This window comes from Gallibacter intestinalis (genome assembly GCF_014982745.1).
In the GTDB taxonomy this organism is placed as follows: Bacteria; Bacillota; Clostridia; order Peptostreptococcales; family Anaerovoracaceae; genus Gallibacter; species Gallibacter intestinalis.
In genome coordinates this window covers 173,014-230,684 of record NZ_JADCKA010000002.1, presented here as the reverse complement: position 1 = coordinate 230,684, position 57,671 = coordinate 173,014, and the positions used below count along the sequence as shown (strand labels likewise).

Genomic DNA, 57,671 nt, shown 5'->3' with positions numbered 1-57,671 from the left:
AATGCCATGAAGGCCTTTTATAAGCTTAGAAGTGTAAGGGACATTGCTAAAAAGCCAAGCACATCTGAGCTTTTGGACTGGATACAGGCACTTATTATAAGCGGTATAGATCCGAAGGTGCTGGAGCACAGAATTCCGTTTATAGGGGTTCTTTTAAAGAAAAATCAGGATATTGATCTGACAGATGGTGGTAAGCGATGTTTTTAGGATTTTTTAATCTGCTGCGTTCCTATGGCCTTAAGGTGTCCATGCAGGAGTGGATGAGTCTTATGCAGGCCCTGGAAATGGATCTTGGTAATTCGACTTTGACGGGTTTTTATCATCTTTGTCGCTGTATTTTAGTTAAAAGTGAAGCGGATTACGATACCCTTGACAAGGTTTTTGCTCTATATTTTAAAAATATCAAAGAATTTGAGGAGCTTCCTGAGGACGTATGGAAGTGGCTTGCCGATGGAGAAATCGAAAGGATGTTGGATGACATTCCCGATATTGATTTTGATGATATAGGCATTGCAGAGCTTCTTAAGATGTTTCAGGAAAGACTGGCTGAACAAAACGAGGCTCACCATGGAGGAAACCGTTGGATTGGAACTGGAGGCACTTCTCCGTTTGGACGAGGAGGATATAATCCTAAGGGTATAAGAATCGGCGGCGAAAGCAGACATAGATCTGCCGTCAAGGTGGCAGGCGACAGGAGATTTTTAGACTTTAGAGAGGACCACGAGCTGGATTCTAGGGATTTTCAGGTGGCATTCAGAAGGCTTCGCCAGTATTCGTCTAGGGTAGATGCCCAGAGAACTGAGCTTGATGTGGAAGGCACCGTTAAGGCGACAGGAGACAATGCAGGACTTTTGTCTTTGGTATACGAAAAGCCGAGAAAAAATACAGTTAAAGTACTGCTTCTTATGGATAGCGATGGTTCCATGAGAAGATACAGCGACCTTTGTAATACTCTGTTTCAGGCATTGAGAAAATCAAATCATTTTAAGGATTTGCAGGTATACTTTTTTCATAATTGCATTTATGACCATGTGTATAAGGATCCTACATGCACATACGGAAACTGGGTAGAAACCCAGTGGCTTATGAAAAAGTTTGACAGCGAATACAAGGTGATATTTGTAGGAGACGGGGCTATGGCTCCATATGAGCTGCTTACAGTGGGCGGTATAAACGATATGAGACTGTTTAATAATGAGCCGGGCATAGAGTGGCTCAGGAAACTGGACAGAAAGTTCAGCAAAAAAATATGGCTCAATCCTATCCCTAAAAAGCGTTGGAATTACGCTTGGGGTTCATATACCATAAATATAATAAGAGATGAGTTTGATATGTTCGAGCTTTCCCTTTCTGGTCTTGAAGAGGGTATAAAGAAGCTGCTTGTCAGATAAAAGAATTATAGATGCTTTCCATTTCATGAGAATATATGCTGTTTTTTCTCCAAATAAAGCAAATATCGTGAGTTATGTCAAAATCCTTTAATTGGATAGGGCATAACTCTTTTTTTGCAATTTCATCTAAAGCTGCGACCTCATACATAAAGGATATGCCTGCATCGCCGGCAACCATTTTCTTTATGGCTCCCATATTTCCTATTTCTATTACGCTGTGAAAGTCATCAAAGGACATATTGTGTTCAATAAGGGCGTGTTCCAAGACTTCTCTGGTGCCGGAACCGCTTTCTCTGGTGATTATTGCGCTGCCTGCGAGATCTGCAAAGGAGTATTTGCCTTTAGAATACATGGAGTAGCGAGAGCATACAGGAATATATCTTTCCCTGGAATACACTATGCTGTCGTAGCCTCTTTTAGGAAAATATCCTTCCACAATGGCAAAATCTATGGAGCCTTTTTCAAGTTTTGCTAAAAGGGTCTCAGTGTTTGCAACCTCCATGGTTATATCTAAGCTCCTTGCAGTAAAGAGTCTATTTATAAGCACCTTTGGCATCATAAATTCGCCAACTGTCATTGTGGCACCAAATCGCAGAGGTCTAGCTTGTGATAGATTTCGTATATCATTTTTAAGATGGTTTTCATCAAGTTTCATGGTGATAAGAGCATCCTTTAATTTTATCCCTTCAGGTGTAAGGGATAGTTTTTTACCTTCCTGAGAAAAAAGCTTTGCATCATATTCTTTTTCCAGATATCTGATATGCTGAGAAACGGCAGGCTGCGTTATGTTTAAAAGAGCTGCCGTCTTTGTGAAATTCAATGTTTCTGCGGCAGTCAGAAATGTTTCTACTCTGAAATCAAGCATATTTTAGTCCTCATTTCTATATTCAATATTTTGCTGTATATAATGTTAATATTTCGTAGCATTTTAACTATAAGTAAAATTTATTGTATCATATATATTTATTATTTCAAATTATTATTGAAATCTGATAAGATATGCACCGTAAGAGAGGAGATAAAGGCTATGAATAAGAATATCTGGGCAGGATTGCTCTTTTGTGTGATAGTGGCAATACCGGCATGGCTGCTGGGTAAGCTGGTACCTGTTGTGGGTGGACCTGTGTTTGCCATTTTGTTCGGAATGATATTGACGCTAATTATAAAGAAAAAGGATAAGATTGAAGAGGGGATAGCCTTCACTTCAAAGAAGGTGTTACAGTGTGCTGTAGTGCTGCTTGGCTTCGGAATGAATTTTTCTGATATTCTTTATCAGGGAAAGCAGTCATTGCCGATAATAATAAGCACCATAGCCACTTCACTTATCGTTTCATTTATTTTGTATAAGGCGATGAAAATGGACAGTAAGATTTCAACGCTGATAGGCGTGGGATCTTCCATTTGCGGAGGCTCTGCCATAGCAGCAACTGCCCCTGTTATAAAGGCTAATGATGAGGAAATTGCTCAGTCTATTTCGGTAATTTTTCTCTTTAATGTCATTGCGGCGCTTATATTTCCAACCCTAGGAGGAATGCTGGGACTTTCAAACGAAGGCTTCGGACTCTTTGCGGGAACTGCAGTAAATGATACTTCCTCTGTAACGGCAGCTGCAACTGCTTGGGATGGAATCCACGGAAGCAACACTCTTGATGCTGCGACAATAGTAAAGCTTACAAGAACACTTGCTATCATACCTATCACTTTAGTATTAGCAATATGGACAGCCAAAAAAGAAAACAGCGGAGAAAACACATTCAGTTTAAAAAGAGCATTTCCGATGTTTATACTCTTTTTCCTGCTAGCTGCGGTGGTTACTACTGTGTTTTCACTTCCTGCTACAATCACTGATCCTATCAAGGAACTTAGCAAGTTCTTTATCGTGATGGCAATGGCTGCCATAGGTATGAACACAAATATCGTCAAGCTGGTTAAGACAGGCGGCAAGCCGATATTTATGGGATTTTGCTGCTGGATTTCAATATCAGCGGTGAGCCTTGGCATGCAGCATGTGCTCGGAATGTTTTAAATAGCAATTTACATTGATTTCTTAAAAATCAGTCCCACATAAAAACGAGAACGGACAAAACCGCTCTCGTTTTTTATATTTTTTTTATTTTAAGAGGTATTATTAAAAATATCTGAATACTCCGCGCACTTTGCCGAGGATAGTAACATCATTTACTATAATTGGGCTCATGGATGAGTTTTCTGGCTGAAGTCTTATATGACCGTTTTCCTTATAAAATGTTTTTACGGTTGCTTCGCTTTCAAAGCCATCAATCATTGCCACAACCATATCTCCGTTGTTTGCAGTGTTCTGCTGTTCTACAAGGATATAATCTCCGTCCATGATACCAGCCTCAATCATGCTTTCGCCGCGTACATTTAGCATGAAGTTTGTTTTGCCGTGCAAAAATCTTGCCGGAACAGGGAAGTGGTCTTCTACATTTTCCTCTGCCAAAATAGGGGTGCCTGCTGCTATCCTGCCTATAACCGGTATTTCCACAGTTTCGGAAACCTCAGCTGCATAGCTTGGAGGAGCGCTGTCCTCGTCATTATCCACCACCATAAGTGCTCTTGGTTTTGATGGGTCTTTAATGATATATCCCTGTTTAACCAGAGTCTCTATGTCCTTATGCACGGTGGAGGTGGATTTGATGCCGAGAGCAGAACAAATTTCCCTTACTGTTGGGGGATAGCCTTTGGCCCTTATCTCATCCTTCATGTATTTAAGTATCTGTTGTTGTCTATCTTTAAGTTTATCCATTGAAACACCTCAAAATTATCATTTACTTGGCAATATAATAACATAAAAGAAACATAAAGTAAACAAATGTTCGTAAAAAGAACGGAAATAAATTTGTTTGTAATGTGTTTTTTGGTGTATAATATAAACAACAGTTAGACGATAACGGCAGATAAAGCCGTATAAAGAGACAGAATATCTCGGGAGGAAATGTCATGAAAAAGTTTTTAAGATGCGAACATTGCGGAAATATGGTAGGCGTGCTTAACGACAGCGGAGTTCCAATGATTTGCTGCGGTGAGCCTATGAAGGAACTGGTACCTAACACAACAGATGCTGCAAACGAAAAGCATGTACCAGTAGTTACAGTTGAAGGTGATGTTCTCAAGGCAGTTGTAGGAAGCGTAGAACATCCTATGGAAGAAGCACATTACATCCAGTTCATCTTCGTTGAAACAGATAAGGGTGGCCACAGAAGAGCTCTTAAGCCAGGTGAAAAACCTGAAGCAGAATTCAATCTCCATGGTGAAAAGCCTGTGGCAGTTTATGAATATTGCAATCTTCACGGACTTTGGAAGAAAGAACTGTAAATTAAATATTGACACGGCATCGTCGCAATGGTAATATACTAGGGTAGTTAAAGAAGAAGTTGTCCGCTTCTCACCTTGACGGCGAAAGCTGCCGGGTTAATATCATGTAAATTGCACGCATGGCGTGTATTTATGGCGGATGATTTCGATCATCCGCTTTTTTTATGAGTGGACATGCTTTTGGGGAGGTGTAAGACCATTAGTAAAGAAATTTTCATCAACGAAGAAATCCGTGGAAAGGAACTGCGAGTTATAGACCAGGATGGTACACAGCTGGGTATTATGAGCAGAGAAGAGGCGTTGGCTTTGGCCGATGAAAAAAACCTCGATCTTGTGAACATATCACCTAATGCAAAGCCGCCAGTATGTAAAATACTGGACTACGGAAAGTATCGTTACGAGCTTCAGAAGAGAGAAAAAGAAGCTAAGAAAAAACAGAAGAATAATCAGGTTAAGGAAATCAGGCTCAGCACTTTTATCGAAGACCACGATATCAATGTAAAGGCCAATACCGCATCTAAGTTCTTAAAGGACGGAGATAAGGTAAAGGTGAGCTTAAGATTTAGAGGCCGTGAAATGGGCTATCAGGCAAAGGGCTACGAGGTAATGGAAAAGTTTGCTGAAGTATGTTCGCCTGTGGCTGACATCGAAAAGAAGCCTAAATTTGAAGGAAGAAGCCTGACTATGATTCTGGCACCAAAAGCAGATAAAAAATAGATCATCACAGGAGGGAAAGAAAAGATGGCAAAGAATAAAATGAAGTCTCACAGAGGCGCATGCAAGAGATTCAAAATTACAGGATCCGGAAAAGTTAAGAGAAACAAAGCTTATAAAGGCCATATACTTACTAAGAAATCAGCCAAGAGAAAAAGAGGCCTGAGAAAGGCAACTACACTGACAAGTGCGGATCTTAAGAGAATCAAGGGTGTTCTGAGCAAGTAGGAGGTAAGAAAGAATGGCAAGAGTAAAAAAGGGCGTAAATGCGCATAAGAGACATAAGAAGATTTTAAAGCTGGCTAAAGGTTTTTACGGCCAGAAGAGCAAGGTTTTCAAGGCTGCTAATCCTGCAGTAATGAGATCCCTGCGTTCAGCATATGTTGGAAGAAAGAACAAGAAGAGAGAATACAGAAGAATGTGGATCGCAAGAATCAATGCTGGTGCGAGAATGAACGATATCTCCTACAGCAGACTGATGGACGGTCTTAAGAAAGCAGGAGTTGATATCAACAGAAAGATGCTTTCCGAAATGGCTATCCACGATCCTGCAGGCTTTGCAGTACTCTGTGAGACAGCGAAAGCCGCTCTTAAATAGATATATTAATCGGGCGTTGCAACCGGGGAACATCATCCTCAGGGCAGTGCCCTTTTTTATTTCACAAAATGAACAATGATTTCAGGTTAATATCACAATTATGTCACATAGGCTGTATTTCTTTGAAAGCAGATGTAAAATATGCTAATATAATTAACGGTAAAAAACAGATTAGGACAGGAGAGTTATATATGAAATACAAGAAGATAGCATTATCACTGGCTGTATGTCTTATGACGGCCTTTACTCTTACACTTACATCCTGCGGCAATCCGTACAGCGGTGTGGAGATTACCGATTATATTGAAGTTGCCGACTACAAGGCTATGAAGGTAGAGCCAGTAACAGTAAGTGTAACTGACGATGAACTTCAGACAGAGATTAACTCAAGACTTGAAGCTGAAAAGACAGTTGAAGATGTGACAAAGGGAACAGTTGAAGACGGCGACACAATCAATATTGATTATTCCGGTTCCATAAACGGCGTAAAGTTTGACGGAGGCGAAGAGGAAGGCAGAGACCTTACAATTGGCTCCGGAACATTTATAGACGGATTTGAATCTGGACTTATCGGAGCAGAGGTAGGAACTACAAAGAACATCAAGGTTACCTTCCCAGAAAACTACAGTCAGGCGGATTTGGCCGGCAAGGATGCTGTGTTTGCAGTAAAAATCAACTCAAAGCAGGAAGAAAAGATTCCAGAACTTGACGAAAAATTCGTAAAGGAAAACAGCGATGTTGATACCGTTGAGGAATACAAGGCTGAAGTTAAAAAGGAGCTTACTGAATCCAAGGAGCAGCAGGCAAATGCCGAAAAGAGAAGCGAAGTATGGCAGGATTTAGTTGATCAGAGCATAATGAAGCAGGATGATGAAGGTAACGACCTTTATCCTGAAGAACAGCTGCAGGAAGCAATCGACGAAACAACAGCAATGTATGAAGAGGTTGCTCAGAGCAATAATATGACTCTGGATGATTATATCGAACAGAGTCTGGGTCTTGATAAGGAAACCTTTAATACTCAGCTTGAAGAATACTGCAAAATGCAGGTTAAGCAGGAAATGATAATGTACTATATAGCAGATCAGGAAGATATTGATGTTTCCAGATCAGACTATAAGAACTACATCAAAGAAATTTTAGCTCAGTACGGATATACCGAAGAAAGCTATGAAGAAGCTAACGGTAAGTCCTATGAGGATGTGGCAGGAAAGGACAATATTAAAGCTGCTACTTTAAGCGAAAAGGTTGCTCAGTTTGTAGTTGACAACGGAATTGAAAATAGTCAGAAAGAATCTGAAAAATCCAAAGAATCCAAATAATGTGAATCTGATGAAAATATAGACTAATGAAACAGTTAGATTGAGAAGCGACGCAGTCTGTGATACAGTAGACCCAATCGGTCCGCAGTATATGGGCTGCGTTTTATATTGTGGAACGACAAAATCTCTGGAGAACTCCTTAAGTGGAGTGCCGAAGGTGTAAGGATTGAAATATTTCGCAGACAATCCGATCTCTCAGGCAAACGGACAGAGCATATTTTTGTTTTGTCCTCTCTCCGAATGAATCGTTATTCTATACATATGGAGGAGGAATTTTTTATGGGTGCAAAGATTGCGGAGATCATTCAGATCATCGACGGTGCCATCTGGGGTGTGCCTCTGATGGTGGCAATCATGGGAACAGGTCTGTTCCTTTCGTGCAGACTTGGATTTTTACAGTTCAGAAAGCTGGGCAGAGCTCTTAAGTTCGCTGTTAAAAATGAAGAGAGCGATGAAGGAGATGTAACTAGCTTCGGAGCATTGTGTACGGCCTTGGCGGCGACAATCGGAACGGGTAATATCGTAGGTGTTGCAACGGCCATTGGACTTGGCGGGCCGGGAGCACTGTTCTGGATGGTGGCAGCTGCATGTCTTGGTATGGCTACTAAGTATTCTGAAGGTGTATTGGCTCTTAAATACAGAGTGACGATGCCTGATGGACATAAGCTAGGCGGTCCGTTCTGCTATATAGAACACGGTATGGGTAGCAGATGGAAATGGTTAGCGATAATGTTTGCCATCTTTGGTGCATTGGCAGGAGCCCTTGGAATAGGAACAGCCACTCAGATGAACGGTATAGCATCGGCAGTACAGAACTTTGCTGACCCTAATATGGAACACACCGTAAGTATTTTTGGAAATGACATATCCATTGCAACGGTGATAGCTGCAATTGTCGTTACCGCAATCGTAATAGTGGTAATCATAGGAGGTATATCCAGAATTGCTAAGATTTCTGAAAAACTGGTGCCTTTTATGGCAATAATATATGTTACGGTATGCCTTTTGATACTCGTATTCAATTACAAGGCGATACCGGGCGCAATAGTTGAAATAGTTGAAGGTGCCTTCGGTCTCAAGGCTGTAGGAGGCGGTTTTGTGGGAGCTATGCTGGCGGCCATGTCAAGCGGCGTTGCAAGAGGTATATTCTCCAACGAAGCAGGTCTTGGTAGTGCACCTATAGCTGCTGCGGCAGCCAAAACAAAGGAGCCTGTAAGACAGGGCCTTGTGTCTATGACAGGAACATTTATAGATACTGTAATCATCTGTAATATGACAGGTCTCACTATAATGGTTACAGGAGCTTACAAGGGAAGTGCAGAAGGTGCGGCAATGACTGCTACAGCCTTCGGAGAAGGTCTCCCTTGGGGAAATCAGGTGGGAGCATTCCTGCTTATGGTATGTCTGGCACTGTTTGCCTTTACAACAATCCTCGGATGGAACTATTATGGTGAACGATGCTTTGAATACCTTATGAAGGGCAATATGAAAGCGGTTATCGGCTACAGATGGCTTTATGTGTTTGCCGTTTTCGCAGGTCCTTTCCTGACCTTAAATACTGTATGGGCCGTTGCGGATATATTAAATGCCCTTATGGCTCTGCCTAACTTGATAGCTCTGCTTGCTCTTAACGGAGTAATAGTAGCTGAAACAAGAAGCTATTTTAAGAGGGCAGCCCTGGGGCAGGTAGACGGCTTTGAAACGCTAAATAACAAATAAATTTTAAATAGAACTTATAACTTATCAATGGAAACAAAGGAATGATGATTCAGGACCGGCAGCACAAAATATGCCGGTCTTTTTTATATTTTAGTGGCACGAAACATACAAAATATAGTAAAATAATCTATTATAGGGAAATACGAACGGAGGAAAGATAATGAAATGTCCTTTTTGCGAACATCCTGATACAAAGGTAATAGATTCAAGGCATACCGAGGATGGACATGCTATCAGGAGAAGACGCGAATGTGAAAAATGCTCAAGGCGTTTTACCACATATGAAAAAATCGAAGAAGTAGTGCTGATGGTCATTAAAAAAGACGGCAGCAGGGAAACTTTTGACAGAAACAAGATAATGAGCGGTATTGTTAAGGCTTGTGAAAAAAGACCGGTATCTGTTTCCGATATGGAAAAGATAGTCGATGAAATAGAACGCGGCTTAAACAATATGATGGAAAAAGAAGTAAGCAGCACATTTATCGGCGAGCTTATAATGGACAAGCTCAAAGATTTAGATGAGGTTGCTTATGTGAGATTTGCTTCCGTATACAGACAGTTCACCGATATAAACACCTTTATATCGGAAATAGAAAACCTTTTGGGCAGCAAGAAAAAGTAACGGCATAGGAGGTATTCATGAGCGAGATTATAAGGATTGCAGTGGACGGACCGGGAGGTGCCGGTAAAAGTACGATAGCAAAATTGGTTGCTAAAAAGCTAGGCATCGAATATATTGACACAGGAGCAATGTACAGAGCCATAGGCTATAAAACCAGCGTTAAAGGAATAGATCCTGCAAATCTGCCTGCCATGGAAGATATGCTCTCTGATACAACGATTGATTTTGTCGGAGGAAGTATAATACTAGATGGAGAAAATGTGGACGGCGCTATAAGGACTCCTAAAATGTCCATGATGGCATCAAAGGTGTCACAGCTAGCACCGGTTCGAGCAAAGCTTGTGGCTTCTCAAAGACAGATGGCTGCCGCTAAAAGCGTAATCATGGATGGTAGAGACATAGGCACCAATGTAATGCCCGATGCGGAATATAAGTTTTTTATGACTGCTTCCGCTGAGGAAAGGGCAGACAGAAGATATAAGGAACTTGTGCAAAAGGGTATTGATGCAGACTATGACGAGGTCCTTAAGGATATAGAAAAAAGAGATTACGAGGATACTCACAGAGAACTTGATCCGCTTAAGCCTGCTGAAGATGCGATTATACTTGATACAACAGGCATAGGAATAGATGAAGTGGTGGAGAGGATACTTGGCGAGGTGAAGTAGTATGGCTCAGGTCAGACCTTTCAGAGCGATGCGTCCTTCAAAGGGATTTGAGGAAAAGGTAATCGCAAAGCCATATGATGTTATGGATAAAAGCGAAGCATCAAAGATGGCAGAAGGAAATAAATACAGCTTTCTTCATGTTACAAGATCTGAAATAGATTTGCCTAAGGAGGATAATCCTTATGCTGATTCCGTATATGAAAAGGCCGGTGAAAACCTGAAAAATCTTATGAGGGACGGCACGTACATGATTGAATCAAAGCCTATGCTGTATATATATAGACAGCAGGTAAAAGATCATGTGCAGACAGGCATCGTAGGCTGCGTTTCTATTGATGACTATGAGGCCGATGTCATTAAAAAGCATGAATTTACGCGCTATGACAAGGAAAAGGACAGAGAAAGACATTTTATAGCCTGCAATGCGGATACAGAGCCTGTATTCATCACTTACAGGGATAACAGTCAGATAAGAACCCTTGTGGAAGGCTTTATGAGCAATAATGCTCCGGTGTATGATATTGCTGATTTTGACGGAGTTTCTCACATGGTGTGGGCGGTAAATGATGATAATGTGATAAATGGTATCTGCGGATTTTTCGAAAAGGTAGATAGCCTTTACATAGCAGATGGCCACCACAGAGCGGCTTCGGCGTATAAGGTGGGACAGATGATGAGGGAAAAACACCCGCAATATACAGGAAGAGAGGAATTTAATTTCTTTCCTGCGGTGATTTATCCAGATAAAGATCTTAAGGTCCTTGACCACAACAGAGTTGTAAGAGATCTTAACGGCAATACTATAAATGAATTTCTAGATAAGATAAAAAATGCTGGATTTGAAGTATCAGAGCCCGTTGAAGAAGGTGCCAAGCCTGTAAGAGCCGGTGAAATCTCTATGTTTTTGGATAACCTATGGTATACGATAAGAATTACCGAAGGTATGGTACCGGAGGATTTGACAGAATCCCTTGATGTATCAGTACTTCAGGAAAAGCTTTTAAGGCCTATTTTAGGCATAGAAGATATACGAAATGATGAAAGGATAGATTTTGTAGGAGGCGCCGGAGGCATACAGGAACTTGAAATTAAGACAAAAAATGGCATGTCAGTTGCCTTTTGTATGTATCCTGTTACGGTGGCAAAGGTTATGGAGGTATCCGACGCAGGATTGACTATGCCGCCGAAGTCCACATGGTTTGAGCCAAAGCCTGCCAGCGGGCTGTTCATACATTTGCTTTAACCTTGAAATATACGGGTTAAAATGGTAAAATATAATCCGGTTTATTATAGTTTAGGATCTTAAGTTCCCCTGTAAAAGACAGGAGGAAAAATGAAGATCAGAGAAATGGTCAAGGACGAGCGTCCCCGTGAAAAAATGGCCATGTATGGCAGACAGACACTGACAAACAGTGAACTTTTAGCCATACTTATAAAAACAGGTACTGAAAGACGCGGCGTTCTTGATATAGCAGACGAAATTATACATAAAAGCGGCGGCATAAGAATGTTAGCCGAATATTCTCTTGAAGAACTTGCAGCCTTTGAAGGCATAGGCAGAGCAAAGGCCTGTGTTATCCTTGCAGCGGTGGAGCTTGGAAGCAGACTTGCTGCTTCGTCGCAGCTTACAACAGGAAGGATTAAGGATGCAGGAGATGTGGCAGATATTTTTCTCGAAAAGCTCAGATACATGAAAAAAGAGCGATTCGAATCGCTGCTTTTGGATGCGAAGGGCAACATTATTTCCTGTGAGCTAATTTCAATGGGAGATTTGATGTCAAGTCCTGTGCATCCGAGGGAAACTTTTCAGGCAGCCGTAAAAAGAGGAGCTGCTGCAGTAATATTAGTACATAATCATCCTAGCGGAGATCCTACTCCCAGCGATGATGATATAAAGATAACAAAAAGACTCAAAGAGGCAGGAGACATATTGGGCATTTCCGTATTGGATCATGTCATAGTAGGCGATGGCAATTATGTCAGTCTGCGCAATTTGGGCATAATATAGCTAAAAGCTAAAAGCGAAAAGGAGAAGGAAAGATGGGTTTTTCAGCAAAAGATCTTGGTATTGACCTCGGTACTGCCAACACGATAATTTACAATCCTGAGGCGGGAGTAATACTTAACGAGGCAACCGCGATAGCTTATGATAAATACACTGGAGAGATAATCGCTACTGGTACAAAGGCTAAAGCCATGTACGGTAAAGCTCCTAGAAATATTGAGGTAATAAAGCCTCTTCAGGACGGCGTTATCTCTGATTTTGATATGACAGCGGAAATGCTGCAGATATTTATAAGACAGGCTACAGAAGAAAGAAAGCCAGCAGGACTCAGAGTTGTAGTTGGAGTGCCTAGCGGTGTAACAGAAGTTGAAAAAAGAGCCGTTTTAGAGGTCGTTCGTGAAGTAGGCGGCAAGGAAGTCTATGTTATGGATGAACCTATGGCTGCTGCTATCGGCGCAGGTCTTGATATTGAGGCTTCTGAAGCTTCCATGATAGCTGATATAGGTGGCGGTACAACTGATGTTGCTATTCTTTCACTGGGAGGCTTAGTTGTAAGCACTTCCTTAAGATATGCAGGAGACAAAATGAGCGAAGCTGTTATAGCATACATCCGTAAGAAAAAAGGCATTCTTATCGGTATGAAGACAGCAGAGGATCTCAAGGTTTCTGTGGGCAGTGCCATGGTTGAAAAGGATTCAAACGGAGAGCCTATCGTAAGAACTGTAAATGCAAGGGGTAGAGATTTGGTATCAGGTCTTCCTAAGACATTTGAGGTTACAAATATCGATATGGAAGAAGCTTTAAGAGAATCCGTGGATACAATTATAGATGCTATTAAGTCCACTGTGGAAAAAGCACCTCCTGAAATTGCGGCGGATATCGCAGAAAAAGGTATGATGCTTTCCGGCGGCGGTTCTCTCATAGAAAATCTGGATAAGCTGATTTCCATGAGAACTGGCATGGAAGTAAATACAGCTGATAACCCATATGAGGCAGTTGCCATCGGAACTGGCAAGAGCCTTGATAACATAGAAAAGCTGAAAACCTACGCTGAAATAAAGATTAGATAGTTACGATTTACTCAATTAAAAAGGACGAACTTTAACATATGAGATGGATAAGGGAACATAAAGTTTTTTCCGTCGTTGCTGCAATTGTTGTCGTACTGATACTTGTAATAGTCGGCTCCTTTGTCAGCGGGGGAGGTTCATCCGTCATCGGAGGCGGTGTCCAGAAGATTATCAATACCGTTGAAAAGCCTTTTGCCGCATTTGCCGGCGGAGTAAAGGATACTTTCAACGGTATCTTCAAATATAAGGACCTTCAGGAAGAAAATGAGCAACTGAAGGAGGAAAATAAGGAGCTTAAAGAAAGCAACAATAACCTTCAGATGCAGAGAAGTGAATATGAAGAATTACAGGATCTGGCAAAAGCCTTTGATTTTGAACCTTTTGGCGATGACAGTGATGCTGTGGCAGCCAATGTAATCGGCGTTGACAATTCCATGATATATAGAAATATCACAGTGGATGTCGGCGAAGATAAGGGGATAAAAGAAGGCGATGTTGTGGTTGATGGAAACGGTCTCGTAGGTGAAGTAACTGAAGTAAACGGAAATACTTCTAAAATTTCATCCATACTTGATACAGACCATAACATAAGCTTTATGGTTCAGAATAAGACAAGCGTACTTGGTGTTTTAAACGGGCAGGGCAAAAGCAAGCTTTCCGGATACCTCATTGACGATAACGCAAACATAGCAGAGGGTGATACTTTGGTAACCTCCGGCATGGGTCATTATCCGAAGGGTATCATTATAGGCAGGGTGTCAAAGGTTGAGTTTAACAGTGATACTCAGCTGAGAATTGTTGAAGTTAGGCCAACTGCAAACTTCAAATCTATGACGAAGGTGGCGATTTTCAAATGAAATGGTATACGGTGATTCCGGCATTTGTAATTGCTTTTATATTGCAGCCTACTTTATGCAACATCATTTCCATAAAGGGCATAGGTCCTAATCCGATTCTGTGCCTTCTTCTTGTGGGAGTGTTTTTATTTCCAAGGGAAAATAGATGCATAACCTGTGCGGTGGTGGCAGGATTGCTGCTAGATCTTACGGTTGGCAAATACACGGGGGTTTATGCTCTTACGCTACTTTTAACAGGGCTTATGACAGTGGGATATAAGCACTACTTTAACCTTGAAAGCAAGCTTTCAGTACTGCCACTGGCGGTGATTGGAACTGTTGTGTATTATGGAGTTTCAACGCTGATACTGCTTATAGGCGGCATGAGCATGAGCTTTGTAAGGATTTTGATTTCTCTGCCAGGACTTTTGGCATGGAATATTGTGATTATGTATGCAATGTATTTCATTATGATAAGGAAGGCGACAGCCAGACCTAGGAGGTCGAGATACGAAAGGTACGAAATCATATGAGATTTTTGAACAGATATTTTCCGACTATGCGACAAAAAGTAATAGGAATATTTATTCTTCTGGCAGTCGTGCTGATTGCCAGACTTTTCGTGCTTTCTGTCGTTCAGTCAGAAGAGTGGGATGATGCAGCCAATGCGCTGAGCATTAGGGGTATTTATACCCAGTCACCGAGGGGAAATATTTATGATAGAAACGGTAAGCTCCTTGCAGGAAACGAGCAGATATTCTCTGTGAGAATGAGTGCCGGTAATATGGATAATGGTGAGATAAACCAGGTTGCCACAGATCTTCTATCAATTTTTGATAAAAACGGAGATGAATATAATAATAACTTTCCTATAAAAATCAGCGACGGTAAGTTTTATTATACTTATGACGAGGAAATTAAAGACTGGCTCAAAAGCAATAATATCAGCACAGATGCAACGGCAGAGGAAGCCCTGTATGCACTTGCTGACAGGCTTGGCATAGAAAGCGAAGATAGATATGAAATCCAGTCTGAAATACAAAATACATACGGTATTTATCCGCCTATTTCCGTTAAGGATATGAAATATACCTATGAAACGGAAAAGGAAGAGTTTTTAGAGGGCTACGGCCTTGAGAAGGATGCAACCGCAAAGGAAGCTTTTAGCGATATCAGAGAAAGCTTTGAAATAGAAGAGAGCGTTTCAGATAGTCAGGCGCTGAAGATTATGGCCATTAGAACGGAAATAAATTCCATGGGATATAAAAAATATATGCCAGCCACCATCGCCAGCGATGTATCCGATGAAACCATAATGGAGGTTGAGGAAAACTCTTCAGATTTGCCGGGAGTGGATGTGGTTTCAGAATCAAGAAGATACTATCCTAATGGCGAGCTAGCTTCACATATTTTAGGATACATGGGTAAAATTTCCGAATCCGAAAAGGATGAATATGAAAGCAAAGGATATGAAGCCTCTGCAATGGTCGGTCAGCAGGGTATTGAAGGGGCTTATGAGTCTGTGCTTAAAGGACAGGACGGAACTCAGATAGTCAGAGTGGATGCCCACGGTGACTATGTGGAAACTCTTCAAGAGATAGAACCGGAAAAGGGCAAGGACGTATATCTGACTATCGATGCTGATTTGCAAAAGATAGCTGAAGATGCCCTTGAAAAAAATGTTAAGGCAGCGGCCAGCGGCGGAGTTTTTACCAGCGAATTTGGAAATATCAGTTTGGAGGCTTCTCCTAACGCTAAAACAGGAGCAGTTGTTGCCATAGATTTGGAAACAGGTGAGATACTTGCCATGGCAAGCTATCCTGATTTTGATCCTAATCTCTTTGCCAGCGGTATATCATCTGAGAATTGGGCAGATTTGCAAAGTGAAAATCCAAGGGATAGCTTAGCTGCGGCGCCTCTTTACAATATAGCAACCAGGAGTGCGATTCAGCCTGGTTCCACCTTTAAACCGATTACTGCCATTGCGGCCTTAGAAAGTGGCTTTGATGCAGATACTATGCTTCAGGATAAAGGCTATATTAGACTGGGAGACAGAACCTTCGGTTGTGTATCCTGGAACTTATACAGAGGCAATCACGGATATATAGACCTTTATAAGGCTATTCAGGTATCCTGTAACTATTATTTCTTTGACCTTATCACAAATGAGGACTGGGCCAATGGCGGTTCGCTGGGAATGGACAGCTCCATGGGTATAGAAAAGGTGATGGATTATGCTAAGCAGTTTGGACTTGGCGAGGCGACAGGTATAGAACTTTCTGAAACTGTTATATCGGTGCCTACAGAAGAAAAGAAGATACAGGGACTTCAGAATTCCTTAAGCAATGTGCTCTATGCAAATGCGGAAACATATTTTACAGAAGATGTTTATTCCAATGATAAGAGATTGGATAAGGATATAGAAACAATTGTGGGATGGCTTACTGAAGATAATATCACCTATAAGAAGATGAAAAACGACATGCTTCCTAAGGTGGGTATAAAGCAATCTCAATACGAGGATATAATCCAACTTGTTCTTTACGATTATTACAATCAGGCAGGCTGGTCCACAGCCGATGCCTTTATGCTTGCCATAGGACAGGGTGATAATGCCTATACACCGCTGCAGATTGCAAACTATGCGGCCACATTAGGTAATGGCGGTGTTAAAAATCAGGTTAACATCGTAAAGAGCGTAGAAGATGAGGGTACAACTCAGAAGGAAGAGGGCACTAAGGTTGATACTTCACAGGAAATCCTGGATACGGTGCTTGAAGGTATGCACAGGGTAACGACTGGTGAAGGTTCCGGTGTTACAAACCAGTACAGCTCATTCCCTTGGGAAGTCTGCGCAAAGACAGGTACAGCCCAGAAGGACGGATATATAAATCCTGAATCGGAAGTAGATTATATTAAAGAGCATTTAGAAAGCTTCGGAGATATGACATGGGATGAAGTGCAGGATGAAATGAAGCGACTTATGGAAGAATATCCTGATACATATACCACAGAGGATACTGCAGTAAGAAGAGCTGTTATAAACTTAAGCGGCGGTAAGCTTACTTCTGAGGATCTTAACAAATACAAGGACAAATATGATGAATTTGCATGGACAATGGCCATAGCTCCTAAGGATAATCCTAAGATTGCCGTTGCCTGCGTAATTCCTCAGGGAGTAACAGGCGGAAATGCTAACCCAGTGGTAAGGGAAATAATAGGTAAATATCTGCAGTCGATTTCTGAAGATTACAGTAAAGACGACTACAAGATAGTTAATGAATTTAATTAGAAAGGTCAGTTATGGGGAAAGTCATTTTAATAGCATCAGGTAAAGGAGGAACAGGTAAAACTCTCTTTGCCGCCAATATAGGCACGCTTTTGGCTTTGAGAAATAAAAACGTTGTTTTAATAGATATGGATTTGGGACTTCGTAATCTTGATTTGTATTTAGGCTTAGAAAATAAGGTGGTATACAATATCATGGATGTCCTTTCGGGAGTGTGCGGCATAAAAAAGGCGCTTATTAAAGATAAGAGGTTTGAAAGCCTATATCTGATGGCAGCTTCTCCATACAGAGACAACAGGGATATAACTCCTTTGCATATGCAGGTACTCTGTGAAAAGCTTAAGCAAGAGTTTGACTATATAATAATAGATGCTCCTGCAGGGGTAGGTGACGGACTTGAAATAGCAGCAGCGGCAGCGGATATAGCTGTTATTATCACAGAAGCGGAGTATGCATCTGTCAGGGATGCAGATGTGGTTGACGCCAAGCTAAGAGAAATCGGTGTCACAAATATCTGCTGTGTTGTAAATAAGGTTAATGCGGAGCTTATGGCCATGGGTGCCGTGCCAAGCATCACCGACATTACAGCAAAACTGCATATGAAGATGATAGGCTTTATCCAGTATGACGATAATGTGTATATAGCTACAAACAGAGGTGTCCCTATAGTATTTAAGCCGGGAACATATATTGAAAAAAACTTCAGTAATATCCTGGAGAGGATAATAGAGGAATTGGGATAATAATAGAATAGAAATTATACTCAGCTAATAATAATTAATAATGATTAAAATAAAAACGGTCGTTTGCCAATTTGAGGCGACCCCCAAAAGTTTGACTTTTTAGGCTTATAGGACAAAAAGAGTTGGTGAAAACCGCTATAACACTTGAAAATTCAATGTGTATAGCGGTTTTATCTTGTTTAAAACAAGATACACCCTGGACAAAAAAAGTTGGTAAAATCTGTGGCAACGGTTGAAATTTCAACACAAATTAAGGTTATATCTTCTTGTAAAACAATATGTTTTGGAGGAAGACATATGAAACAAGTTATTTGTCCTATTTGCGGTAGCGTTTGTATTAAATATGGAAAGAATAAATCTGGAACTCAAAGATGGTTTTGTAAGAGATGTAAAAGCATATGTACACCTAAGATTGATAATTCATCAAAGCAACTTAATATATTCTTGAAATGGTTATTTAGTAAGCAAACTCAAAGGGAAATGCCCGGCGAAGGTAGAACTTTTAGAAGGAAAACATCAATGTTTTGGGATATTTGGCCAATGCCTCCAATTGTTGAATCTAAAAAAGATGTACTCTATGTAGATGGAATTTATCTTGGTCGTAAAGCCTGTGTTTTAATATGTTGCGATGATAAACATGTTCTAGGATGGTATCTGTGTAGATATGAACATTCTCGGGCTTGGAAAGCTCTTTTATCTCGAATAGCAGAACCAAGAATAGTAGTATCAGACGGAGGAACAGGTCTTCCAAAAGCACTTAGACAGATATGGCCCCAAGCAGAACACCAGAGATGTACATTTCATGCCTTTTGTCAGATTAGACGGTACACAACAACAAAACCAAAGACTTCTGCAGGATTTGAACTTTACAATTTAGCAAAGGATCTATTGCATTTAAAAAACAAGGAAGAAGCAGAGGAATGGATGAACCGACCTCCCAACTGTTAGATATTTAGGTCTAACTTTTGGGGGTCGGTTCAGATAAGTTAAATGGTAAAGACCGTTTTATATTTTAAGTTTTAAATTATTTTATATATATACAAGCTCATCTGCTATGGCTTTTGAAATTTCAATGCCTTTAAGAACTTCTATGATTTTTAAAGCAAAATCCATGGCGCATCCTGGACCGCGTCCCGTAATTATATTATCAGACTGCACTGCACTTTCAGTTTTGGCAATAGCAGATCCAAGGTGATCTTCCATTCCAGGATATATAGTTGCAGGTCTGCCGTTAAGATATCCTTTCGCTCCAAGTATCATTGGTGCAGCACAAATTGCAGCAATATATTTACCTTCTTTATAAAAGTCATCAATATATGATGATAGGGTAGTGTTATTTTGCAAATTAAGAGTGCCAGGCATTCCGCCGGGGAGAACTATCATGGAACAATCATCCATGGAAGCCTCATTAATCAGCATATCAGAAGTAACCTTAATGCCGTGAGCTCCAGTTACGACCTTTTCGCCCACCGAAACCGTAGCTACGTCGATTTCTGCTCTACGGAGTAAATCTACACAGGTAAGGGCTTCTATTTCTTCAAATCCTTCTCCGAGATATACATATACCATCTTTATACCTCCTGTAATTTAATTTCGTAAGTAAATCAAATTGCTTCAGCGTATAAAGGCTACGCCTCTGTTGCTTATGGCAATATTGAGTATTATTCCAACGCAGATCATATTTGAAAGTATCGATGAGCCTCCGTAACTTATAAACGGAAGAGTGATACCGGTAACCGGCATAAATCCCATACACATGGCGATGTTTTCAAATATCTGTGCAGCAAACATTCCTAAAAATCCTATAACGACAAGTGAACCAAAACCGTCTTTAACATCAAAGGATAATTTTAGAAGAGATATGACAAACCATACAAGCAGGCCTATCAATATGGCACCACCGATAAATCCCAATTCTTCACATATTACAGAAAATATAAAGTCAGAATTTCTTACAGGTAAAAAATCTAAATCCTTTATTTCACCGTTAAAAAGACCTTTTCCGAACAATCCACCAGAACCTATGGCAACCTTTGACTGCCATACTTGGTAGTTGGCAGGTATGGATAAATCGTTAGGATAGAGAAATGCAGTAATTCTCTGCTGCTGATATGCATCTAATAATTTAAATAAAAACGGGATTGCGATTACAGCGACTAAAGCTATTTTACCGAAAAGCTTAAGGTCTATTCCGGCAAAAAGTATCATGGCAATAAATATTATTATAAATACCGCTGCGCTTCCGAAGTCATCCTTCAATACTATTAGAATGATAGGGGCGGCATAAAGCACTGCTTTAAAAAAGTCTTTAAGATGATTTAATTCATCCCTGTGCTTGTTGAGATATATTGCCATCAAAATTACGAAGGTTATCTTAACTATTTCCGATGGCTGAAATGTAGTTATACCTATGTTTATCCACGAACGGGCACCGTACTGCTCAACACCTATGACCGGTAAGTACGGAGTCAGCAAAAACAGCACTGAAAATATGTACAGAGGCTTCTGTATTTCTTCCAGTACTGAATAATTCATTCTCGATATTATAAATACAGCCGCAAACCCGAGAATATATGCGGCAGTCTGCACAATAACCGTTCTGGAAATCACTATGCCGTCATCATATGAGGTGGACAGCATCATAACTATACTTATGACCGCGAATACCACGGGCAGGATGTAGAGCGGCTTTGGTATATTCTTGAAAAGTCCTCTTATGTAGCCCATCCGTTTCCTTTCTTATTACAACCTTTGCGTCAGTCTATTCTTGACTTTTACTCATAATAGACATTATAATATCATAGTATGATTATATCAATAAATAATCATATATGTAATGCGATTTTGTTTATTTACAATCAAATATAATCAAAATTTGAGATACATCAAATTCAAGAAAGGGGGAATTAATGGCGATGAGCACAGGTATTGTGATAGTCGTTGCAGTTGTTGCCATAGCTGTGGGCATACTGGCAGGCTATCTTATAAGAAAAACCGTAGGCGAAAAGGCCATCGGCAGCGCCGAACAGAAAGCGAAAAATCTGATTTTGGACGCGGAACATGAGTCCGAAACAGTTAAAAAGGAAAAACTTCTGGAAGCCAAGGAAGAAGCGTTAAAGCTTAAAAATGAAGCCGAAAAGGAAATAAGAGAAAGAAGAAACGAAATTTCCAAAGCCGAAAACAGACTGGTGCAGAAGGAAGAAACCATAGACAGAAAACTTGAAAATATCGAAAGAAAAGAACAAAGCATTACAGATAAGGAAGAGGACCTGAATAAGAAGAAAAAAGAACTTGAGGTTCTGCACCAGAAGCAGGTGGAGGAACTTGAAAAGATTTCAGGTTATACAAAGGAGGAAGCTAAGGAAATCCTTCTGGCAAGCATTGAAAGCGACATAAAGGTCGAAGCTTCCATGCTTATAAAGGATATAGAATCTAGAGCCAAGGAAGAAGCCGATAAAAAGGCTAAAGAGATAATTACAGGAGCTATACAGAGATGTGCCGCAGATCATGTGGCAGAGAGCACCGTATCGGTTGTACCTCTTCCTAATGAAGAAATGAAGGGTAGAATCATAGGTAGAGAAGGTCGAAACATCAGAGCCATTGAAACGGCAACAGGAATTGAGCTTATCATCGATGATACTCCAGAGGCGGTTATACTTTCTGGTTTTGACCCTGTAAGAAGGGAAATTGCAAGACTTACCCTTGAAAAACTCATTGTTGACGGTCGTATTCATCCGGCAAGAATTGAGGAAATGGTGGCTAAGTCTGAAAAGGAAGTAAGAAATATAATAAAGGAAGCCGGAGAACAGGTTACTTTCGATCTGGGCATTCACAATCTGCATCCTGAACTGATTAAGCTTCTTGGAAGACTCAAGTACAGAACTTCCTACGGTCAGAATGTTCTTAAACACAGTGAAGAAGTTGCTCATCTGGCAGGTCTTATGGCTGGAGAACTCGGACTTGATGTTACACTGGCAAAGAGAGCTGGACTTCTCCATGATATAGGTAAGGCTCTTGACCATGAAAAAGAAGGCACCCATGTTGAAATCGGTATAGAGATACTTAAGAAGTACAAAGAGTCACAGGCCGTAATAGAAGCTATGAGATCTCACCACGGTGATTACGAGCCGACTTCCATGGAAGCAGTGCTTATAGCTGCAGCTGATGCTCTTTCTGCTGCAAGACCTGGAGCAAGAAGAGAAACTCTTGAAACATATATCAAGAGACTTGAAGCCCTTGAAGAAATTGCAAACAGCACTGAAGGTGTTGAAAAATCGTATGCTATTCAGGCTGGACGTGAAATCAGAATCGTGGCAAAACCTGATCAGGTCAAAGACGAGGAAATGCCTTATCTGGCCAGGGAAATCGCAAAGAAAATCGAAGCGGAACTTAACTATCCGGGACAGATTAAGGTTAATATCGTAAGAGAGACAAGAGCTGTGGACTACGCAAAATAGAAAACCAATACCGGAGAGAAATCTCCGGTATTATTAATTAAAAGCCGGTATTTAAAACGGCAGAACAAGGAGACAGATCATGAAAACCATATATCTGGATAACAGTGCCACCACAAGGCAGTATGATGAAGTCACCGATATCATGGTGAAAATGTTTAAAGAGGATTTTGGTAACCCTTCATCTATGCATGGACTTGGAGTAACTGCTGAAAAGGCAGTAAGGAAGGCAAGAAAACAGGTGGCAGACAAGCTGGGAGCCCTTGAGGAAGAGATATTTTTTACATCAGGAGGTACTGAAGCAGACAATACTGCCATTTTCGGAGCTGCACACGCAAGAAAAAGAAGAGGAAATAAGATTATAACAACTGCAGTTGAACATCCGGCAGTTTTAGAGGCTTTTAAAAGACTTGAGGAGGAAGGCTTTGAAGCAATATATCTTCCTGTGGACAGAGAGTGCCATGTAGATATGGAAGCCTACAAGCAGGCCTTAAGCGATGATGTCATATTCATTTCAGTTATGACAGTTAACAATGAAATTGGAACAATTCAGCCAATCAGAGAAATGTATGATATGAAGCCTGAGGGAGCCATATTCCATACTGATGCCGTACAGGCCTTCGGTAAGGTTGAAGTGCCACTTACGGATCTTATCAGTGTAAGCGGTCATAAAATTCACGGTCCTAAGGGCATTGGAGCTCTTTATATTAAGAAGGGAACTGTTATAGAACCGTTTATGGTAGGTGGAGGACAGGAAAAGCACATGAGATCTGGGACTGAAAATGTTCCTGGAATAGTAGGCTTTGGTCTTGCTGCCGAGCTTTGTGGAAAAGGTGATGTAAAGAGAGTTAAGGAACGCCTTAGAAACGGTATTCTTTCTGAAATAAAGGATATAAGAATCAACACTCCTGAGGAGGATAGCGCAGATTCAATACTCAATGTATCGTTTTTAGGTACAAGAAGCGAGGTTATACTTCACAGACTTGAGCAGGACGGTATATTTGTTTCCGCAGGTTCGGCTTGTTCTTCCAACAAGAAAGGCAGAAGTCATGTTCTTACATCTATGAAAATGAAGGACGAGGAAATAGATGGAGCAATCAGATTCAGCTTCAGTGAATTTAATACCGTTGAAGAAATGGATTTTGTAACGGACAGAGTAAAGAATGCTGTAGCAGAGTTTAGAAGATTGGGCAGCTTCCGATAAAAGATGCTAAAAGAAGTAAAAGAATACAGGAGGAAATAAATTGGCGGAAAAGATTTTTATCGTCAGATGCGGCGAAGCAGCTTTGAAGGGGCATAATAAGTCATACTTTGAAAAGATGCTTGTGGACCGCATAAAGAAACTTCTTAAAAGATTTGAAAAAACCACGGTTACAAGACAGGAAGGGCTTATATTTGTCAGAGCTGATGAAAGTATACCTTCAGATGAAATAATTAAGGAAATTTCAAAGGTATTTGGAGTGGCTTCCATAAGCCCTGCCGAGGAAACGGCTCCGAATATGGAAGACATATTTGATACGGCAGCTGAATATATGCAGAAACTTATAGATGAAAAGGGTGTTAAGACATTTAAGGTTGAAGCAAAAAGAGCTGACAAAAATTTCCCTGTAAAATCTCCTGATATCGCAAGACAGGTAGGTGGAGCAGTGCTTAAAAGATGCAAGGTGTTAAGTGTCGATGTTCACGATCCAGATGTGTATCTTTATGTAAATGTCAGAAGAGATAAGGCGTATATATATCAGCAAAAGATCAAGGGATTTGGAGGACTTCCTTTAGGGACCAACGGTAAAGGCTTGGTACTTCTTTCTGGAGGTATTGATTCTCCGGTTGCAGCATTTATGATGGCAAAAAGGGGAATGATGATAGAGGCATTACATTTTCATTCTTATCCTTATACAAGCCAGAGAGCTAGAGAAAAGGTTGAGGAACTGGCTGGCAAGTTGGCGATATATTGCAGCAGATTTAAGATGCATGTGGTTAATCTACTTCCTATACAGGAACAGATTGTACAAAACTGTCCCGAAGAGGAAACAACCATACTGGTGAGAAGATTTATGATGAAAATCGCCCAGGAGATTGCAATGAAAAACGGCTGCGGCATGCTTATCACAGGCGAAAGCCTGGGGCAGGTTGCAAGTCAGACATCCCATTCACTGATATGCACAGATGCAGCGGTGGATATCCCGGTTATGAGACCTCTTATAGCTTTGGATAAGGTTGATATTATGGAAATTGCAAAGGATATAGGCACATATGATATTTCCATTCAGCCATATGAGGATTGCTGCACGGTATTCTTGCCAAAGCATCCGGTGACAAAACCTAAGCTGGATAGAATACTTGCTTCCGAGTCATTACTGGATGTTGATAAGCTAGTCGAAGATGCTGTTGCATCAGTGGAAACTGTTGATATTTATCCTCGATAATGACGGGATTGTTGAAAAATTAACAATCCTGAAACACAAGTATGTATACATTAAATGGAAACTTTCCGAAAGGTTAAAATTCGGAGAGTTTTCTTTTTATTTTAAAACCTTTTGAAGCGTCTAAAAATCTCAAAAAATGCTTGCAATCCAGTGCGAAAAATGTTTTACTATTAGTGGGTATTGTTATAAAAATAACAACGCCTAGAATACTAACGTACCGGTTGGTAAAATTAAGTACCGTAAAATATTTATTAGAGAAAAGAGGAGGCATTCATATGAACTTTCAACTGACTAAAGAGCAGGAAGCAGTAAGGAAGATGGTTCGAGAGTTTGCTGAAGCTGAAGTTGAACCTATTGCAGCGGAAATCGATCAGGAACATCGATTCCCAGTGGAAAACGTTGAGAAAATGGGCAAATACGGCCTTATGGGAATTCCTTTCCCTAAAGAAGTAGGCGGTATGGGCGGAGATCATATCTCCTATGCCATCACAGTTGAGGAACTGTCCAGAGTATGCGCTTCTACAGGCGTTATATGTTCTGCACACACATCACTGTGCTGCTGGCCAATTTTCACATACGGAACAGACGAACAGAAGGCAAAATATCTTCCGGATCTTTTGAGCGGTAAGAAGCTCGGAGCCTTTGGTCTGACAGAACCTAATGCCGGAACAGACGCTTCCGGACAGCAGACAAGAGCTGAAGACATGGGAGATTATTGGCTGATAAACGGAGCCAAGGTATTTATCACAAACGGTGGATATGCCGATGTATTTGTGGTAATGGCCATGACTGATAAGTCAAAGGGTAACCATGGTATCAGCGCCTTTATCGTAGAAAAGACAGACGAAGGATTTTCTATCGGTAAGACTGAAGACAAGATGGGTATTTGTGCATCTTCAACAACAGAACTGATATTCCAGAACTGCAAGATACCTAAGGACAGACTGCTGGGCAACATTGGAGAAGGATTTAAGGTTGCCATGTCCACACTGGATGGCGGCAGAATCGGTATCGCATCACAGGCACTGGGTATTGCTCAGGGCGCTCTGGATGTAACAGTTGAGTATATGAAAGCCCGTAAACAGTTTGGAAAGAAACTTTCTCAGTTCCAGGCTTTACAGTTTGAAATCGCTGAAATGGCTACACGTATCGAGGCGGCAAGACTTCTCGTTTATGAGGCTGCCGATATGAAGGACAGACACCTTCCATACGGTAAGAATGCAGCGATGGCTAAGCTGTTCGCGGCTGAGACCGCGATGTATGTAACCACTAAAGCCGTACAGCTTCACGGTGGATATGGTTACACAAAAGACTATCCTGTGGAAAGAATGATGAGAGACGCGAAGATCACCGAGATTTACGAGGGAACTTCGGAAGTTCAGAAAATGGTAATTTCCGCAGCGGTAATTGGCAAATAGTATTAAGGAGGAATTAAAATGGCATTTAATATTTTAGTATGTGCGAAGCAGGTTCCTGATACAAATGTTATCAAAATCAATCCTAAAACAGGCACATTGATCAGGGAAGGTGTTCCAAGCATCCTGAACAACGACGATGCGAACGCTCTTGAAGAAGCACTGAAAATCAAGGATGAATTTGATGACGTTCATGTAACAGTAGTTTCCATGGGACCTCCTCAGGCTCAGGACATGCTGATGGAATGTATCGCAATGGGCGCTGATGAAAGCATACTGATCAGTGACAGAGCTGTCGGCGGTTCCGATACTCAGGCTACATCTAATGCTCTTGTTGCTACTATCAAGAAAGCAGAAGAAAAAATGGGCAAGAAGTTTGACCTGGTATTCGCAGGCAGACAGGCCATCGACGGAGATACAGCTCAGGTTGGTCCTCAGATCGCTGAAAAGCTTGATCTTCCTCAGGTTACTTACGTTGAAGAATGTACTCTGAGCGCAGACAAGAGCGAAGTAACAGTTAAGAGAAACATGGAAGACGGTTACGAAATCATCAAGGTTAAACTGCCGTGCATGCTGACTGCTATTAAGGAACTCAACACTCCAAGATATATGACTATTGAAGGTATCTTCTCCGCAAAGGAAAAACCTATGCATGTATGGAGCGCAGCGGATGTAGAAGTTGATCTGGATACAGTAGGTCTGGAAGCTTCTCCTACAAACGTATTCCGTTCGTTCACACCTGCTCCTAAGGGAAAAGGTGAGATCCTGACAGGAAACAGTGACAAAGAAGTTGTTGAAAAACTTCTTATCGGCCTTAAAGGAAAGCATGTAATTTAGTTAAGGGAGGAGTAAGTTAAAATGGCAATTAATGTAATCAAAGATAAATGTAAAGGTTGCGGGATTTGCGTTAAAGCTTGTCCTTTCAGCGCGATCACAATGAAAGACAAGGTAGCTGAAATCGGCAGCGCTTGTACTGCCTGCGGTGTCTGCGTAAGCAAATGTCCGTTCGAAGCTATCGAAAAGACTGAAGATGAAGATGTTGTTGATCTGAGCGCATACAAAGATATTTGGGTATTCGCAGAACAGAGAGACGGCAAACTGATGAACGTTGCTCTGGAACTTATCGGAGAAGGTAAGAGACTGGCTAAGGAAATCAGCGATGAAACTAAGCTTTGTGCAGTAGTAGTTGGTGATGGTGTTGCTCACCTGGCTGACGAATGCTATGCATACGGCGCTGATGAAGTAATCCTGATCCAGGATCCACTGCTGAAGAACTACACAACTGATGGATATGCAAAGGTAATAACTGACGCTATCAACGAGTTCAAGCCAGAAATCGTTCTTTACGGAGCTACTCACATCGGTAGAGACCTTGCTCCAAGAATCGCAGCAAGATGCAACACAGGTCTGACAGCTGACTGTACAAGACTTGACGTAAGAGTATCAAGCTACATTGAATACGCAAAGAAGAACACAACTCTTGATACATCCACACTGGATCCTAACGATCCAAGCACTGGAATCAAGCAGACTCGTCCAGCATTCGGTGGTAACCTGATGGCTACAATCATCTGCCCTAAGACTAGACCGCAGATGTCCACAGTAAGACCTGGCGTAATGCAGAAGAGAGAACCTGTTGAAGGAGCAAAGGGTGAACTGGTTGAATACAAGCCAACAATCGCAGCTTCCGACATCAGAACTGAAATCGTTGAAATCGTTAAGTCCACTAAGGAACTGGTATCTCTTACTGATGCAGAAATCATCTGCTCCGGTGGTAGAGGTCTTGGTAACGAAGACGGATTTAAGCTCATCAAGGAATTCGCTGACAAGGTTGGCGGTGTAGTTGGTGCTTCCAGAGCGGCAGTAGACGCTGGTTGGATTGATCATTCTCACCAGGTAGGTCAGACTGGTACTACAGTTAAGCCTAAAATCTACTTCGCATGCGGTATCTCCGGTGCTATCCAGCATCTGGCAGGTATGCAGACATCTGACTTCATTGTTGCAATCAACAAGGATGCAGATGCTCCTATCTTCGAAGTTGCTGACTTTGGTATCGTAGGAGACCTTTACAAGATCGTTCCACTGATCATCGAAATGTGGGATGATGCTGAAGCTCTGTACGACGCTTCTACAAAATAAGTTAATTAAACACTGATATTCTTTTAAGGGGCGCAGATGGATATTTGTGCCCCCTTTTAAGGAGTATAACAAGGGGTATCGATTTAATGAGAAATTTTGATTCAAATGTTCAGGTTATGAAATACAAGGTTCTGAGGGAAGTTGCAAGACATTCCTGGGCCGGCGAAGAAATTTTTTCCGTATTTGATGATATCGCCGCAAAGATTGTAAAGAAAGGCGAGCCGTCTACCAGCTGCTGTATATATAAGGACAGAGCTAAGGTTGCTGAAAGAATTAAAATAGCTTTAGGCGGAAATAAAAACAATCCGAATATTATTGAAGTAATAGATATAGTATGTGATGAATGTCCGGAAGCAGGACATGTGGTAACAGACCTTTGCAGAGGCTGTCTTGCTCATAAGTGTGCCGCTGCCTGCAGAGTTAATGCTATAACTTTTGGTCCTGATAACAGGGCAAAGATTGATAAGACAAAATGTGTTGAATGCGGTAAGTGTGCTGAAGCATGTCCGTATTCTGCTATAAACAACTTTAAAAGACCATGTGAAAAGGCATGTAAGGCTGATGCAATTCACATGTCTGAAACAGGAGAAGCCGAAATCAACAACGATAAATGTACTTCCTGCGGAGCTTGTATGACACAGTGTCCGTTCGGTGCAACAGTTGATAAGTCATATATAACTGAAGTAATCAAACTGATAAAAGAAAGCGAAAACAATACTAAGTACAAGGTTAATGCAATAATCGCACCTGCCTTTGCATCACAGTTTGAAGATGTAAGTCTTGGACAGGTTGTTACGGCAATTAAAGAACTTGGATTTTATAATGTATATGAAGCTGCTCAGGGCGCCGATGTGGTTGCGTATAAGGAAGCTCAGGAACTGGAAGAAAAGGGATTCCTTACTACTTCCTGCTGTCCGGCATTTGTAAGATATGTCAAGATAAATTATCCTGAAATAGCTCCAAACATTTCAAGCAACCTTTCACCTATGGCTCAGTTAGGTCTGATTCTTAAGGAAAAGGATCCTGAATGCGTAAATGTATTTATCGGACCATGTACAGCTAAAAAGGCTGAAATAAGACAGGATACTGTAAAGGATTATATAGATAGTGCTCTTACATTTGAAGAGCTTATCGCCCTTATAGATAGCAGGGATATTGAACTTGAAAGTCTTCCTGAAGATGAACTGGACGATGCTACAGGATTTGGTCGTCAGTTTGCAAGATCAGGCGGTGTTGCAGAGGCAGTATGTGAAGCACTGAAGGAACAGGGTTCTGATTTCCAAGCTGATCCTATTGCTTGCGAAGGTCTTGATAAGTGTAAGATGACACTTCTTAGAGCTTCTAAGAATGTTCTTAAAAATAACCTTATTGAAGGTATGGCATGTAGCGGCGGATGTATAGGCGGAGCTGGCTGCTTGACTCACTCTGATAAGTACAGAGTTGTAATCGATGAACACGCTAAGGAAGCAACTCATAAGGAAATTAAGGAAATAGTCGAGGAGATTTGCTAAATGAGATATCTTCAGACGCAGATATATACAACGGATACAGGCATTGAGGAGCTTACAGGGCTCCTCATGCGTTTTAATATAGACCAGACAGTGGTTGAAAGTCCTGAAACGGCCCATGAAATACTCGATAAAAAGCACGATTACGAATGGGATTATGTGGATGAGGATTTTATAGATGACAATGCAGAGCCTAAAATAACCTTTTATCTTTCCGATGATGAGGATGGCAGAAAGCTGTTAAATATGGTTAAGGAAGCTGTCACTCATATGGAAAAAGAGGATGGAGAAAGAGTTTTAGGACGCCTGGAAATAGAAACGACAGTGGTAGATGACGGTCAGTGGAAGGATTCATATAAGGAGCACTTTAAGACCATTGATCTTACTGATAACATCATTGTTAAGCCTTCTTGGGAGCCTGTTCCTGAAAATAATACTAAGAAAATCCTTGAGTTGGATCCGGGAATGGCCTTTGGTACCGGCGACCACGCTACAACCTCTATGTGTGCCGTTCTTATGGATGAAGCAGGATGTGAGGGTAAAAAGGTACTTGATATAGGCACAGGATCTGGCATTCTGGCTATTGCCGCAGATCTTTTGGGAGCTTCTGATATATTGGGAGTTGATATAGATCCGTCAGCAGTGGAGGTTGCCATTGAGAATGCCGAGGCTAACGAATGTGGCGACAATGTCAGATTTATAGAAGGGGATTTGACAAAGGGTATAGATTTTCGTGCGGATATTGTAGTGGCAAATCTTATGGCTGAAATGGTAGTAATGCTTATATCTTCAGTCAGAGAACATATGCTGCCTGAGGGAGTATTTATTTCATCGGGAATACTGGTGGAAAAGAAGGATATGGTTATTAAAGCTCTAGATAAGGCTGGATTTGAAACCGTTAAAGTCATGAAAAAAGGAGAATGGTGTGCCATTTTAGCACGATAGGGAAACTGTTTATGAGAAGATTTTTTGTCACACCAGATGCGGTATCTGATGAATTTATAAGAATAACCGCACCCGAGGATATATCGCATATCTCAAAGGTTCTCAGAATGAAGGTAGGAGATATTCTTGATATCTCCGACTCTGTCAGATGGGAATATAACTGTGAGATAATCGAAATCAACGATGAATCGATTGTATTAAGAATTTTGGATAAGCAGTCCTTTGCCAGAGAGCCTGAGATTAACATCACTCTGTTTCAGGGCGTACCAAAACAGGGTAAGATGGAGACGATAGTTCAGAAAAACACGGAGCTGGGTGTTATAGAGATTGTTCCTGTGTTTATGAGTCGCTGTGTTGTTACCGATAACGGTAAATACGATAAGAAAGTAAAAAGATATAATACTATTGCTCAGGAAGCCGCAAAGCAGTGTAAAAGAGGAACTATACCTGAAGTTTTATCTGCGGTAGATTTCAACGGCATGTTAAAAAGCTTAGATGGGTTTGACAAGGTGATTTTTCCCTATGAAAATGAGGAAAAGGACACTTTAAAAAAGGTTCTTAAGTCATTTGAAGGAGAAGATATAAGGAACATTGCAGTAGTCATAGGTCCAGAAGGCGGATTTTCCGACAGTGAGGCTCAAAGACTATGTGAAAGTGGTGCTTTAAGTGCTTCACTGGGAAAGACTATTTTACGCACAGAAACAGCGGGTATTGTGGCAGTTGCCATGATTATGTATGAAATGGAGCTATAGTTAATGTAAGGCTTAAAAAGAATATAAAAAATTGGCTATAACCCTAAAAAATCAGCGGATACCATATTGGTATCCGCTTTGTTGTGTCTTGAATTAAGCTGATATAAATTGAGACAGGTATTCGTACAGTTCTTCCCTTGATACAGGCGGGATAACAGGAGTCTGTCCGCTGTCGGAACCGGTATTACCTGTATTTCCGCTGTCAGGAGTTTCACCTGTATTACCGCTATCAGGAGGAGTCTGTTGCTCTTGCTGTTCTTGTTCTTTTTTAGCTTCTTCTTCAGCTTTTTTCTTTTCTTCCTCTTCCTTCTTCTTCTTTTCTTCCTCTTCTTTCTTCTTCTTTTCTTCGTCCATAGAAGCATCAAATGTTCTGCCTGCTTCGGTGCCTGTTACATAATATTCACCGTCAATCTTCTTTACATTGTCAGGCTGTGATTTGAGGGAACCGTCCATACCTGAAGTTGCCTTAGTCATAATTGTGCTCCACAGGGATGCAACGGCATCAGAGGTAGCATCTATTGTTATATTTACATCATTACCAATCCATAATGCTGCTGAATACTGAGGCGTAAATCCACAGAACCAGATATCCATGGAGTCGGAAGTTGTACCTGTTTTTCCGGCTGTAGTCTGTCCGGATACCTGAGCGTTTGCAGCTATACCGTTTGTTACGGTAGTTCTTAGGATATCCTGAGTTACAAAGGCTACGCCTTCATCCAGAACTTCAGTGCTCTGAGGATCTGTTTCAAGCACCAATTCACCGTGTTTATCTTCAACCTTTGTATAGGTAATTGAATCGACGCGGGTACCACCGTTGGCAATTGTACCGAAGGCTCCACTCATTTCAAGAGGAGAAATACCCTTAGTCATACCTCCGAGGGCAAGAGCAGAAGGGTTCTTATCGTTTACAGAACCGTCTTCCACAACGGTTGATATACCAAACTTTTTAAGCTGTTCTATGGCATAGTCGCTGCCAACCTGCTGATAAACACGAACGGCAGTAGTATTTACAGACTGTTCAACAGCCTTTCTCATGGTCATTTCGCCCTTATAGCCGTCATACCAGTTCTTTGGCCAGTCCTTGCCGTTGTATTTAATAGGAGCGTCATTTATACCGCTGGAGGCTGTCCAATAGTCACCGTAGTATTTTGAATTTGTTTTGCTGTCAAATTCTGTAAAGCTCATCGGTGTACCTGCTTCAGCTGCTTCATAACCCTGCTGAAGAGCAGAGGAGTAAATTGCCAGAGGCTTGATTGAGGAACCAGGCTGACGAGGATTGATTGCTCTGTTGTAAAGCATTCTTCCTGAAGTGCCTCTTCCTCCAACCATGGCTTTTATTTCACCGGTTTTATAGTCGGTGATTACCATTGCTGCCTGAGGCTGTCTTACGCTGGCTCTCAGGGTGTAGCATGATTTATCTACTGTATAGCTGTCTCCACTCTTTACAAAGAAGCCCTTGGTTTGATCTTTGCTTCCAAAGAATGAGCTGTCAATTACCAGATTACCGTCTTCATCCAGGCTCTTGTACTGGGCAGGAACATTTATAACGCCGCCTTCAATACTGTAGAGAGCTCTGTCTTTGAATTCATACATATCTTTGAATTCAATGTTGTAATCCTGCACTCCGTTGTAAGAAGTAGAGTAGAAGTTCAATCTCTTTCCTGCAAGGAGAATCAGGTTTCCATCGATTTCCTTATATTCACTCTTGGAGAGGGTGAATGTGCCTTTACTGTTGAAGTAATTGTCATAATCGTAAAGGGTTATCTGACCGTTGGACCCGATGATATTTCCGTTGCCATCGTAATTTATATTTGTATTGCTCGGGAAGTTATAGTTGTTTGCAAATGCATCTTCTACAGCCTTCTGAGCTTTACTGTTCAGAGAAGTATATATGCGCAGTCCACCGGAGTAGATTTTTTCTCTGGCCTCCTGAGCTGTATAGTTATACTTTTCTATAAGGTTATCGGTAACCTGCTCAATCATGTAGTCGACAAAGTAAGATGTTCCGCTGGAAGCGCTTGAAGCAACCACATCCAATTTATCCTTAAGATCTGTAGCAAGAGCCTTTTCATGTTCTTCGGCAGTTATATATCCCTGCTCTTCCATGAGTCTTAGTGTTGCCTCTCTTCTGTCCTTGGAAGCATCACCGTTGTAATAATAGATATAGTCGGAGTTTTCATATATTACCGGCTGGCTTTCTTCAAGACCGGCATCACCTTCCGCTGCATCTCTTTTCTTAACAAGGGCATAGCTGTCCGGTGCCTTTGGCAAGGCTGCTAGAGAAACGCATTCTACTAGGTCTAGATCCTTAGCGTCCTTATTGTAGTAGGATTGCGCTGCCGACTGTACTCCGTATGAATTATTGCCAAGGTAAATGGAGTTAAGATATGCTTCCATTATCTCTTCCTTGGTGAGGTTTGATTCAAGTATTACGGTATAGTAGGCCTCGGATATTTTTCTGCTTAAAGAACGAACGCTCTTTGTTTCGGAAAGATATACGTTTCTGGCCAGCTGCTGAGTAATCGTACTTGTACCGCTGATACCGCCACCAGAGGTGAGGCTTTCCTTTATGGCTCCGAATATTCGTGTAATATTAAAGCCGTGATGTTTCCAGAAGGTCTTATCTTCTATGGCTACTACCGCATTGATAAGATCTTCAGGCATTTCGTCGTAACTTATATTTGTCCTGTTACTGCCGTCAAGATAGAGACTCTCTATAACTTCTCCCTGGTCATCTAAAAGCACTGAGCTTTCGGGAAGATAGTCGTAGATGTTATCAGGGTCTATCTTAGGTGTGTTGGCTATTACCGTAAAAGCGTAAATCCATACGAATACGCACATGGCAATACCGAACATAACGACCCATTTCAAGACTTTCTTTACCATATTCTCATCCTTTCTCAGAATAATTATATACCAATCTATTATACCACATTTGCAACGGGTTGGAAGGATATTTTACTTTTATGTAGCATGTGTTCACAAAAGGAATTGACAAAATATGGTAATAAATATACCATATAAATGCGGGAAAGATACGGAAACTGTATGAGACGACCTCTTGTGCTTCCCGCAATTTTTTTATGTGTCGGAATAATGGCAGGAAATTATCTATTATCTGGGATATCGCCTTTGATAATTGGCATACCTTTTATTTTTGCTGTCATCTTACTTCCCGCTGAAATGAAAAAGAGCATAATCTGGGCTTTAGCAGGATTTTTTCTTTTAATATATTTCAATAATGCTATGACGGGTATGGAAGATAAGGTGGGCCAGGAGATGACTTTAAAAGGCTCAGCAAGATATGTTACGGAAGGTGAAAGCAGCTACGGACAGGAAAAGCATGACTTTTTTCTGTATACTGATTCAGGCGTCAAAATAAAGATTGCTTATTATGGGGAAGTTGAAAAGCGGCTGGCGGGAAGGGAGGTTGAAGTTACAGGAGAACTTGAAAAGCCTGCGGGAGTTCGAAATCCAGGTTGCTTTGATTATTCCATTTATCTGAAAAGCAGAGGAGTTGCTTATACAATGACGGCAGACAGCCTGCAAATTGTAAACGAAGAATATAAAGGCATTATTGAAAGGTTTTTAGCCCTAACAGATAAAATTAGATATGATTTTAGCCAAGAAATAAAAAACGTGATGGATTCAAAGACTGCCGGAGTTATGAAAGCTATGATGTTCGGTGTAAAGGATGAGATGGATGATGATATCTACAATGAGTTTCAGAAAAACGGAACAGCACATCTTTTGGCGGTTTCTGGACTTCATATGAGCTTGCTTTACGGTATGCTGGCGGTGGTTTTAAGCGCAGGAAGAAAGAAAGTAACAAACATTACAGTTATATTGCTTTTGTTTATATACGCTGCCTTATCGGACTTTACACCGTCTATAATGCGAGCTTTCGTTATGATAACTGTGAACATTATAGGTAAATTGATTCATGGAAGATATGATCTAATGAATTCAGGAGCGTTTTCAGTGTTGCTACTTTTATTTATGAATCCATACAGCCTATTTCACAGCGGCTTTCAAATGTCATTTCTTGCTATTTTTATTATGGCAGCGGCACTTATAAGATTTAAAAACATTCCAATGAAGAAGGTTGTGAAAAACACTTTGCTGCCTGTTTTGACAATTCAGTCTGCCATGTCAGTTTATATCTGCTATAACTTCAATTATTTTTCGTTTACAGCTTTTATTGCAAACGTTCCAGTGACTTTAATATCATCTTGGCTACTTCCAATGGGAATAGTTGCCCTTTTTATGACATTGAGCATAGGTTACATACCACAGTTTTATGGCAACCTTATGGAACAAGTTACCGATATGATGCTAAAATCCAATTCTTATACCTATATGGAGGGAATAGGCACTTTTGATACGGTAAGTCCGTCGATATTTACTGTGATGCTTTTTTATGGTCTTTTCTTTATGCTTTTAAGCGAGGATATTATGGTTTCCTTTTCTAGAAAGAAGTATAGAAGAATTGCATCTATTATTATCGTTATTTTGGTAGGCTGCAGCTTCCTTCAGATAGCAGAAAGAGATGGTTTTGAAAACGCAGATGTGATGTTTATAGACGTGGGGCAAGGTAACTGTATGCTTTTCAAAAGCGAGGACGGTAGGACCATGCTTGTGGATGGCGGAGGTAGTCCGGCTTATGATACTGGTATTAAGACGGTGAAACCGACGCTTTTAAAAAACGGCGTTAAAAAAATAGATGTGGCTGTTGTTACGCATCTTGATAACGATCATTATCTGGGAATAAAAAGCCTTGCAGCCGATGGTATGATAGAAAAAATTGCTTTTTATGAGGGAAATAAGGCAATTGAAGACAAATTGGCAGAAGAATGCAATATGGAAACCTCAGATTTTATTTTTCTTGCCAGAGGCGATAGATTACAATGCGGTGATAATCTCACGGCAGATATAATTGCACCGGACAGAAAGAGACCTAAAGAGTATCAAAGGGAATATGATGCAGGTGATGAAAATATACGAAGCCTAGTTTTTAAGGTAAATCTGGATGGGCTTACATTTCTTGTAACCGGTGATATAGATACTGAAGTTGAAAATGAGCTTAAAGGCGATTTGAAAGCAGATGTTTTGCAAGTGCCACATCATGGCAGTGCAGGAAGCTCCGGTGATGAATTTATAGAGAGGGTTTCTCCTAAGGAGGCTGTATTTCAGGTGGGTAAAAATAATTACGGTCACCCTTCTCCTAAGGTTATTGAAAAGTATCAAAATAAGTGTATAATCATAAACAGAAACGATGAAGACGGTGCAATAGGCTTTATTATTTCAAATGGCCGTTATAAAAAAGTAACGGTAATCAAAGGATAATTCGCTTTCAATAGAAACGGACAGTTTATAATGGCATTTTATGGCAAGCAAAAAAAAGAACATGATTTCAGAAGGTTTCAAAGGGACCTTAAGGAGGACAAATTCGGTGAACTTGTCCTTTTTTGCGGTGAAGAAGAATATCTTTCCAGCTGGGCCTGCGAAATGCTCATTGAAAAATATATAAATCCGGTAACAAAGGCCCTTGATCTTGATGTAATAAACCTTGAACTTGCCCAACCAGACGATATTATTACAAGCTGTGAAACATCACCTATGCTTTCTGAAAGGAAAATAGTTCTTTTAAAGCATTACAACGGAGAATTTGCATCTGAGCTTGCAGATTATGCTAAAGACATGCCTTCAACGGTACTTCTTGTAATAACCTGCAAAGAAGCGGATAAACGCTTGGCTGAAAAAGCATCCTTATATGAGTTTGGACCTCTCTACAGAGAAGAGCTGGAGGGATTTGTATCCAAAAGATTTAAGGCGGCCGATAAGAATGTTTCAAGGGGAATAATCACTACTCTTATAAATGAGAGTGGCTATCTCAATAAGGATATAGATTATAATCTGTATAATCTACAAGGAGACTTAAAAAAAATTATCGCTTTGAGCGGTGATGAAATAACTTTAGATGACATAAGAAGCGGAATTTCCGATAATTTAGAGCACGGCGTTTTTACATTGCTTGATGTCATAAGCGGAAACAGAAAGGATAAGGCCTTTGATCTTTTGCATCAGCTGCTTTTATCGGGTACAGACCGTTTTAAACTTCTCGCCTCTGTGATTTCTCAGCTTGAACTTATGCTTCAGGCCAAAGAAATGAGTGAAGGAGGACTTAGAATAGGTGAAATCAAGAAAGCATTGAAAGCACATGAATACAGAGTGCAGAAGGCTTTGGATTTTGCAAGAAGCTATAGCATTTCGGATTTAAAGAGGATTTTATCGGTGGCATATACCACTGATACGAGAATTAAAAGTGGACTTCTTGAGGGTCAACTGGCTCTTGAGATGCTGATAGCTGAAATTTGACAAAAAAGCATTGCTATATAAATGGAAGGGTTATATAATTGATATTGACAAAATATTAACATAGCTTATGCTTTAAATTTTTTATTATATCAGGGAGGACGGAAATGTATAAAATTTTAGAGGCTAAAAAGCTGGCCGAAAACATTTACCTCATGAATGTGGAAGCTCCTCGTGTAGCAAAGCATTGCGAACCGGGACAGTTCGTAATCGTAAAGATTGACGAAAAGGGCGAAAGAGTTCCTTTGACAATCTGTGATTACGACGCTGAAGCAGGTACAGTAACAATCGTTTTCCAGACGGTTGGCGCTTCCACTAAGAGAATGGCTGACCTTAAGGCAGGAGATAGCTTCCGCGACTTTACAGGTCCGCTCGGTTGTCCATCGGAATTTGTGAATGAGGACATCGAAGAGCTGAAGAAAAAGAACATTCTCTTCATCGGAGGAGGCGTAGGAGCAGCACCGGTATATCCTCAGGTAAAATGGATGAAACAGCACGGCATTGATGTGGATGTTATTGTAGGCTCCAAGACAAAGGATATGCTTATTCTTGAGGATGAGATGAAGGCTGTATCCGGTAACTACTATCCATGTACTGATGACGGATCTTATGGACATTCTGGTATGGTTACAACAAAGCTTGAACAGCTGGTTAAAGAAGAAGGTAAAAAGTACGACCTCTGCGTAGCAATAGGTCCTATGATAATGATGAAGTTTGCATGCCTGATGACAAAAGATTTAGGTATTCCGACAATTGTCAGCATGAACCCTATCATGGTTGACGGAACTGGTATGTGCGGAGCATGCCGTCTGCATGTGGGCGATGAAATTAAGTTTGCATGTGTTGATGGCCCTGAATTTGACGGACATCTTGTTAACTTCGACGAAGCTATGAAGAGACAGGCAATGTATAAAACAGAAGAAGGAAGAGCTCTGCTCAAATTGCAGGAAGGTGATACACATCACGGCGGATGTGGACATTGCGGAGGTGACAACTGATGGCAGATATGTTAAAGAGAGTTCCTGTTAGAGAGCAGGATCCTAAGGAAAGAGCAAAGAATTTCGAAGAAGTTTGTTACGGTTACAATCTGGAAGAGGCAATGGAAGAAGCCGCCAGATGTCTTAACTGTAAAAATGCTAAGTGTATAGAAGGTTGTCCGGTATCTATAAATATTCCGGGCTTTATAAGCAAGGTTAAGGAAGGAGATATTGAAGGAGCTTATCAGGTAATAGGCGAATCTTCAGCACTTCCTGCAATCTGCGGAAGAGTATGTCCTCAGGAATCCCAGTGCGAATGCAAGTGCATTAGAGGTATTAAGGGGGATCCTGTATCAATCGGTAAGCTGGAAAGATTTGTTGCAGACTATGCTCTTGAAAACGACATTAAACCAAAGAAGGCTGAAAAGACAAACGGCCATAAGGTTGCTGTAATAGGTTCAGGCCCTTCAGGACTTACTTGCGCAGGAGATTTGGCAAAGCTGGGATACGAAGTTACAGTATTTGAAGCTCTCCATGAACTGGGCGGCGTGCTTGTATACGGTATTCCTGAATTCCGTCTGCCTAAGGAAAAGGTAGTTAAAAAGGAAATCGAAAAGGTTAGAGAACTGGGCGTTAAGTTTGAAACAAACGTAGTAATCGGTAAATCCACAACAATTGATCAGCTTATCGAAGAAGAGGATTTTGAGGCTGTATTTATCGGTTCCGGCGCAGGACTTCCTATGTTTATGGGTATTCCTGGTGAAACTGCTAACGGCGTTTTTTCTGCCAACGAATATCTGACAAGAAGTAATCTTATGAAGGCCTTTGACGATTCCTATGATACTCCTATTGTTGCAGGTAAGAAGGTTGCAGTAGTAGGTGGCGGAAACGTTGCTATGGATGCTGCAAGAACAGCTTTAAGACTTGGTGCAGAGGTTCACATTGTTTACAGAAGAAGTGAAGCAGAACTTCCTGCCAGAGTCGAAGAAGTGCATCATGCCAAAGAAGAAGGAGTTATCTTTGATCTTCTGAGAAACCCTAAAGAAATCCTTGTTGATGATAACGGCTGGGTAAAGGGCATGAAGGTTATAAAAATGGAACTTGGCGAACCTGATGAATCAGGAAGAAGAAGACCGGTTGAAGTTGCAGGCTCCGAATATGAAATAGAAGTGGATACAGTTATCATGTCTTTGGGTACTTCACCAAATCCATTGATAGCTTCTACTACTAACGGACTTGAAACAAATAAGAAAAAGTGTATTGTTGCTGATGAAGAAAACGGACAGACATCAAAGGCATATGTATTTGCCGGTGGTGATGCAGTAACAGGAGCTGCTACAGTAATCCTTGCCATGGGTGCAGGTAAAGCTGGTGCCAAGGGCATACATGAACTTCTTTCAGCAAAATAACTGATTATAAAATCGCATAAAAACGGGACCCAAGATAGGTCCCGTTTTGTTTGTTTTTGTTCGATAATCTTTATTTTTTCTTGAATGCTGCATTTGTCTTGTTTAAGAAAGCGGACATTCCTTCCTTCTGGTCTTCTGTTGAGAAAAGCTGACCGAAGGATTCGATTTCAATCTTTGAAGCAATCTTCATGTCGAGATTGTAACCGTCATTTATTGCTGATTTGGCAAGTCCGATTGCCAGCTGTGCCTTGGCAGAAATCTTCTTAGCGATGCCACAAACCTCGTCCATAAGAGCATCAGGTTCAACAACCTTTTCTACAAGACCAATTCTCAGAGCTTCCTGGGCATCAATTGTGTCAGCAGTGAAAATGAGATATTTAGCCATTCCTCTGCCAACAAGTCTTGGCAGTCTCTGAGTTCCGCCAAAGCCAGGTATAATTCCGAGGCCTACTTCAGGCTGTCCAAATTTTGCCTTTGAAGAAGCAACTCTTATATCACATGCCATGGCAAGCTCACATCCGCCACCGAGGGCAAAGCCGTTTACAGCCGCGATAATTGGCTTTTCTATGTTTTCCATGTAATTCATAAGCTTGTGGCCCTTTATACCCAGGTTTCTACCTTCAAGTGTGGACATTGTGCTCATGGCAACGATGTCGGCACCTGCAACAAAGGCTCTTCCTTCACCTGTAAGAATAGCCACATCTGCGTTTTCGTCAGCTTCAAACTGCTCAAAGGCCTTATACAGTTCGTCCAGCACCTGCGGATTTAAAGCATTCAGCGCCTGAGGGCGGTTGACAGTAATCAGAACGATACCGTCCTTTGTTTCATACTTGATAGTTTCGAACATAGTTATTTCCTTTCCTCTTTGCTTTGTTAAAATTATAACAACTATAATTTAATTATAGCATCACTAATGGAACTGTCAACTGTTTAAAGGACATATGATTGCACTAAAGCAAAGTCCTTACAACTATCAAAATGCCTGTTTTGAAGCTTACTTCTATTTGACTGTCTACAAATTCGTTGCTTATTCCCAGGGGAAAGGAATTTGTGATAGTGTGGTTATTTAAAGGATAGTAAGCACCCTTATAGGTAAGGCCTGTTACCTCAGGGGTATGAGCAAAAGCAGAAAATTTCATTCCGGCGCCGCCTTTATATATTCTGGTGCCGGGTCTTTGTACTGTTATGCTCTGCATTGGGTCAATCATATTTATTTCCACACCGTTTTCAGAATAATGAACGATGTTCTGGATGTTTCCTATGGTGTGATCTACCCGACCGCCTATGCCTCCTATGATTGTGATTTCTTTTGCATGGTTTTCAATGGCAAGGGATAGGGCCAGCTGAAGATCGGTATCATCCTTTTCCACCGGAACTTTTATAACATTGTCACCTTTGGGAGCATGACCAAGAGAATCAAAATCACCTACTATAAGATCTGGAGTTATTCCTGCTCGTTCGGCATAAACAACTCCGCCGTCTGCACAGATTATAAAATCTGCAGCGGTATCCCTTATAAGCTCGTCTATTTTGTCCTTTTCGCCTTCAATATATGAAGTTATTATCATTATTTTTTTCTTTTCCATGGGAGATATTATATTACATTTTGCATTAAAAGACAAAGCGTACATTCCTTGATTATCATGACATTTTTAGTGTATAATTTAAACTGGATTTTGTACACGGCAATAAAATACGACAGAAGGGAGCAGTACAGAAAACATGATATTTATAGGACCTTTAGCAGATGCTCTTGCAGTGTTGGTGGGAGGACTTGCAGGTACGGCCATAGGTGACAGAATAAGCGACAGATTAAATAATATAATGATGCAGGCTCTTGGACTTGCCAGTATATTTATCGGAATTTCCGGTGCACTGGTAGGTGAAAATATTATGGTTTGCATTCTTTCTCTGGTAATAGGAGGAATTATAGGCAATCTGTGCGATTTGGACGGCAGGATGAATAGACTTGGCGACTTTATGGATAGAAAGCTTAAAAAAATCAGCTTCTTTAAAAAGTCAGGCAAGTTTACAGAAGGATTTATACTTGCGACGGTTATGAGCTGTACCGGCGGAATGGCGATTGTAGGTAGTATTGAAAGCGGCATCAACCTTAATCACGATATAATGTTTTCAAAGGCTGTTATAGACTTGTGCATGGGAGTAATACTTGCTTCCACATTATCCATCGGTGTAATTTTTGCATCTGTTCCTTTGATTTTGTATCAGGGCACACTAACTCTGATTGCCGCAATGATTGGGGAATTTTTGACTCAGACAACAATAAATGAAATGTCATGTGTAGGCAATATACTTATAATGGCCATGGGGCTTAATGTAATAAAGGCTACGGATATCAAGGTGGCAAATCTGTTGCCGGCACCTTTTTTGCCTATTATATTATGCCTATTTATGTAAGAGAGGTTAGCTATGCTTCACGAAATATATCCCAGCGTTCTGGATAATCATTTTGAAAAAAGAGAACCGAAAGATGATGCTTTATGCATATCAATAAACAATGGTGCAATACTTCTGGTGGAGGAAGAAGAGATATGTTTTCCGAGATATGGTGATATAAAGTTTGAAGTGGGATCTTATGTGTATCTCTTTTCCCTAGACGAAACTGAGTTTTACATGGTGGAAATGCTTTCCGGGGATATTTTGGGATGTAGTTATGTACCTATGAGCGTATTTCGCAAAATGAAGCCTAAAAATTATCTTTATGCAGGTATGACTGCGTATCATCTATATGTATGGTACAGGGATAACAGGTTTTGCGGAAGATGTGGTGGTAAGCTTGCTCACAGCGATAAAGAAAGGATGCTTCACTGTGACAAGTGTGGAAATTCCATATATCCGAAGATAATGCCAGCTGTAATTGTGGCGGTAACTAAAGGCGATAGTATACTTGTGACCGCGTACAGAGATAGACCATATAAAGGCTATGCTCTTATAGCAGGTTTTACTGAAATCGGTGAAACTGCAGAGGGAACTGTAGCAAGGGAAGTTATGGAGGAAGCAGGTATTAGGGTAAAAAATATAAGATATTATGCTTCCCAGCCTTGGGGTATAGCACAGGATTTGCTTTTAGGCTATGTATGTGAAGCAGACGGTGATGATGAAATCATAATAGATGAAAATGAGCTGTCCTTTGCAAAATGGATAAAAAGATCGGAACTGGAAGTGAAAAAAGAAGATGTTTCCATGACAAACGATATGCTTGTTAAATTTAAAGAAGGGAAAATATAAATATGAAAAAAACAGTAAAAAGAGTTGCAGCTGTGATGATGGCATTCTTGATATGCATCAGTATGACGGCATGTGTGGAAAAGCAGTCATACGCAGAGTTTGACGAAGGAACCCAACATGTGGTTTTTAAAGATCTTGAAATAGATATCCCGTCTGCATGGGTTATGGACGAGGAAGAAAGCACTGATAACAGCGTTTGGTATCATAAAAATGTCCGCAGCGTTACTCAGAGCATGTTTTATATGAGTTCTGGTCAGACAAAGGAAGACTTTGATGCAGCTAATGAGGAAGACAGATTCTTTGATCAGTATCTCATCGAGCTTGGAAGAAGTGAAGGCGTAACCAATATGTCAAAGGCTGAGGCAAGTGAGTTTGCAGGAAACCAGATGCGTTATGTGACATATGATCAAGATATAAGCCACCATGACTATAAGGTGCAGACTTATCTTATACTTAAGGGCAAAACTTATTACAATATAACCTTCGGTACATTCGTGGATAACGAAGATGATTTCGCAAAATCCTTTGAAACTCTGGAAATGAAGTAAATTTTCATAATGAATAGTCGTAAATTTCCCATAAATGGTTAATCCGTTTATGGGATTTTTTTTGCGAAAAACAATTACATAATTTTCCAAAAATCTATTGCTAATAACAAGTAAATGGTATAATATGGAAACATAAAAATGGAAAAATAAGGAAATTACAACCGATAATATAAGGTATATGAAATGTTGGTTAAAGAATTTACAGAAGAAATAAGAAATAAGCTTTCAGGCATAGAAAAGGAACTGGACAGACATGAGCTTATCGGATTTATTGAAAGTATTGCCTTAAAGGAAATCGCCTTTGAAAATATGTCTGTTAAAGATATTCATAAGATTTCAAAAAGAGTCTTTTACGCCGTTGGAAGCGACGTGTCAGTGCTTGAGCCCTACATTGATGATGAAAATGTATCTGAAATTATGGTAAACGGGCCGGGTGATGTATTCATTGAAAAAGAAGGAAAACTGATTAAAACAGAAGATAGTTTCTTTGATACGCAAGAGCTTGAGGAGGTCTTAAGAAGAATTGCAGGTAAAGTTCACAGGGAAATAAATGAGCTGGTGCCAATAGTTGATGCTAGACTTCCTGATGGTTCCAGAGTAAATGGAGTTTATAAAAATATTGCCATTGGCGGACCAATACTTACCATAAGAAAATTTCCTAAAATAAATATGTCCATGGAAAATCTTATAGAAATTGGAACCATAACCGCTGAAGCAGCCGAATTTCTTAAAAATATGATGCAATCGGGAGCTAACATCTTTATATCAGGAGGAACATCCACAGGCAAAACGACTTTCTTAAGCGCAATGACAGGATATATAGGCAAGGAAGAAAGAGTAATCGTTATTGAAGATAGTGCAGAGCTCAAACTGTCAGGGATAGATAATCTGGTGAGAATGGAATGCCGAATATCATCAGGAGGGCGTGTGGATATAGGAATGAATGAGCTAATTAAGGCAAGTCTGAGAATGAGACCCGACAGGCTTATAATCGGTGAAATAAGAGATGGAAAAGCTCTCTTGGATATGCTAAACGGTCTTAATACAGGACACAGCGGCATATGTACAGGTCATGGTAATTCCGCTGCAGGTATGATAAGGCGAATGGAAGCTTTGTATATGCAGGAAGCAGATTTTCCTATTGAAGCTATTGACGAACAGATTGCAGAAGGGATAGATATTATAATTCATCTTGTTCGCAGTGAAGAAAATAAAAGATATGTAAAGGAAATATCAGAATTATACATAAACAGTAAAGGAAGGATAGCGCTAAACAAATTATTTGTAGATGATGATAGCAGGCTTTTTAGGACGGGAAATCAGATAAAAAGAAAGGAAAAACTTCATGAAAAATGAATGTATAAAATATGTCCCTGAAGTAAAAGAAAGATTAATTTACTATGTTATTGCCTATACAGCAAGCGGTGCGCTGCTATATCTCTTCTATAAGAATATAGGTGTATCAGTGATATTTGGTACATTAGGGGTTTTTACGGAAAAATATTACTGCGAGTACAAGTTAAAAAGACAAATGGAAAGGATAACTCTGCAGTTCAGAGATCTTCTCTACAGTATAGGAAGTTCGATTTCCGCCGGAAGATATCTGCAAGAGGCTCTTGAAGAAGGAGAAGTTGCCTTAAAGGTCATATACGGAGAAAAAAGCCTTTTAGCTGATGAGCTTGAAAGCATAAATAAAAATATCAGAACCAGTAGGATTGATAGCAAAGATGCTCTTATAGAGTTAGCTGAAAGGAGTGGCTCTGATGATATAAGAAATTTTGCTGAAGTCTGTGGTATATGCAGAGAAACTGGAGGCGATATGCAAAAGGTAATTTCCGAAGCAGCTGCAAATATAGCGGATAAAATGAGAGTAAAAAAGGAAATAAGGACTCTTATGGCTCAAAAAAGATTTGAGGCTCGTATTGTAAGTCTGATGCCCATCGCTGTAATAACGATGCTTAATTTAATATCACCGGATTATCTTCAGCCTCTTTATGGAGGAATTCAGGGTCGGCTTATTATGACGGCGGCTCTTGCAGGTTTTGTAGTTTCATGTCTGTGGATGTTTAGACTCACTGAGGTGGAAAGCATATGAGAACCAATATGAAGAAATGGGAGTTAAAGAGAAAAGTTAAAAGGACAGGAGATAGATATCTTGGAGATAAGGGATATCTGTCAGAGAAGTTTAAAAACATTTATGGAGGAGGGGATTACAGTGAAGAGATAGAAAAAATAAGAAATAGCAACAGAAACAGATATATTTTATGCACAGTTGTTATTTTGATGGTATTTGCTCTGTTTATAAAGGATAACATTATGGCAGGTGCAGATATTAAAGCAGATGAAAACGGCTTTGTAAAGGAAATATCAAGGGACGATAAAAATAAAGATGTTTTTGTTTCAATGGAGGTGTATGGGCAGAGAGATGGAGAAGTATTTAAAAAATCGGTGGATATAAATGCCGGATTGCAGGATAAAGCAGAAAATACATCTGAAGCTAATTATGAAGAAGATGATGAGGCAATGTTAGGTTACAGAATTGATGAGGCTGCTAGAATAGCTGCATCAGAAGGAAGTGATAGCATTATTCTTCCTGACAGACTTTCGGACGGAACGCGTATATTTTGGAAGCAGCAGGAGCAGAGCAGCTGGATTTTTCTTATATTGATTGTACCGGTGCTGTTTTATGCTGTATATAGAAGCAGATTCAATTATGTAAATAGAAAAGAGGAGCAATCAAGGGAATCGGTAATGAAGGAGCTGCCGGAATTTTTAGGAAGACTTACTCTTCTTTTAGGCGCAGGCATGGTTTTGACATCGGCATTTGAAAGGATAATAGATGATAGACGGTCAACTCAAATGGATAATGATACCTACTTTTACAATCAGATGAAAAGAATTGCTGAAGATTTTAAAAGGACAAATCGACCGATACATAAAGGAATAGAGGATTTTGCAAAAAGAAGTAGAATAAAGGAATTTATAAGAGTATCGGGTATAATTTCCGATAACGTGGATAAAGGAACTGAGCTAATTCAAAAGCTGGATGCGGAAAGCGGAGCGATGTGGTTTGCAAGAAAGCAAAATATGGAGGAAAAAGGCAGAATGGCTGAAAGTAAGCTTATCGCCCCACTGATGCTTATGCTGGTAATACTGGTTGTAATAACAGTTGCGCCAGCACTTATGGAAATGTGAGATTATGAAATGTGTAAGAAAGAAGGGAGATGAAACAATGATCAAGAAATTAAAGAAATTAAATAAAAAACTCGGTGATGAAGGTATGGAGATGATCCAAGTAGCAATACTTATTGCTTTGGCAATTATACTGGGCCTTATTTTTAAAACAGAAATAACAGCCTTTGTAAACAAGACTTTTACAAATTTAAATAATGGCTTTTAGTATTTGAAATAATGAAAAGATGAAAAGAATAAAAGGTTTAAAGAGCTTAAAAGATGATAATGGATCTGCTGTAGTTGAAGCGGTTATTGTACTGCCTATTGTAATTCTGGCGCTTATGTCGGCAATAGTTATAGTTTCTTACATAAGTGGAAGGGTATTTGTTGCCGTCGATGCGCATAAGTATTTAAGAGATGAAGCCGGTAGAGAAACTGAAACAAGAGCAGCATATGAAATTGAAGAGGAAGGAAATGTTTCTGACGGATATCATAATGGCAGGAAAATAAAGAGAACAGATTTTACAACAGAAAGGCAGAAAAGCTTTCTTATTAAAAATAGGATGAAAAAAGATAAAAGTGCAAGAGTGTATGTTATCGATGAAAAAAAGACTACAAGATATATGGATCTCCTTGAGGAAATCGTTTACTGACAACGGCAGTACAACTATATTTACAGTGATTATAATGTCCTCACTTGTATTATTAGTCATCATGTTTGTATCAGTAACAAGGATGAAAGCGGAAACTGGAAGGGCAGATGCACTGCTCTCCCTTTCCGCAAGATCGGTTCTTTCTGAATATAGCATATCCCTTAAGGAAAGATATGGCTTATTGGCTGTAGATACGACACCGACTGCGATAGAAGAAGATATGCGCTTTTATATGGGAGAAAACGACAGTTCTCTGGATATCAGCGAGATGAATATAAGTGTCATAGGATATACTCTGGCCGACAGCAGAAATCTTGAAAAGGAGATAAATGAATATGCTGTATTCTTGTTAGGGCAGGAGCTTCTCGATGAAAATGAAAAAACTAATTCAGATAGAAAAGGAGACCGAGTCCTTAAAAATAAAAGGATAATATCCGCATTGCCGTCGGGCGGAAAGGCCGGCTCCGATATAAGTATAGATGGTGTAGTGGATGCTATGAAAAATTTAGATGAAATTTTTGATAGGGCTAAGAAAACCGTTTCCGTAAATGAATATCTTATGGCTGTATGTAATCATCAGCTGTCTGATGACGGAGAGACATTTTTTAAAAATGAAATTGAATATATCGTTTCAGGAGAAATGAGTGATGAGAAGAATTATTCAAAAATGAAAAGGAAAATCAGACTTCTAAGGAATGCAGTAAATTTGGGAGTTATATTTACTAATCCTGAAATGCTTGAGAAGGTGACGGCGGCAGCTTCTGCTACGGGGCCTGCCAGTGGACTTACTACGGCTTTACTTGCTGAAGCCTGGGCTTATGCTGAAGCTTATAACGATGTGAAGATACTGGAAAACGGTGGCAAGATTCCCGTGATAAAGACCAAGGAAACCTGGGCTGTTGATTTGGAAAGTGTACTCAAAAATGATGCCGACGGTTATATCGATAATAATTGTGAAAATGGTCTTGAATATGATGACTATTTGCGTATCTTTTTGTATTTTACCGATAAGGAAACAAAGCTTGAGCGTTTTGCAGATCTTGTACAAATAAATATTCAGGGAACAACCGATGAAAATTTTATGATGAAAACCGCATGTACGGGATTTAGTTACAGTGCGACAATAAACGGTAGGAAATACAGATATGAAGAGGCATATTAGAAACGAAGATGGACATTATATTGTAGAAGCGTCAATAATTGTACCATTTGTTTTGGCATTGATTATTGCCATAGGCAGCATGTGTCAGATTGCCGGAATCAAGGAAAATATAGTCCATTCTTCTGCAGATGAAATGCGTGCCGCCATGATAAATTCATATATATACGGTACTGATATTAATCTAGGGAACAGACTGGAAAAAAGGATTATCGAGGAAAATCCGTCAGTTATCGATACTGATGTTAATGGATTTATGTCAGGCTTTACCAAGGCCGGTCATGATGAGCTTTTAACAATTAATGTTAAATATGGTGTTGATATAACCACACCGATTCCATTAGATGATGAAATAAGTGAAAAACTTTCATTTACAGGAAGAAAATTTGTCGGAAAAAACGGTGATGGTACTGCTTTTGGATTTGACAATATGGAAAAACAAGAGGACGCAGATACTGTATATATTTTTCCTAAAGATGGTCAAAAATATCATAAAAAAGATTGCACCTTTGTTGCTCCCGAGGCTATTGAGGTAATCCTTAACGAGGATTTAAGAAAGGAATATTTTCCATGTGAAAGCTGTGATACTAAAGAATTGGCTAACGGTGCCACCGTATACATTTTTGAAGCGTACGGAGATAGCTATCACAGAAAAAACTGTTCCACCATTGAAAAAAATATTATTGCCATAGACAGAGAAACTGCCGAAGAAAAGGGCTATACGCCTTGTAAGAAATGCGGAGGGTAAAATGGAATTAAAAAAAAGCAATTATGAAATAGAGATAAAAAAGGGAGCTATGAAGCTTTTTGAAGAAAAGGTATTGTTTTCTGGGATGTGTGATTTTGTGATTCCCATGAGATTTACGGATGCAGGAGAATCAAGAAAGATAACATATGATTGCAGCGGATGCGTGGCTTTGCGAGATATGTATCCGTTGAGTACAGGAGAAATATTTGAAATACTTGAAAAAACGCTGCTCACATTAAATAGAAGCGTAGAGTTTTTCATTCCTCACGAAAAGGTGAAAATAGACAAGGATACAGTATATTACGATATGAAAAGGAAGAAAGTAAGGATAGCTTATATGCCCATAGAAGGAGCAAGCCTTAAAGAAAATCTTGAAGGATTTATAGATGAACTGTCACAGGGCGCCGGAGAAGAAACAGTTGAATATCTTATGAGCGTTAAGGATGACTTGGATAGGTATAACAGAAATCTCAAGGAAGTGGCAGGATTTGTCGCTGAACAGAGAAAAAGAATACATCAATGCGGAATTAGATAACAGATTTAGGCCGGAAAATAAAAAATCCGGTCTTTTTCTCTCTTTTCGATAAATCATAGTACTTCAACGGATGAATCTCATATTCATATGTGGTAAAATATTAAAATCGGATAAAAAGAAACGGAGATAAAAACATATGGATATTATAAAAAAGCTTAAATCTTTCGGGATTGTTTTCGGAATTATTGCTTTGGTGCTTGGAATTATATTGACTTTCAAGCCTGTACAGACAGGAATCGTGCTTAATACAGCAGTGGGAGTTGGCGTGCTGATTATGGGTGCGGTTAAATTGATACAGGAACTTCTTGGCAGAAAAGAGTTTGAAAGATCAATGCTTTACATGCTCCTTCCAGCTCTAATGGTAATACTCGGTATATACATTTTGATAAATCAGGAAGTTACAATGTTTACCGTAGGTATGATTATTGCAATGCTTGCATTTATCCTTGCAGCTGACAGATTTGCAACAGCCAGATCCAGACGAAAGAATAATCTCGCTTATAAAGGAGCATTTATAGAAGGCATAATTCATCTTTTATGTGGTATTTTTATGTGTTATAACGCAATATCTGTAACGATAGCAATTACCATAGCTACAGGAATTTACCTGATACTTGTGGGAATTATGATTATAGTTTCCAGCATCTATCTTAAGGATCTGTAAATGGAGGCGGTAAAATGATACCTCTGGCAACGAGAATGAGACCTTTAAGCCTTGAGGAGTTTGTAGGTCAGGAGCACTTTCTTTATAAAGGTTCTCTTTTATACAATTCCATAAAAAATAAAACCTTTGAAAATGCCATATTTTTTGGTCCGTCCGGCACCGGTAAAACGACATTGGCAAGAATAATTGCCAGAGAAATGGATGCGGATTTTGTAGAAATGAATGCAGCGGTAACCGGTATAAAGGAACTAAAAGAGGTTATCGAAAGCTCAAAAACGAAGTTTTTCGGTCTGCAGAAGGAAAAGACATATGTGTATGTCGATGAGTTTCATAGATGGAATAAGCTTCAGCAGGACACTCTTTTAAAGGCGCTAGAAGAGGGAGTAATAAATTTTATTGGAAGCACAACGGAAAATCCATACTTTGCGGTTAACAATGCCGTTTTAAGCAGAGTAAGAAGCATTTATGAATTTAAAGCTTTAAAAGCTTCTGATATATATACACTTTTAATAAGAACTCTTAATGACCAGGAAAGAGGATTTGGAAATCTCAATATCAAATATGATGATGAAGCTATAATGACTATGGCAAAAATGAGTGGCGGTGATGCCAGAGTAGCTCTTGATACATTAGGCTTTATGGTCGACAATATGGACGAAGATAAAGGAATTGACGACAGACTTGTGGAAGAGGCTATGCAGAGAAAGACATATTTCTACCATAAGGAAGAGGATAAATACGATTTGTTATCTGCCCTTCAGAAATCTGTCAGAGGTTCTGACCCTGATGCTGCCGTTCACTATCTTGCAAGACTTATTAAGGGTGGAGCTGATATTCAGACCATAGGAAGAAGGCTGCTTGTTATGGCCAGTGAAGATGTGGGAATGGCATATCCTCAGGCAATAACCATAGTAAATTCCTGTGTTCAGGCAGCGCTTACAGTTGGATATCCGGAAGCTCAGATTAATCTAGCACAGGCAACGGTAACATTAGCAGCTTCTCCTAAATCAAACAGATCTTATATGGCTCTTTTAAAGGCTCAGCACGATTTGGACACCATAGAAACAGGAGATATGCCAGCGTATCTGAAGGATAGTCACTACAAAGGTGCTGCAAAGCGAGGCCACGGTATAGGATATAAGTATCCACATGATTATGGCGGATATGTTAAACAACAGTATCTCCCAGATGAGTTAGTAAAGAAGGGGACATCATATTATGAACCTACTTCCAATGGAAATGAAGCTTCATTTAAAAGGTATCTTGAGGAGATTAAAAAAATAAAGTAATAGAAATTGGAGACAGCAATGAGGGAAATCATCAGAGCGCCTCACAGCGGATTTTGCTTTGGGGTAAAACAGGCAATAGAAAAGGCGGAACGAGAAGCAGAGGCTTCTGAAAATATCATATATAGCTTCGGACCCCTGATTCATAATAGCGGAGTAACAGACGAGCTTGAAAAAAAGGGGGTACATATTATCGAATCCTTGGATGGTATAACGCCGGGAAGTAAGGTAATAGTACGTTCCCACGGTATAGGAAAGTGGTTTTACGATGAAGCTGATGAAAAGGGCATAACTGTTATAGATGCAACGTGTCCTTATGTTAAGCGCATTCACAATCTGGTAGCAGAGGCTTATAAAAAAGGCAAGACTGTTGTTATCGTTGGCGATGAAAATCATCCAGAGGTTAAAGGCATCAACGGTTGGTGTGAAGACAGCGCAATTATTTTAAGTGAGCCTGCTGAAATCAAAGCGGATGATATTTTCATTGTAGCGCAGACGACCATAAGAAAGGATATGTTTGACAGCGTAGTTGAATCCATAAGAAAAAACAACGAAAATGTAAGTGTGGAAAACACCATTTGCAGTGCAACATCAAAGAGGCAGGAAGGCTGCAAACAAACCGCTGAAAATGTCGATGTAATGCTAGTAATTGGCGATAAAAAGAGTTCAAATACAAAAAAACTATATGAGATAGCTAGTAAATACTGTAATAACACATTTTTTGTGGATGATATAGGAAATTTACCATTGAAAGAAGTCGAGAAATATAATAGAATAGGATTAGCGGCGGGCGCATCGACGCCTGAAAACGCAATTAAGGAGGTTACTGCAAACATGAGTGAGAACATCACTAGAGAAGAGTCCATGCTCGATTACATGGAAGAAATTGAAAAATCTTTAAGATTACCAAGAAGCGGAGAACTGGTAACAGGTAAGATTCACCAGGTTACAGACAAGGAAATCATTGTTAACCTTGGATGTAAAAAGGACGGCGTTATTCCTTTCAATGAAATTACAATTGAAGGGGATCAGAAGCTGACAGATCTCTTTAAAGAAGGAGATGAAATCACTGCAAAGGTTCTCAAAACAGACGACGGGGACGGCACTATACTGTTATCTAAGAAGAAATTAGAAGCCAGCGAACATTGGGAAGAAATCAATAAGGCTTTTGAAGATAAATCTTTGATAGATGTAAATGTGGTTAGACAGGTTAACGGCGGCGTGATAGCTACATATAAGGAAGTACAGGGATTCATTCCACTTTCTCAGCTGTCAGACAGATTCGTTGAAAACCCAGCTGAATTCGTTGGACAGACTCTGACTGTAAAGGTTTCAAGAGTTGACCCAAGAAGAGGCAAGGCTGTATTCTCCCACAAGGCAAGACTTCTGGAAGAAAAGCAGAAGGCTCTGGAAGAAGTCTGGAACAGCATCAATGTTGGCGATATCGTAGAAGGTAAGGTTATGAGATTTACTGACTACGGTGCATTTGTTGATATAGGCGGAGTTGACGGACTTCTGCACATTTCAGAAATCTCATGGGGTAAGCTTAAGCATCCTCAGGAAGCTCTGGAAATCGGACAGACTATCAATGTTAAGATTCTGTCTATGAATACTGAAAAGGGTAAGGTTTCTCTTGGCCTTAAGCAGACTATTCCTGAACCTTGGACTGTTATTGATGAAAACTATCAGGTTGGACAGGTTGTTAAGGGTAAGGTTGTTCAGATTAAGGAATACGGATGCTTCGTTGAACTGGAGCCAGGTCTTGACGGACTGGTTCATATCTCTGAAGTTTCTCATAAGAGAGTTACAAACATCAATGATGAACTCAGCGTTGGAGATATCGTAGAAGCCAAGATTCTTGACATCGACAAGGAAAGAAAGAGAATAAGCCTGAGCATCAAGGAAACTCTTGATGAAGCACCTGAAGATGCTCAGACTGAAGCTACTGAAGCTGAAGAAGCAACAGAAGAGTAATATCAGCCAGCTGATATATATGGATTATAAAGGGATAGATGGCACTCTATCCCTTTGTTTTTTAAGAGGACTTAATATGCAGATTTATGCATTTAATAAATTTAACAGCCAAATAAAAAGCCGTGAGCTGCTAATTGAAGTAATTAAATCTTACTGTACAGATAATAATATCGACTTAAAAGAAATAAAACTTGTAATTACAGGTGATGAAGGTCAAAAACCGAGGCTGTCCGGTAATTTATCCGATAAGATTTATTTTAATGTAAGTCATAGCGGTAGCTATTGGATTTGTGCCGTAGGAGACAAAGAAGTAGGGATAGATATTCAGGTTACAACGCCGGATTCCTATGAAAAAATCTGTAACAGATATTTTACTGACGAGGAAAAACTCTTTGTGGCAGAGAACGGCAAAATAGGCTTTTTCAGAATATGGACGAGAAAGGAAGCCTGGGCAAAATATCACGGATACAGTATATTTAAAGTGATAAATACCGTAAATACTGTTGAAAAAGATAGACTTAAAGACATTATTCGGGGTATAAGTATTAAAGAGATAGATCTTTTTAAAGACAGCATATGCACCATAGCCATAAAAGAAGATGATGATACGATATGCTTAAAAAGAATATGACAAGACCATATGTGGCAGCTGTGTTTTTCACACTTTTGACGGGATTTTCTTTTCTCGGAATAAAGGAATGTCAAAACTATGCAAACCAGTTGTCAATCCTCATATACAGGTATGATTTCGCCTTTATTGCCGCTGCGGCAATATGGGTTTTTGGGATGTTTAAAAGTAATATAAAAAGAAAGAATACCCATGGTGCTGATTGGAAAATGCTCGGTGTGGCTGCAGGTGCATATATAGCCTTTATGATTTTGCAGGTCACTGGAATTTTTTATACCACATCGGTTGTAGGCTCGATTATTTTCAGTATTACACCTATTATAGCCCAGATTATTGCATCAGTGGTATTGGATGAGCGAAGTACGGCAAAGCAGAATTTATTTGTTGTTACAACAGTTGCTGCACTGATTTATATGCTTTTAGCAGGTGCTGATGATATGGAATTCAGCTATGTAGGAATTGGGTGTCTCCTTCTTTCAAGTATTGCAATGGCAGTTTCTAATATAAGCATGAGATATATCAGAAAGGATTTTACTCCATTTGATATTTCCGCTTTAATATGTACAGTTGGATTTGTTATGTTCAATGTTGCAGGTTTAATATATGCTGTATTTAAGGATAATTTCGAAGTGTTTACGGCACCTGTAAAGGAATCCGGATTTGTTATAGCAGCAGCATACCTTGGAATAGGCTGTATACTGTTTACTTCTCAGCTTATATCCTATATGCTTGCCAAAATGCCTGCGATAAATGCGACTATATTTGGAAATGTGGCTACGGCTATATCGATAATTGCAGGAGTATTCATTTTAAATGAAGGATTTCATATATATCATTTTATATGCGCAGTGCTTATAATAGTAGGAGTGATAGGAGTGAGTGTCTGTGGAGATAATGGAAGTAGCCGCAAGGCATCTGGCAACAAGACCCAGAAGCACCGTTGAGCTTGAAAACTATCTAAGAAAAAAAGAGTTTCATGAAGTTGATATAAAGGACGCTGTAAGAAAGCTTACCGAAAACGGGTACTTAAATGACAGTGAATATGCAAGAACATATATAAGATATGCTTTAGGTAAGAGAAAATCCCTTTTTAGGATAAAGTATGAATTAAAGGAAAAAGGTGTCAGTCAGGAAAACATAGAAAACGGCATATATATGTTCGAGGATGAAACTGACAGTGATATAAGGGAGATAGAATACGAAAACGCTTTGGCAGAGACAGCTAGATATATAAAGACGCAGGGTGATGAACCAGCAGAAAAAAAACAGCTTGATAAAGCTGCAAGAAGATTGAATTCATTAGGATACAGTGCCTCTGTTATATCTTCAGTTCTCGGTAGATACAGATGATACTACTTAATTGTTAAGGAAAGTTCATATGAAAGAAATATTTGAAAGAACAGCCAGGATTATTGGTGAAGAGGGTATTGACTGTCTTCAAGATGCCAATGTAATAATATTTGGGCTGGGCGGTGTCGGAGGTCATGTGGCTGAAGCTTTAGCAAGAGCAGGTATAGGTAAAATGACCTTGGTGGATGGAGATACCGTTGATGCAACTAATATAAACAGGCAGATAATCGCTACTCAAAATACTGTAGGAAAGCTTAAAACTTCAGCTATGAATGAAAGGATAAAAAGTATAAATTCTGACATTCAGGTTAATGAAATTCCTCAGATATACAGCCCTGAGGACAGATTATCAATAAAATTTGACATTTATGATTATGTTATTGACGCTATAGATGATGTTTCAGCAAAAACAGATATAATCATCCAAGCTAAAAAAGCCGGAATCCCTGTAATCTCAGCTATGGGAACCGGTAATAAATTAAGACCCGAACTGCTGGAAATAGCAGATATATATAAAACAGAGGTATGCCCACTTGCTAAAGCTATGAGAAAAAGATTGAGGCAGGAAGGTATAACAGATGTAAAGGTTGTATATTCACGGGAAGAACCGGTGGTTAAAAGTACACCGCCGGGAAGTATATCTTTTGTACCCGGAGCAGCGGGACTGCTTATGGCGGGTGAAGTTACAAGAAGCATATTAATTGCGAAAGGAAAGAAAAATGAGTAAAGCAGAAATGAACGGAAAGAAGATACTTATAACAGGTGGACCTACAAACGAGCCTATTGATGAGGTTATGAAAATAACTAATATGTCAACGGGCAGTTTTTCCATTTCTTTGACTGAAGCCTTTGCAAAGGGCGGCTATGAAGTGACTTTGATCCTTAATAAAGGAGTAAAATATAAAGACATTCCTGAAAACGTTGACTTAATAAGAGTCGAAACTACAGATGAAATGATGAATGCAATTAAAGAACAGTCAGAAGAAAAAA

General features: G+C 40.0%; 57 protein-coding genes, 1 pseudogene, 1 riboswitch and 1 other annotated feature (2 of these 60 only partly in view). Of the genes and pseudogenes, 51 read left to right on the top strand and 7 right to left on the bottom strand.

The window, feature by feature from the left end; genetic code table 11:
* Nucleotides 1–207, top strand: the end of a protein-coding gene (locus INF20_RS02515; RefSeq protein WP_226384815.1) for an AAA family ATPase. The gene continues 627 nt to the left of window position 1, outside the view; only the last 207 of its 834 coding nucleotides appear in the window; the start codon falls outside the window, past its left edge; its stop codon occupies nucleotides 205–207.
* Entirely contained in the window at nucleotides 198–1,391 is a 1,194-nt protein-coding gene (locus tag INF20_RS02510; protein WP_226384814.1) for a vWA domain-containing protein, read from the top strand. The genes INF20_RS02515 and INF20_RS02510 overlap by 10 nt, the downstream gene beginning before the upstream one ends.
* On the opposite strand, the gene INF20_RS02505 is transcribed toward INF20_RS02510, so the two are convergent.
* On the bottom strand, nucleotides 1,384–2,256 hold the full coding sequence (locus INF20_RS02505; protein WP_226384813.1) for a LysR family transcriptional regulator: 873 nt from the start codon (nucleotides 2,254–2,256) through the stop codon (nucleotides 1,384–1,386). The genes INF20_RS02510 and INF20_RS02505 overlap by 8 nt on opposite strands.
* Nucleotides 2,257–2,418: 162 nt before the next feature.
* Here INF20_RS02505 and INF20_RS02500 point away from each other — a divergent pair, with 162 nt between their 5' ends.
* Complete coding sequence (locus INF20_RS02500) at nucleotides 2,419–3,417, top strand: YeiH family protein (RefSeq protein ID WP_226384812.1); 999 nt, start codon at nucleotides 2,419–2,421, stop codon at nucleotides 3,415–3,417.
* 102 nt (nucleotides 3,418–3,519) lie between these two features.
* Here the strand turns inward: INF20_RS02500 and lexA are convergent, their stop codons facing one another.
* A complete protein-coding gene (gene lexA, locus INF20_RS02495; protein ID WP_226384811.1) occupies nucleotides 3,520–4,158 on the bottom strand; it encodes a transcriptional repressor LexA in 639 nt (212 codons plus the stop codon).
* Nucleotides 4,159–4,352: 194 nt separating this feature from the next.
* Between lexA and INF20_RS02490 the strand changes: the two genes are divergently transcribed.
* The 16 genes and pseudogenes from INF20_RS02490 to INF20_RS02415 form a co-directional block, all read left to right on the top strand.
* Nucleotides 4,353–4,727: a desulfoferrodoxin family protein gene (locus tag INF20_RS02490; RefSeq protein WP_226384810.1), complete on the top strand. Its 375-nt coding sequence runs from the start codon at nucleotides 4,353–4,355 to the stop codon at nucleotides 4,725–4,727.
* 44 nt (nucleotides 4,728–4,771) lie between these two features.
* Nucleotides 4,772–4,898, top strand: a sequence feature (ribosomal protein L20 leader region).
* A 3-nt stretch (nucleotides 4,899–4,901) separates the two neighbouring features.
* Complete coding sequence (gene infC / locus INF20_RS02485) at nucleotides 4,902–5,444, top strand: translation initiation factor IF-3 (protein ID WP_226384809.1); 543 nt, start codon at nucleotides 4,902–4,904, stop codon at nucleotides 5,442–5,444.
* Between the two features lie 24 nt (nucleotides 5,445–5,468).
* On the top strand, nucleotides 5,469–5,669 hold the full coding sequence (gene rpmI / locus INF20_RS02480; protein ID WP_226384808.1) for a 50S ribosomal protein L35: 201 nt from the start codon (nucleotides 5,469–5,471) through the stop codon (nucleotides 5,667–5,669).
* Between the two features lie 13 nt (nucleotides 5,670–5,682).
* On the top strand, nucleotides 5,683–6,039 hold the full coding sequence (gene rplT, locus INF20_RS02475; RefSeq protein ID WP_226384807.1) for a 50S ribosomal protein L20: 357 nt from the start codon (nucleotides 5,683–5,685) through the stop codon (nucleotides 6,037–6,039).
* A 191-nt stretch (nucleotides 6,040–6,230) separates the two neighbouring features.
* The gene (gene tig, locus INF20_RS02470; RefSeq protein WP_226384806.1) at nucleotides 6,231–7,361 is read left to right on the top strand and encodes a trigger factor; all 1,131 of its coding nucleotides are present in this window, start codon (nucleotides 6,231–6,233) and stop codon (nucleotides 7,359–7,361) included.
* A gap of 117 nt (nucleotides 7,362–7,478) precedes the next feature.
* A riboswitch (glycine riboswitch) is annotated at nucleotides 7,479–7,582 on the top strand.
* A 58-nt stretch (nucleotides 7,583–7,640) separates the two neighbouring features.
* Nucleotides 7,641–9,080 (top strand): alanine/glycine:cation symporter family protein, encoded by a 1,440-nt coding sequence (locus INF20_RS02465; protein ID WP_226384805.1) that lies wholly within the window; start codon nucleotides 7,641–7,643, stop codon nucleotides 9,078–9,080.
* A gap of 160 nt (nucleotides 9,081–9,240) precedes the next feature.
* A complete protein-coding gene (gene nrdR / locus INF20_RS02460; RefSeq protein ID WP_226384804.1) occupies nucleotides 9,241–9,702 on the top strand; it encodes a transcriptional regulator NrdR in 462 nt (153 codons plus the stop codon).
* A 17-nt stretch (nucleotides 9,703–9,719) separates the two neighbouring features.
* Nucleotides 9,720–10,370 carry a (d)CMP kinase gene (cmk, locus tag INF20_RS02455; RefSeq protein ID WP_226384803.1) on the top strand — a complete coding sequence of 217 codons (651 nt, stop codon included), beginning with the start codon at nucleotides 9,720–9,722 and terminating at the stop codon, nucleotides 10,368–10,370.
* A gap of 1 nt (nucleotide 10,371) precedes the next feature.
* The gene (locus INF20_RS02450) at nucleotides 10,372–11,613 is read left to right on the top strand and encodes a DUF1015 domain-containing protein (RefSeq protein ID WP_226384802.1); all 1,242 of its coding nucleotides are present in this window, start codon (nucleotides 10,372–10,374) and stop codon (nucleotides 11,611–11,613) included.
* Between the two features lie 90 nt (nucleotides 11,614–11,703).
* Nucleotides 11,704–12,378 (top strand): RadC family protein, encoded by a 675-nt coding sequence (radC, locus tag INF20_RS02445; protein WP_226384801.1) that lies wholly within the window; start codon nucleotides 11,704–11,706, stop codon nucleotides 12,376–12,378.
* Nucleotides 12,379–12,410: 32 nt separating this feature from the next.
* Nucleotides 12,411–13,445 carry a rod shape-determining protein gene (mreB, locus tag INF20_RS02440; RefSeq protein ID WP_226384800.1) on the top strand — a complete coding sequence of 345 codons (1,035 nt, stop codon included), beginning with the start codon at nucleotides 12,411–12,413 and terminating at the stop codon, nucleotides 13,443–13,445.
* A 38-nt stretch (nucleotides 13,446–13,483) separates the two neighbouring features.
* Nucleotides 13,484–14,302: a rod shape-determining protein MreC gene (mreC, locus tag INF20_RS02435; protein ID WP_226384799.1), complete on the top strand. Its 819-nt coding sequence runs from the start codon at nucleotides 13,484–13,486 to the stop codon at nucleotides 14,300–14,302.
* Nucleotides 14,299–14,814: a rod shape-determining protein MreD gene (mreD, locus tag INF20_RS02430; RefSeq protein ID WP_226384798.1), complete on the top strand. Its 516-nt coding sequence runs from the start codon at nucleotides 14,299–14,301 to the stop codon at nucleotides 14,812–14,814. The genes mreC and mreD overlap by 4 nt, the downstream gene beginning before the upstream one ends.
* On the top strand, nucleotides 14,811–17,573 hold the full coding sequence (locus INF20_RS02425; protein WP_226384797.1) for a penicillin-binding transpeptidase domain-containing protein: 2,763 nt from the start codon (nucleotides 14,811–14,813) through the stop codon (nucleotides 17,571–17,573). Before mreD ends, INF20_RS02425 begins: the two co-directional genes overlap by 4 nt.
* A gap of 11 nt (nucleotides 17,574–17,584) precedes the next feature.
* The gene (gene minD / locus INF20_RS02420; protein WP_226384796.1) at nucleotides 17,585–18,313 is read left to right on the top strand and encodes a septum site-determining protein MinD; all 729 of its coding nucleotides are present in this window, start codon (nucleotides 17,585–17,587) and stop codon (nucleotides 18,311–18,313) included.
* A gap of 297 nt (nucleotides 18,314–18,610) precedes the next feature.
* Nucleotides 18,611–19,246, top strand: a pseudogene (locus INF20_RS02415) (transposase); the annotation flags it as partial.
* A gap of 96 nt (nucleotides 19,247–19,342) precedes the next feature.
* On the opposite strand, the gene INF20_RS02410 reads toward INF20_RS02415, so the two are convergent.
* Both INF20_RS02410 and INF20_RS02405 read right to left on the bottom strand, forming a co-directional pair.
* Nucleotides 19,343–19,882 (bottom strand): DJ-1 family glyoxalase III, encoded by a 540-nt coding sequence (locus INF20_RS02410; RefSeq protein ID WP_226384795.1) that lies wholly within the window; start codon nucleotides 19,880–19,882, stop codon nucleotides 19,343–19,345.
* A 45-nt stretch (nucleotides 19,883–19,927) separates the two neighbouring features.
* Nucleotides 19,928–21,040 (bottom strand): FtsW/RodA/SpoVE family cell cycle protein, encoded by a 1,113-nt coding sequence (locus INF20_RS02405; protein WP_226384794.1) that lies wholly within the window; start codon nucleotides 21,038–21,040, stop codon nucleotides 19,928–19,930.
* A 182-nt stretch (nucleotides 21,041–21,222) separates the two neighbouring features.
* On the opposite strand from INF20_RS02405, the gene rny reads away from it, so the two are divergent.
* The 9 genes from rny (at nucleotide 21,223) to INF20_RS02360 (ending at nucleotide 31,952) form a co-directional block, all read left to right on the top strand.
* On the top strand, nucleotides 21,223–22,770 hold the full coding sequence (gene rny / locus INF20_RS02400; RefSeq protein WP_404812909.1) for a ribonuclease Y: 1,548 nt from the start codon (nucleotides 21,223–21,225) through the stop codon (nucleotides 22,768–22,770).
* Between the two features lie 79 nt (nucleotides 22,771–22,849).
* A complete protein-coding gene (locus tag INF20_RS02395) occupies nucleotides 22,850–23,971 on the top strand; it encodes a cysteine desulfurase family protein (protein WP_226384793.1) in 1,122 nt (373 codons plus the stop codon).
* Between the two features lie 40 nt (nucleotides 23,972–24,011).
* The gene (thiI, locus tag INF20_RS02390) at nucleotides 24,012–25,193 is read left to right on the top strand and encodes a tRNA uracil 4-sulfurtransferase ThiI (RefSeq protein ID WP_226384792.1); all 1,182 of its coding nucleotides are present in this window, start codon (nucleotides 24,012–24,014) and stop codon (nucleotides 25,191–25,193) included.
* Between the two features lie 275 nt (nucleotides 25,194–25,468).
* Complete coding sequence (locus tag INF20_RS02385) at nucleotides 25,469–26,611, top strand: acyl-CoA dehydrogenase (protein ID WP_226384791.1); 1,143 nt, start codon at nucleotides 25,469–25,471, stop codon at nucleotides 26,609–26,611.
* 18 nt (nucleotides 26,612–26,629) lie between these two features.
* A complete protein-coding gene (locus tag INF20_RS02380) occupies nucleotides 26,630–27,445 on the top strand; it encodes an electron transfer flavoprotein subunit beta/FixA family protein (RefSeq protein WP_226384790.1) in 816 nt (271 codons plus the stop codon).
* A gap of 21 nt (nucleotides 27,446–27,466) precedes the next feature.
* Nucleotides 27,467–28,747 (top strand): electron transfer flavoprotein subunit alpha, encoded by a 1,281-nt coding sequence (locus tag INF20_RS02375; protein WP_226384789.1) that lies wholly within the window; start codon nucleotides 27,467–27,469, stop codon nucleotides 28,745–28,747.
* 86 nt (nucleotides 28,748–28,833) lie between these two features.
* Complete coding sequence (locus tag INF20_RS02370) at nucleotides 28,834–30,258, top strand: 4Fe-4S dicluster domain-containing protein (protein WP_226384788.1); 1,425 nt, start codon at nucleotides 28,834–28,836, stop codon at nucleotides 30,256–30,258.
* Entirely contained in the window at nucleotides 30,259–31,200 is a 942-nt protein-coding gene (prmA, locus tag INF20_RS02365) for a 50S ribosomal protein L11 methyltransferase (RefSeq protein WP_226384787.1), read from the top strand. It abuts the gene before it with no gap.
* Between the two features lie 11 nt (nucleotides 31,201–31,211).
* Nucleotides 31,212–31,952 (top strand): RsmE family RNA methyltransferase, encoded by a 741-nt coding sequence (locus INF20_RS02360; protein ID WP_226384786.1) that lies wholly within the window; start codon nucleotides 31,212–31,214, stop codon nucleotides 31,950–31,952.
* A 93-nt stretch (nucleotides 31,953–32,045) separates the two neighbouring features.
* Here the strand turns inward: INF20_RS02360 and INF20_RS02355 are convergent, their stop codons facing one another.
* Nucleotides 32,046–34,838, bottom strand: coding sequence for a transglycosylase domain-containing protein (locus INF20_RS02355; RefSeq protein WP_226384785.1), 2,793 nt, complete (start codon nucleotides 34,836–34,838; stop codon nucleotides 32,046–32,048).
* A 393-nt stretch (nucleotides 34,839–35,231) separates the two neighbouring features.
* Here INF20_RS02355 and INF20_RS02350 point away from each other — a divergent pair, with 393 nt between their 5' ends.
* From INF20_RS02350 to gltA, 4 genes are all read left to right on the top strand, one after another.
* Nucleotides 35,232–37,298, top strand: a complete 2,067-nt coding sequence (locus INF20_RS02350) for a DNA internalization-related competence protein ComEC/Rec2 (RefSeq protein ID WP_226384784.1) — start codon at nucleotides 35,232–35,234, stop codon at nucleotides 37,296–37,298.
* Between the two features lie 30 nt (nucleotides 37,299–37,328).
* Nucleotides 37,329–38,330 carry a DNA polymerase III subunit delta gene (gene holA, locus INF20_RS02345; protein WP_226384783.1) on the top strand — a complete coding sequence of 334 codons (1,002 nt, stop codon included), beginning with the start codon at nucleotides 37,329–37,331 and terminating at the stop codon, nucleotides 38,328–38,330.
* Between the two features lie 104 nt (nucleotides 38,331–38,434).
* The gene (locus INF20_RS02340; protein ID WP_226384782.1) at nucleotides 38,435–39,325 is read left to right on the top strand and encodes a sulfide/dihydroorotate dehydrogenase-like FAD/NAD-binding protein; all 891 of its coding nucleotides are present in this window, start codon (nucleotides 38,435–38,437) and stop codon (nucleotides 39,323–39,325) included.
* The gene (gltA, locus tag INF20_RS02335) at nucleotides 39,325–40,713 is read left to right on the top strand and encodes an NADPH-dependent glutamate synthase (RefSeq protein WP_226384781.1); all 1,389 of its coding nucleotides are present in this window, start codon (nucleotides 39,325–39,327) and stop codon (nucleotides 40,711–40,713) included. The genes INF20_RS02340 and gltA overlap by 1 nt, the downstream gene beginning before the upstream one ends.
* 70 nt (nucleotides 40,714–40,783) lie before the next feature.
* Here the strand turns inward: gltA and INF20_RS02330 are convergent, their stop codons facing one another.
* A complete protein-coding gene (locus INF20_RS02330) occupies nucleotides 40,784–41,560 on the bottom strand; it encodes an enoyl-CoA hydratase-related protein (protein ID WP_226384780.1) in 777 nt (258 codons plus the stop codon).
* Between the two features lie 103 nt (nucleotides 41,561–41,663).
* On the bottom strand, nucleotides 41,664–42,281 hold the full coding sequence (locus INF20_RS02325; RefSeq protein ID WP_226384779.1) for a thiamine diphosphokinase: 618 nt from the start codon (nucleotides 42,279–42,281) through the stop codon (nucleotides 41,664–41,666).
* Nucleotides 42,282–42,435: 154 nt separating this feature from the next.
* Here INF20_RS02325 and INF20_RS02320 point away from each other — a divergent pair, with 154 nt between their 5' ends.
* The 19 genes from INF20_RS02320 to INF20_RS02230 all read left to right on the top strand — a co-directional run.
* Entirely contained in the window at nucleotides 42,436–43,131 is a 696-nt protein-coding gene (locus INF20_RS02320) for a DUF554 domain-containing protein (RefSeq protein WP_226384778.1), read from the top strand.
* Nucleotides 43,132–43,143: 12 nt separating this feature from the next.
* A complete protein-coding gene (gene nudC, locus INF20_RS02315) occupies nucleotides 43,144–43,962 on the top strand; it encodes an NAD(+) diphosphatase (protein WP_226384777.1) in 819 nt (272 codons plus the stop codon).
* A gap of 2 nt (nucleotides 43,963–43,964) precedes the next feature.
* Nucleotides 43,965–44,510: a hypothetical protein gene (locus INF20_RS02310; RefSeq protein WP_226384776.1), complete on the top strand. Its 546-nt coding sequence runs from the start codon at nucleotides 43,965–43,967 to the stop codon at nucleotides 44,508–44,510.
* Nucleotides 44,511–44,693: 183 nt separating this feature from the next.
* Nucleotides 44,694–45,866 (top strand): CpaF family protein, encoded by a 1,173-nt coding sequence (locus tag INF20_RS02305; protein WP_226384775.1) that lies wholly within the window; start codon nucleotides 44,694–44,696, stop codon nucleotides 45,864–45,866.
* A complete protein-coding gene (locus INF20_RS02300) occupies nucleotides 45,856–46,605 on the top strand; it encodes a type II secretion system F family protein (RefSeq protein WP_226384774.1) in 750 nt (249 codons plus the stop codon). Before INF20_RS02305 ends, INF20_RS02300 begins: the two co-directional genes overlap by 11 nt.
* Nucleotides 46,602–47,705 carry a hypothetical protein gene (locus INF20_RS02295; RefSeq protein ID WP_226384773.1) on the top strand — a complete coding sequence of 368 codons (1,104 nt, stop codon included), beginning with the start codon at nucleotides 46,602–46,604 and terminating at the stop codon, nucleotides 47,703–47,705. Before INF20_RS02300 ends, INF20_RS02295 begins: the two co-directional genes overlap by 4 nt.
* A gap of 4 nt (nucleotides 47,706–47,709) precedes the next feature.
* Nucleotides 47,710–47,910 (top strand): hypothetical protein, encoded by a 201-nt coding sequence (locus INF20_RS02290; RefSeq protein ID WP_226384772.1) that lies wholly within the window; start codon nucleotides 47,710–47,712, stop codon nucleotides 47,908–47,910.
* A gap of 19 nt (nucleotides 47,911–47,929) precedes the next feature.
* Nucleotides 47,930–48,337 (top strand): TadE/TadG family type IV pilus assembly protein, encoded by a 408-nt coding sequence (locus tag INF20_RS02285; RefSeq protein WP_226384771.1) that lies wholly within the window; start codon nucleotides 47,930–47,932, stop codon nucleotides 48,335–48,337.
* An 82-nt stretch (nucleotides 48,338–48,419) separates the two neighbouring features.
* On the top strand, nucleotides 48,420–49,499 hold the full coding sequence (locus tag INF20_RS02280) for a DUF5702 domain-containing protein (RefSeq protein WP_226384770.1): 1,080 nt from the start codon (nucleotides 48,420–48,422) through the stop codon (nucleotides 49,497–49,499).
* Nucleotides 49,483–50,244 carry a hypothetical protein gene (locus INF20_RS02275; RefSeq protein WP_226384769.1) on the top strand — a complete coding sequence of 254 codons (762 nt, stop codon included), beginning with the start codon at nucleotides 49,483–49,485 and terminating at the stop codon, nucleotides 50,242–50,244. Before INF20_RS02280 ends, INF20_RS02275 begins: the two co-directional genes overlap by 17 nt.
* Nucleotide 50,245: 1 nt before the next feature.
* Nucleotides 50,246–50,779: a DUF6382 domain-containing protein gene (locus tag INF20_RS02270; protein WP_226384768.1), complete on the top strand. Its 534-nt coding sequence runs from the start codon at nucleotides 50,246–50,248 to the stop codon at nucleotides 50,777–50,779.
* A 136-nt stretch (nucleotides 50,780–50,915) separates the two neighbouring features.
* Nucleotides 50,916–51,443: an HdeD family acid-resistance protein gene (locus INF20_RS02265; protein WP_226384767.1), complete on the top strand. Its 528-nt coding sequence runs from the start codon at nucleotides 50,916–50,918 to the stop codon at nucleotides 51,441–51,443.
* A gap of 14 nt (nucleotides 51,444–51,457) precedes the next feature.
* Entirely contained in the window at nucleotides 51,458–52,732 is a 1,275-nt protein-coding gene (locus INF20_RS02260) for a replication-associated recombination protein A (RefSeq protein WP_226384766.1), read from the top strand.
* 18 nt (nucleotides 52,733–52,750) lie between these two features.
* Nucleotides 52,751–54,703: a bifunctional 4-hydroxy-3-methylbut-2-enyl diphosphate reductase/30S ribosomal protein S1 gene (locus INF20_RS02255; protein ID WP_226384765.1), complete on the top strand. Its 1,953-nt coding sequence runs from the start codon at nucleotides 52,751–52,753 to the stop codon at nucleotides 54,701–54,703.
* Nucleotides 54,642–55,334 (top strand): 4'-phosphopantetheinyl transferase family protein, encoded by a 693-nt coding sequence (locus INF20_RS02250; protein WP_226384764.1) that lies wholly within the window; start codon nucleotides 54,642–54,644, stop codon nucleotides 55,332–55,334. Before INF20_RS02255 ends, INF20_RS02250 begins: the two co-directional genes overlap by 62 nt.
* Nucleotides 55,316–56,275, top strand: a complete 960-nt coding sequence (locus INF20_RS02245; RefSeq protein ID WP_226384763.1) for a DMT family transporter — start codon at nucleotides 55,316–55,318, stop codon at nucleotides 56,273–56,275. The genes INF20_RS02250 and INF20_RS02245 overlap by 19 nt, the downstream gene beginning before the upstream one ends.
* Complete coding sequence (locus INF20_RS02240) at nucleotides 56,226–56,681, top strand: regulatory protein RecX (protein ID WP_226384846.1); 456 nt, start codon at nucleotides 56,226–56,228, stop codon at nucleotides 56,679–56,681. The genes INF20_RS02245 and INF20_RS02240 overlap by 50 nt, the downstream gene beginning before the upstream one ends.
* 28 nt (nucleotides 56,682–56,709) lie before the next feature.
* Complete coding sequence (locus INF20_RS02235) at nucleotides 56,710–57,408, top strand: tRNA threonylcarbamoyladenosine dehydratase (protein WP_226384762.1); 699 nt, start codon at nucleotides 56,710–56,712, stop codon at nucleotides 57,406–57,408.
* A protein-coding gene (locus INF20_RS02230; RefSeq protein ID WP_226384761.1) for a phosphopantothenoylcysteine decarboxylase domain-containing protein crosses the window boundary here: on the top strand, nucleotides 57,401–57,671 show its beginning. 488 nt of this gene lie beyond the right edge of the window; only the first 271 of its 759 coding nucleotides appear in the window; its start codon is at nucleotides 57,401–57,403; its stop codon lies off the right edge, out of view. The genes INF20_RS02235 and INF20_RS02230 overlap by 8 nt, the downstream gene beginning before the upstream one ends.

Bases quoted from the DNA above. Each gene is read 5' to 3' on its own strand.
- INF20_RS02510 (WP_226384814.1), top strand. From the start codon at position 198: ATGTTTTTAGGATTTTTTAATCTGCTGCGTTCCTATGGCCTTAAGGTG.
- INF20_RS02505 (WP_226384813.1), bottom strand. From the start codon at position 2,256: ATGCTTGATTTCAGAGTAGAAACATTTCTGACTGCCGCAGAAACATTG.
- INF20_RS02500 (WP_226384812.1), top strand. From the start codon at position 2,419: ATGAATAAGAATATCTGGGCAGGATTGCTCTTTTGTGTGATAGTGGCA.
- lexA (WP_226384811.1), bottom strand. From the start codon at position 4,158: ATGGATAAACTTAAAGATAGACAACAACAGATACTTAAATACATGAAG.
- INF20_RS02490 (WP_226384810.1), top strand. From the start codon at position 4,353: ATGAAAAAGTTTTTAAGATGCGAACATTGCGGAAATATGGTAGGCGTG.
- infC (WP_226384809.1), top strand. From the start codon at position 4,902: ATGCTTTTGGGGAGGTGTAAGACCATTAGTAAAGAAATTTTCATCAAC.
- rpmI (WP_226384808.1), top strand. From the start codon at position 5,469: ATGGCAAAGAATAAAATGAAGTCTCACAGAGGCGCATGCAAGAGATTC.
- rplT (WP_226384807.1), top strand. From the start codon at position 5,683: ATGGCAAGAGTAAAAAAGGGCGTAAATGCGCATAAGAGACATAAGAAG.
- tig (WP_226384806.1), top strand. From the start codon at position 6,231: ATGAAATACAAGAAGATAGCATTATCACTGGCTGTATGTCTTATGACG.
- INF20_RS02465 (WP_226384805.1), top strand. From the start codon at position 7,641: ATGGGTGCAAAGATTGCGGAGATCATTCAGATCATCGACGGTGCCATC.
- nrdR (WP_226384804.1), top strand. From the start codon at position 9,241: ATGAAATGTCCTTTTTGCGAACATCCTGATACAAAGGTAATAGATTCA.
- cmk (WP_226384803.1), top strand. From the start codon at position 9,720: ATGAGCGAGATTATAAGGATTGCAGTGGACGGACCGGGAGGTGCCGGT.
- INF20_RS02450 (WP_226384802.1), top strand. From the start codon at position 10,372: ATGGCTCAGGTCAGACCTTTCAGAGCGATGCGTCCTTCAAAGGGATTT.
- radC (WP_226384801.1), top strand. From the start codon at position 11,704: ATGAAGATCAGAGAAATGGTCAAGGACGAGCGTCCCCGTGAAAAAATG.
- mreB (WP_226384800.1), top strand. From the start codon at position 12,411: ATGGGTTTTTCAGCAAAAGATCTTGGTATTGACCTCGGTACTGCCAAC.
- mreC (WP_226384799.1), top strand. From the start codon at position 13,484: ATGAGATGGATAAGGGAACATAAAGTTTTTTCCGTCGTTGCTGCAATT.
- mreD (WP_226384798.1), top strand. From the start codon at position 14,299: ATGAAATGGTATACGGTGATTCCGGCATTTGTAATTGCTTTTATATTG.
- INF20_RS02425 (WP_226384797.1), top strand. From the start codon at position 14,811: ATGAGATTTTTGAACAGATATTTTCCGACTATGCGACAAAAAGTAATA.
- minD (WP_226384796.1), top strand. From the start codon at position 17,585: ATGGGGAAAGTCATTTTAATAGCATCAGGTAAAGGAGGAACAGGTAAA.
- INF20_RS02410 (WP_226384795.1), bottom strand. From the start codon at position 19,882: ATGGTATATGTATATCTCGGAGAAGGATTTGAAGAAATAGAAGCCCTT.
- INF20_RS02405 (WP_226384794.1), bottom strand. From the start codon at position 21,040: ATGGGCTACATAAGAGGACTTTTCAAGAATATACCAAAGCCGCTCTAC.
- rny (WP_404812909.1), top strand. From the start codon at position 21,223: ATGGCGATGAGCACAGGTATTGTGATAGTCGTTGCAGTTGTTGCCATA.
- INF20_RS02395 (WP_226384793.1), top strand. From the start codon at position 22,850: ATGAAAACCATATATCTGGATAACAGTGCCACCACAAGGCAGTATGAT.
- INF20_RS02385 (WP_226384791.1), top strand. From the start codon at position 25,469: ATGAACTTTCAACTGACTAAAGAGCAGGAAGCAGTAAGGAAGATGGTT.
- INF20_RS02380 (WP_226384790.1), top strand. From the start codon at position 26,630: ATGGCATTTAATATTTTAGTATGTGCGAAGCAGGTTCCTGATACAAAT.
- INF20_RS02375 (WP_226384789.1), top strand. From the start codon at position 27,467: ATGGCAATTAATGTAATCAAAGATAAATGTAAAGGTTGCGGGATTTGC.
- INF20_RS02370 (WP_226384788.1), top strand. From the start codon at position 28,834: ATGAGAAATTTTGATTCAAATGTTCAGGTTATGAAATACAAGGTTCTG.
- prmA (WP_226384787.1), top strand. From the start codon at position 30,259: ATGAGATATCTTCAGACGCAGATATATACAACGGATACAGGCATTGAG.
- INF20_RS02360 (WP_226384786.1), top strand. From the start codon at position 31,212: ATGAGAAGATTTTTTGTCACACCAGATGCGGTATCTGATGAATTTATA.
- INF20_RS02355 (WP_226384785.1), bottom strand. From the start codon at position 34,838: ATGGTAAAGAAAGTCTTGAAATGGGTCGTTATGTTCGGTATTGCCATG.
- INF20_RS02350 (WP_226384784.1), top strand. From the start codon at position 35,232: ATGACTTTAAAAGGCTCAGCAAGATATGTTACGGAAGGTGAAAGCAGC.
- holA (WP_226384783.1), top strand. From the start codon at position 37,329: ATGGCATTTTATGGCAAGCAAAAAAAAGAACATGATTTCAGAAGGTTT.
- INF20_RS02340 (WP_226384782.1), top strand. From the start codon at position 38,435: ATGTATAAAATTTTAGAGGCTAAAAAGCTGGCCGAAAACATTTACCTC.
- gltA (WP_226384781.1), top strand. From the start codon at position 39,325: ATGGCAGATATGTTAAAGAGAGTTCCTGTTAGAGAGCAGGATCCTAAG.
- INF20_RS02330 (WP_226384780.1), bottom strand. From the start codon at position 41,560: ATGTTCGAAACTATCAAGTATGAAACAAAGGACGGTATCGTTCTGATT.
- INF20_RS02325 (WP_226384779.1), bottom strand. From the start codon at position 42,281: ATGATAATAACTTCATATATTGAAGGCGAAAAGGACAAAATAGACGAG.
- INF20_RS02320 (WP_226384778.1), top strand. From the start codon at position 42,436: ATGATATTTATAGGACCTTTAGCAGATGCTCTTGCAGTGTTGGTGGGA.
- nudC (WP_226384777.1), top strand. From the start codon at position 43,144: ATGCTTCACGAAATATATCCCAGCGTTCTGGATAATCATTTTGAAAAA.
- INF20_RS02310 (WP_226384776.1), top strand. From the start codon at position 43,965: ATGAAAAAAACAGTAAAAAGAGTTGCAGCTGTGATGATGGCATTCTTG.
- INF20_RS02305 (WP_226384775.1), top strand. From the start codon at position 44,694: ATGTTGGTTAAAGAATTTACAGAAGAAATAAGAAATAAGCTTTCAGGC.
- INF20_RS02300 (WP_226384774.1), top strand. From the start codon at position 45,856: ATGAAAAATGAATGTATAAAATATGTCCCTGAAGTAAAAGAAAGATTA.
- INF20_RS02295 (WP_226384773.1), top strand. From the start codon at position 46,602: ATGAGAACCAATATGAAGAAATGGGAGTTAAAGAGAAAAGTTAAAAGG.
- INF20_RS02290 (WP_226384772.1), top strand. From the start codon at position 47,710: ATGAAATGTGTAAGAAAGAAGGGAGATGAAACAATGATCAAGAAATTA.
- INF20_RS02285 (WP_226384771.1), top strand. From the start codon at position 47,930: ATGAAAAGAATAAAAGGTTTAAAGAGCTTAAAAGATGATAATGGATCT.
- INF20_RS02280 (WP_226384770.1), top strand. From the start codon at position 48,420: ATGAAAGCGGAAACTGGAAGGGCAGATGCACTGCTCTCCCTTTCCGCA.
- INF20_RS02275 (WP_226384769.1), top strand. From the start codon at position 49,483: ATGAAGAGGCATATTAGAAACGAAGATGGACATTATATTGTAGAAGCG.
- INF20_RS02270 (WP_226384768.1), top strand. From the start codon at position 50,246: ATGGAATTAAAAAAAAGCAATTATGAAATAGAGATAAAAAAGGGAGCT.
- INF20_RS02265 (WP_226384767.1), top strand. From the start codon at position 50,916: ATGGATATTATAAAAAAGCTTAAATCTTTCGGGATTGTTTTCGGAATT.
- INF20_RS02260 (WP_226384766.1), top strand. From the start codon at position 51,458: ATGATACCTCTGGCAACGAGAATGAGACCTTTAAGCCTTGAGGAGTTT.
- INF20_RS02255 (WP_226384765.1), top strand. From the start codon at position 52,751: ATGAGGGAAATCATCAGAGCGCCTCACAGCGGATTTTGCTTTGGGGTA.
- INF20_RS02250 (WP_226384764.1), top strand. From the start codon at position 54,642: ATGAAGCACCTGAAGATGCTCAGACTGAAGCTACTGAAGCTGAAGAAG.
- INF20_RS02245 (WP_226384763.1), top strand. From the start codon at position 55,316: ATGCTTAAAAAGAATATGACAAGACCATATGTGGCAGCTGTGTTTTTC.
- INF20_RS02240 (WP_226384846.1), top strand. From the start codon at position 56,226: ATGGAAGTAGCCGCAAGGCATCTGGCAACAAGACCCAGAAGCACCGTT.
- INF20_RS02235 (WP_226384762.1), top strand. From the start codon at position 56,710: ATGAAAGAAATATTTGAAAGAACAGCCAGGATTATTGGTGAAGAGGGT.